We start from the raw sequence: 56,228 nt of genomic DNA on the forward strand, positions 1-56,228 counted from the left end.
GAGCACATACAAAACATTTTGGGAGCGGGCTTGCCCGCGATGAGGCCGTAACATTCAACATCCACGTTGACTGTCAGACCACTGTCGCGGGCAAGCCCGCTCCCACAGGTTTTTGTATTACCGTTCAGGACTGCTTTTCGAACTTCAGATCCCACACGCCATGCCCAAGACGTTCGCCACGGCGTTCGAACTTGGTGATCGGCCGCTCGGCCGGGCGCGGTACGCACTTACCGTCTTCGGCCAGGTTGCGATAACCCGGCGCGACGTTCATCACTTCCAGCATGTACTCGGCGTACGGCTCCCAGTCCGTGGCCATGTGCAGCACGCCGCCGACCTTCAACTTGCTACGCACCAGCTCAGCGAACGACGCCTGAACGATGCGACGCTTGTGGTGACGACTCTTGTGCCATGGATCAGGGAAAAACAGCATCAGGCGATCGAGACTGTTATCCGCCACGCAGCGGTTGAGCACTTCGATCGCATCGCAATCGTAGACTCGAAGGTTGGTCAGGCCCTGGGTCAGCACGCCATTGAGTAGCGCGCCAACACCCGGACGGTGCACCTCAACGCCAATGAAATCCTGCTCCGGCGAAGCCGCAGCCATTTCCAGCAAGGAATGGCCCATGCCGAAGCCGATTTCCAGCGAGCGCGGCGCAGAGCGGCCAAACACTTGATCGAAGTCCACCGGCGCATCGGCGAGCGGCAGCACGAACAGTGGCGTGCCCTGCTCCAGGCCTTTCTGCTGGCCTTCGGTCATGCGCCCGGCGCGCATCACAAAACTCTTGATACGTCGGTGTTGGCGCTCTTCGCCTTCTTCCGGCTGGATAGGCGTTTCTTTTGATTCAGTCATCAATGGCTCTTACTTGATCAGACCATCCAGCGGCGAGGAGGCGCTGGCATAGAGTTTTTTCGGCATGCGACCGGCGAGGTAGGCCAGACGGCCCGCGACGATCGCATGTTTCATGGCTTCGGCCATCATGACCGGCTGCTGGGCATGGGCGATAGCCGAGTTCATCAGCACCGCCTCGCAGCCCAGTTCCATGGCAATCGTAGCGTCGGAAGCGGTACCCACACCAGCATCCACCAGTACGGGAATCTTGGCTTCTTCGAGGATGATCTGCAGGTTGTAAGGGTTGCAGATCCCCAGTCCCGTGCCGATCAGACCGGCCAGCGGCATCACCGCGATCACACCGATTTCCGCCAGCTGACGGGCAATGATCGGGTCATCGCTGGTGTAGACCATCACGTCAAAACCTTCCTTGACCAGCACTTCGGCAGCCTTCAGGGTTTCAATCACGTTGGGAAACAGGGTTTTCTGGTCCGCCAGCACTTCAAGCTTCACCAGGTTGTGGCCGCCCAGCAGCTCCCGGGCCAGCCGACAGGTGCGCACGGCCTCGGCGGCATCGAAGCAGCCTGCCGTGTTCGGCAGGAAGGTGTAGCGATCCGGCGACAGGACTTCAAGCAGGTTCGGTTCGCCCGGGTTCTGGCCGAGGTTGGTACGGCGCACGGCGAAGGTCACGATCTCGGCACCCGAGGCTTCGATGGCCAGGCGGGTTTCTTCCATGTCACGGTACTTGCCTGTGCCTACCAGCAAACGCGACTGGTAGGTACGACCGGCCAGGACGAAGGGCTTGTCGCTACGAACGATGCTCATGGGAAATCCTCTGTTGGGGTGAGGTTCTTGCAGAATTCTGTGCCCTTGCGGGCCGGGCGACTAGCCGCCGCCGATGGCGTGCACAACTTCGACTGAATCACCGTCGTTCAAGGTGGTTTCGGCATGCTGGCTGCGCGGGACGATGTCCAGATTGAGCTCGACCGCTACCCGGCGTCCGGTAAGTTCCAGACGGGTGAGCAGGGCCGCAACGGTTTCACCGTCGGGCAGTTCAAGGGATTCGCCGTTCAACTGAATGCGCATGCCGCAGGCCACCATCATTTTAAGGGGCTGGCATTCTAGCCCGATCAACCAGATCGACCCAAGCCATTCGTCTTGAAACGCAATCCTCCCGGTAGGAGCTGCCGCAGGCTGCGATCTTTTGATCTGGCTTTTTTGAAGATCAAAAGATCGCAGCCTGCGGCAGCTCCTACCGAGGTTTGGTTACCTCAGGCCAGGCGCCAGGCGGCAAGACCCAGGCAAAACCAGCCCACCAGAAACGCCAGCCCGCCAAACGGGGTGATGATCCCAAGTTTGCTGATGCCCGTCATGGTCAACACATACAGGCTGCCGGAAAACAGCAGGATGCCGATCGCAAACGAAGCACCTGCCCACGTGACCAGGCGTCCCTGCATTTGTGTGGCCAGCAGCGCCACGCCCAGCAACGCCAGGGTATGCACCAATTGATAAGTGACGCCGGTGTGGAATATCGCAAGGTATTCAGGCGTCAGGCGGCTCTTCAGGCCATGGGCAGCGAATGCGCCCAGGGCAACTCCGGTAAAGCCAAAAAAAGCGGCCAGCATCAGAAAGCCACGCAGCATGAGAACTCCAGTCAGACTCGATCAACAGGGTCTGTATAATGGCCCGCTCAACGGGTTCGGCCAAGCCATCTCTATGCTGCGTTTAATTGTACGAAGATTCACCAAGGCCGTGCTCTGGTTCGCGGGCGGCAGCGTATTGCTGGTGCTGATATTTCGCGTGGTGCCGCCTCCGGGAACGGCCTTGATGGTCGAGCGCAAGATCGAGTCATGGTTCGACGGCGAGCCCATTGACCTGCAACGCACCTGGAAACCCTGGGATGAGATCTCCGACGACCTCAAGCTTGCGGTGATTGCCGGTGAAGACCAGAAATTCCCGGAGCACTGGGGATTCGATTTTGGCGCGATTCAAAAAGCCCTGGCTCACAACGAGCTCGGCGGTTCGATTCGGGGCGCCAGCACCTTGAGCCAGCAGGTTTCGAAGAACCTGTTCTTGTGGTCCGGCCGCAGCTGGCTGCGCAAAGGCCTGGAAGCGTGGTTTACCGGGTTGATAGAAGTGCTCTGGCCCAAGCAGCGGATTCTTGAGGTTTACCTCAACAGTGTGGAGTGGGATGAGGGCGTGTTTGGCGCAGAGGCGGCAGCGCGGCACCACTTTGGTGTCAGCGCAAAAGGGCTCAGTCGTCAGCAATCCAGCCTGCTGGCGGCGGTCCTGCCAAACCCGCGAGCCTGGAGCGCGAGCCATCCCACCAGCTATGTTGCGCGACGCGCAGGATGGGTTCGACAACAGATGAGCCAGCTGGGTGGCGACAGCTATCTGCTGGGCCTGAACGGCTCGCGTCGGCCGCCTTGGGCGCAATGAACGCCCAGAGCAAAAGATCGCAGCCTTCAGCAGCTCCCACAGGTCTACACATTTGTCCGTAGGAGCTGCCGAAGGCTGCGATCTTTTGATCTTATGAACAAAAACGCCCCGATCATCGCTGATCGGGGCGTTTTTCATCTCGTTCGCGAGAGTTACGCCGCGATAGACAACTTGAGCTTGTTCATCGCGCTCTTCTCAAGCTGACGAATACGCTCGGCCGACACGTTGTACTTCTGCGCCAGGTCATGCAGCGTGGCTTTCTCTTCAGCCAACCAGCGCTGATAGAGAATGTCACGACTGCGGTCGTCGAGCACTTCCAGCGCCTCGTGCAGGTTGTGGTTGGAGTTGTCACTCCAGTCAGCGTCTTCCAGTTGACGTGCCGGGTCGTACCGGTGGTCTTCCAGATAGTTGGCTGGCGACTGGAAAGCACTGTCGTCGTCTGCTTCGGCAGCCGGGTCGAAGGCCATGTCATGGCCGGTCAGGCGACTTTCCATCTCGCGCACTTCACGCGGTTCAACGCCGAGGCTTTCCGCCACGCGGTGAACTTCCTCGTTATTCAACCATGCCAGACGTTTCTTCTGGCCACGCAGGTTGAAGAACAGCTTGCGCTGGGCCTTGGTGGTCGCGACCTTCACGATGCGCCAGTTGCGCAGGATGAACTCGTGAATCTCAGCCTTGATCCAGTGCACGGCAAACGAAACCAGACGCACACCCATTTCCGGGTTGAAGCGCTTCACGGCCTTCATCAGGCCGACGTTGCCTTCCTGGATCAGGTCAGCCTGAGCCAGACCGTAGCCGGAATAGCTACGGGCAATGTGTACGACAAAACGCAGGTGGGCGAGCACCATCTGCCGAGCCGCCCCCAAATCCTGCTCATAATAGAGACTCTCGGCCAGTTCACGCTCCTGCTCCGGCGTCAGCAATGGAATGCTGTTCACCGTGTGCACATAGGCCTCCAGGTTCGCACCCGGGACCAGAGCATATGCAGGTTGCAAAGAATTGGTCATACGAAAAAACCTCCGTCTTACATAACTCGTGCAGTTCAGCACTGCGAAAATTGACCGGAAACCGAAGAATAAGTTCCCATAAACGCTGAAAGGTCAATACGAGCAAAATGATATTACTTCGGCGCAAGCTCCCGCAGGTGGCGTGCGACTGCAATCCATGCACCGATATACCCCAACAGCACCGCGCCAAGCAAGAGTGACAGACCATCGGCAACCGGTACCCCGGCCAAGGCGAAATCACTGCCGTACAAACCGGCCAGGCCGACCACCGCATCGTTCAGCCAGTCCAGGCCAAACGCCAACAAGCCCCACGAAAAAATCCCTGCACCGAAGCCATACAGCGCGCCCATGTACAGAAAGGGCCTGCGTACATAACTGTCAGTGCCGCCCACGAGTTTAATCACTTCTATCTCTGTGCGGCGGTTTTCAATATGAAGACGAATGGTATTGCCTATCACCAAAAGTAATGCAGAAACCAGCAGCACGGTCAGACCGAAGACAAAACGGTCGCCCAGCTTCAGGATCGCGGCCAAACGCTCGACCCAGACTAGATCAAGTTGCGCCTGCTGTACCTTGGGCAACTCGGAAAGTTTTTGTCTCAATGCTTCAAGAGCGGGCTTGTCGACCTCATTCGGAGTAACCAGTACCACGCCAGGCAGCGGGTTTTCCGGCAGCTCCTTGAGCGCGTCGCCCAAGCCGGACTGCTGCTGGAACTCTTCTAGCGCCTGGTCGCGGCCTACGTATTCAGCATCGGCGACGCCGGGGATAGCTTTTATCTGCTCACGCAATGCTTCCCCCTGCTCGGGGCTGGCGTCGAGTTGCAGGTAAAGGGAAATCTGCGCCGCACGCTGCCAGGAACCACCTAGACGCTCGACGTTACCGAGCAGAAGTGACAGCCCCATGGGCAGGCTCAGGGCGACCGCCATGACCATGCAGGTAAAGAAGCTGCCAATAGGCTGCTTGCCCAAACGACGCAGACTGTCCATCAGACTGGCCCGATGGCTTTCAATCCAGGCATGGAACAGCGTGGCAAAATCGGGGCCGTCATCGTCGTCGCGTTTTTTCTTCTGCGGCTGCGGATCGGCGGCCTTCGGGGCAACGCGCTCGGAAACCTTGGGGCTGCGAGTCGCACTCATACGCCGGCCTCCCCGTCACCGATCAATCGACCGCGCTGCAGGGTCAGCATGCGGTGACGCATGCGGGCGATCAATGCCAGGTCGTGACTGGCAATCAGCACGCTGGTACCGAGGCGATTGATGTCTTCAAATACCCCCATGATCTCTGCCGCCAGGCGCGGATCGAGGTTACCGGTGGGTTCATCCGCCAGCAGCAAAGCCGGACGATGGACGATGGCCCGGGCAATGCCGACGCGCTGTTGTTGACCGGTGGAGAGGTCGCCCGGGTACAGGTCGGTCTTGTCGGAAAGCGCCACACGCTCAAGGGCGGAGTCGACGCGCTTGACGATCTCGGCCTTCGACAAGCCGAGTATCTGCAGCGGCAAGGCAATGTTGTTGAACACCGTGCGATCGAACAGCAGCTGGTGATTCTGGAACACCACCCCGATCTGACGCCGCAGAAAGGGGATCTGCGCATTGCTGATGGTGGCCAGGTCCTGCCCGGCCAGCAGCAACTTGCCGGTAGTCGGGCGCTCCATGGCCAACAACAGCCGCAGCAATGTACTTTTACCGGCGCCGGAATGCCCGGTTACAAACAGGAACTCGCCCCGACGGACCCGAAAGCTCAGCTCGTGCAAGCCGACGTGACCGTTCGGATAGCGTTTACCGACCTGTTCGAAACGAATCATGAACGCTCCCGCTCGGCAAACAATGCCTGGACAAAGGGTTCTGCTTCAAAAGTACGCAAGTCATCGATGCCTTCGCCGACGCCAATGTAGCGAATAGGCAACCCGAACTGCTTGGCCAGGGCGAAAATCACCCCGCCCTTGGCCGTGCCATCGAGCTTGGTCAGCGCCAGCCCGGTCAATTCAACGGTCTGGTTGAATTGCTTGGCCTGGTTGATGGCGTTCTGGCCGGTCCCCGCGTCGAGCACCAGCAACACTTCGTGCGGCGCGTCCGCATCGAGCTTGCTGATCACCCGGCGAACCTTCTTCAGTTCTTCCATCAGGTTGTCTTTGGTATGCAGGCGCCCGGCCGTATCGGCTATCAATACATCGATGCCCCGGGCCTTCGCGGCCTGCACGGCGTCAAAGATAACCGATGCCGAGTCGGCGCCAGTGTGTTGGGCGATCACCGGGATCTTGTTGCGCTCGCCCCAGACCTGCAACTGCTCGACCGCAGCGGCGCGGAAGGTGTCACCGGCGGCCAGCATGACTTTCTTGCCTTCGAGCTGCAGCTTTTTGGCCAGCTTGCCAATGGTGGTGGTCTTGCCGGCGCCGTTGACGCCGACGACCAGAATGACAAACGGTTTGCTCTGCGAGGTGATTTTCAGCGGCTGCTCAACCGGCTTGAGCATCGCGGCCAACTCCGCCTGCAGCGATTTATACAGCGCAGCCGCATCGGCCAGCTCCTTGCGCGCGACCTTCTGGGTCAGGCGCTGGATGATCACCGAGGTAGCTTCGACGCCGACATCGGCTGTCAGCAGGCGGGTTTCGATGTCTTCGAGCAATTCGTCATCGATGAACTTCTTGCCCAGGAACAGGCTGGCCATGCCCTCGCCAATGCTGGCGCTAGTCTTGGACAAGCCCTGTTTGAGCCGGGCGAAGAAGCCCGCCTTGGATTCTTCGGTACGCACAGGCTCTGCAACAGGCTCAATGACGGCAACCGACGTCTCGACCACTGGCGCTGGTGCTGGCACCGCAGCTGGCGCTGGAACTGGAACTGGAACTGGAACTGCAATAGGCTCAGGCTCAGGCTCAGTCAGCACCACGGGGGCGACAGGCGGCTCCACAAACAGTGCCTGAGCGGGCTCCGGCGCGACAACCGTCGGTGCCGGGATTGGCGGCGGCAGGTGCGGCGCCAGTTCATCCTCGACCAACGCCACCGGTTCTTCCGCGACGGGCAATTTTAACCAGGGTTCGGCGACCGGAACCGGAGTCGAGGGTTGCTCAGCCACGACTTCAGGTTCAGGCTCGACGATCGGCTGCAGCACCGGCTCGGCGATCGGCAGGACAATCGGCGAGGGCTCCTCATCCAGTACCGGCGCTGGAGCCGGCTCATTAAGTGGCTGTGGCTGTTCCACGACGGTTTCCTGCGGCTTTTTGCGCAGCCATCCAAACAGGCCTTTCTTCTCGCCAGCCGCAGCTGGGGTCTTCTTGTCGTCGTTGGAACCAAACATGGAGGACGGCTATCTCACGGTAGCGACGCGCCCACAGGCGCCTCGGCAAATAAATATTCAATGCTGAACAGACTGCAATAGATCGAGCTTGTTCACGCGCAACATTTTGTAGAGGTGTACGAGACACCTCAGGAAAACGATTTAACACAGGACTGATGCGGCAAAATCGGCGAAAAAGCAGAACTCTGCCAGTAAATGCCGAATTTCCGTCGCGAACCCATACAACCTGATCAAGCATCAAGGCTTGATAGGCGTGGCCGCCGCTAAAACGGATCAGTATCCTAGCACCCTCTCGCCCGCCGACGCTAAGACCAAGCGGGCCGCCCAACAGGTTTAAAAACGAATGAATGCTCTTGCCCGCCGCGCTGCAGGCCTGCTGCTCAGCACAGTTTGTCTGCCACTCTCAGCCTTGGCTGCCGATCCCCAACCCACCCACGAATTCACCCTGGACAACGGCCTCAAGGTCGTAGTGCGCGAAGACCATCGAGCGCCGGTGGTCGTTTCCCAGGTCTGGTACAAGGTCGGCTCCAGCTACGAGACCCCAGGCCAGACTGGCTTGTCCCATGCACTGGAACACATGATGTTCAAGGGCAGCGAAAAAATCGGCCCCGGTGAAGCCTCGTTGATCCTGCGCGACCTGGGCGCTGAAGAGAACGCATTCACCAGCGACGATTTCACAGCCTATTACCAGGTGCTGGCCCGTGATCGCCTCGGCGTCGCCTTCGAGCTTGAAGCCGACCGCATGGCCAGCCTGCGCCTGCCACCCGACGAGTTCGCCCGTGAAATCGAAGTCATCAAGGAAGAGCGCCGCTTGCGCACTGATGACAAGCCCATGTCCAAGGCCTATGAGCGATTCAAAGCCATGGCCTACCCGGCCAGCGGCTACCACACGCCGACCATCGGCTGGATGGCCGACCTGGACCGCATGAAGGTCGAGGAGCTGCGCCATTGGTACCAATCCTGGTACGTGCCGAACAATGCCACCCTGGTGGTGGTCGGCGACGTCACTCCAGACGAGGTCAAGACCCTGGCCCAGCGCTATTTCGGCCCGATCCCCAAGCGTGACGTGCCTTCAGCCAAGCAGCCTCTGGAACTGGCCGAGCCCGGTGAACGGAAGATTACCCTGCACGTGCAGACCCAATTACCGAGCCTGATGCTGGGCTTCAATGTGCCGAGCATCGCCACGGCTGAAGACAAGCGCTCGGTCAACGCGCTGCGCCTCATCTCGGCCCTGCTGGACGGCGGCTACAGCGGCCGCATCCCGACCCAACTGGAACGCGGTGAAGAACTGGTGTCCGGCGGTTCGTCGAGCTATGACGCCTACACCCGTGGCGACAGCCTGTTCACCTTGTCGGCGACCCCCAACACCCAGAAAAACAAAACCATCGCCCAGGCCGAGGCCGGCTTGTGGAAACTGCTCGACCAGTTGAAAACCACCGCACCTGCCACTGAAGAGCTGGAGCGGGTGCGCGCACAGGTCATCGCCGGCCTGGTCTACGAGCGCGACTCGATAACCAGCCAGGCCACCTCCATTGGCCAGCTGGAAACGGTAGGCCTGTCGTGGAAACTGATGGACACCGAACTCGCCGACCTGGAAAGCGTGACCCCGCAAGACATCCAGAAGGCCGCCAAGCTGTATTTCACCCGCGAACGTCTCAGCGTCGCCCACGTACTGCCACAGGAGACGACTCATGAGTGAGCGTAAAAAACCGCGCCTGGCGCTGATCGGCCTCGTCGTTGTCGCGCTGATCGGCTCCGCGACCGTCTACCTGCTGCGGCCCGACGACTCGACAGCCAGCGAGGCCCTCGACAAGGCCAAGTCCAGCCAGAAGCTGCAATCCCTGGCCGAGCTCGATGGCAAGGCGCCGAGCCACCGCTCTCTGGATGTGCAGACCTGGAACACCGCCGAAGGCGCCAAAGTGCTGTTCGTCGAAGCTCGCGAGCTGCCGATGTTCGACCTGCGCCTGATTTTCGCCGCCGGCAGCAGTCAGGACGGCGACGCGCCCGGCCTCGCCCTGCTGACCAATGCCATGCTCAACGAAGGCGTTGCAGGCAAGGACGTCGGCGCTATCGCCCAGGGTTTTGAAGGCCTGGGCGCCGACTTTGGCAATGGTGCGTTCAAGGACATGGCGCTCGCCTCGCTGCGCAGCCTCAGCGCCGCGGATAAACGCGCGCCGGCCCTGGAACTGTTTTCCGAAGTGGTGGGCAAACCGACCTTTCCCGCCGACTCCTTTGCGCGCATCAAGAACCAGATGCTCGCCGGCTTCGAATACCAGAAGCAGAACCCCGGCAAACTTGCAGGCCTGGAGCTGATGACCCGTCTTTACGGCGACCACCCCTACGCCCACTCGAGCGACGGCACGGCGAAAACCGTTCCTGCAATTACCTTGGCGCAACTCAAGGCCTTCCATGAGAAAGCCTATGCCGCTGGCAACGTGGTCATTGCCCTGGTCGGAGACCTGTCTCGCGCCGATGCCGAGGCCATTGCCGCGCAAGTGTCCAGCGCCCTGCCAAAAGGCCCGGCACTGGCGAAAATCGCGCAACCGGTAGAGCCCCAGGCCAGCATCGGCCACATCGAGTTCCCATCCAAGCAGACCAACCTGATGCTCGCGCAGCTGGGCATCGACCGTGAAGATCCGGACTATGCCGCATTGTCCATGGGCAACCAGATTCTCGGCGGTGGCGGTTTTGGTACTCGGTTGATGACCGAAGTCCGGGAGAAACGCGGCCTGGCTTACGGCGTCTACTCCGGCTTCACGCCCATGCAGGCGCGCGGCCCATTCATGATCAACCTGCAGACCCGCGCCGAAATGAGCGAAGGAACCTTGAAACTGGTGCAGGATGTCCTCGCCGACTACCTCAAGACAGGTCCGACCCAGAAAGAACTCGACGACGCCAAGCGCGAACTGGCCGGAAGCTTCCCGCTGTCGACGGCCAGTAATGCCGATATAGTTGGCCAACTGGGCGCCATGGGGTTCTACAACCTGCCGCTGAGTTACCTGGACGATTTCATGCGCCAGTCGCAAAGCCTGACCGTCGAGCAGGTCAAGGCTGCATTGAACAAACACCTGAGCACGGACAAAATGGTCATCGTCAGCGCTGGCCCGACCGTGCCGCAAAAGCCGTTACCGGCCCCTACTGATAAACCTGCCGAGCAACCGCTCGGGGTTCCGGAGCATTAATGGCCAGTTCTCGCCCTAAAAAACCTGTTCACAACGTGCATAACGGCGTGAATCAATTGCGCATCATCGGCGGCGAATGGGGCAGCCGAAAGCTGAGCTTCCCCGACGCACCAGGCTTGCGCCCGACGCCGGACCGGGTGCGTGAAACCCTGTTCAACTGGCTCGCGCCTTATGTCGCCGGGGCGAAAGTGTTCGACCCCTTCGCCGGCAGCGGCGCGCTGTTCCTCGAGGCATTGTCCCGAGGCGCCGCCATGGGCCAGGCGCTCGACGCCAGCAACATTGCCGTGTCGAGCATCAAGGAGCACCTGGGCACGCTGCGTTGCACCACCGGGCAAATCCAGACGGCCGACGCCTTGCGTTACCTGGAAACCCAGGCCGCCGTGGCCTACGACCTGGTATTCCTCGACCCGCCGTTCAACCAGAACCTGTTGCCAACCGTGTGCACCCTGCTTGAAGAGCGCCAGTGGCTGGCCGACGAGGCCTGGATCTACACCGAGAGCGAAAACGCGCCATCGAGCCTTGGCTTGCCAGGCAACTGGCGCCTGCATCGGGAGCAGAAATCCGGGCGGGTGTACTACGCGTTGTGGCAACGTATGGCACAGATCGCGGGTTAATCGACCCGCCTGAAAAGGTGCCTGCCTCAATAGAGGCAAGCGCCGCCGCCTCGAGAGTAATCGTGTCCCCTCCGTCAGAACGCTTCACCCCCGCCTTCGGCCTTGGCAACCCGCACTTGCAGACATTGTGGGGACCGCTGTGGCGTAAAACCACCCACATTGAACGCGAGCGCGAGCGCGAGCGCCTGTGGCTTGAGGATGGGGACTTTCTTGACCTCGACTGGCATGGCCCGCAGGGCCCCGACACCCCCTTGGTGCTGGTTTTGCACGGGCTGACCGGCTCTTCGAATTCACCTTATGTCGCGGGCGTGCAAAAGGCGCTGGCGGCCCGGGGCTGGGCCAGCGTCGCACTGAACTGGCGCGGTTGCTCGGGGGAACCGAACCTGTTGCCGCGCAGTTACCATTCCGGCGCCAGCGAAGACCTGGCCGAAACCCTCAAGCACCTGCGCGCCAGGCGGCCACTCGCTCCGTTGTACGCAGTTGGTTACTCCCTGGGCGGTAATGTGTTGCTCAAATACCTGGGTGAAAGTGGCCGTGACAGTGGCTTGCAGGGTGCTGTGGCGGTATCGGTGCCCTTTCGCCTGGATCAATGTGCAGATCGCATCGGCCAGGGTTTTTCAAGGGTCTATCAGGCGCATTTCATGCGCGAGATGCTGGCCTACATCAAGAACAAGCAACGCCAGTTCCAGCATGACGGGCGCGAAGATGGACTGGCGTCCCTGGCGGCCTTGGGCTCTCTGGAGAACATGCGCACTTTCTGGGACTTCGATGGCCGGGTGACCGCTCCACTGCACGGCTATGCCGATGCCGAAGATTATTATCGCCGAGCGTCGAGCCGTTATTTCCTTGGGCAGATCCAAACGCCAACGCTGATGATCCAGGCGGCTGACGATCCATTCGTATTCCCGCACAGTCTGCCCCGAGCCGACGAGTTATCCCCGAGCATCCAGTTCGAATTGCACGCCGCAGGTGGGCATGTCGGGTTTGTCGAGGGTTCGGTGAGGCAGCCGGGATACTACCTGGAGCGGCGCATCCCAGCGTGGCTGGCAAATCCCCTGTAGGAGCGAGCTTGCTCGCGAAAAACCCGAGAGCGCTGCGGGGTGCCTGATTTCCAGCGTTATCGTTCACCTCCATCGCGAGCAAGCTCGCTCCTGCAGGTACTGGTTATTCGCCCCTGGCGACGCCTCGCGCAGGATCATTGATCCACTCGCTCCAAGACCCCGCATACAACGCCCCCAACGGATAACCCGCCAGGCACAGGGCGAACAGGTTATGGCACGCAGTCACCCCGGAGCCGCAATAGGCCACCAGTTCCGTCGGCGAACGGTCTGCCAGTTTCGCCGCAAAGCGCTGCTTTAACTGATCAGCCGGCAAGAATCGCCCGTCGCCGCCCAGGTTATCGGTGAACGCTGCGCATTGCGCCCCGGGAATATGCCCCGCTACCGGATCGATCGGCTCCACTTCGCCCTTGAAACGGACCAGGGCACGAGCATCGAGCAAGGTCATGGCCGGCTGGTCGAGACGCTGCTGCAATTGTTCGCTGCTCAGCACCAACGAGGCGTCCGGTTCACCGGTGAAGGTGCTGCGCTCTTTGCCGGGCGCATCCAGGCTCAGTGGCAAGCCGGCGGCATGCCAGGCCTTGAGTCCGCCATCAAGGATGAACACGCCGTCACGCTTGCCCAGCCAGGCCAGCAACCACCAGGCCCGCGCCGCGAACGCACCAGGACCGTCGTCATACAGAACCACTTCACTGTCGGGATTGATGCCCCATGCCTGCAGGCGTTCAATCAGGTCGTCGGGGTTTGGCAATGGATGTCGACCGGTCACGCCCCTGACGACGGTCCCGCTTAAATCCCGCTCCAGGTCGGCAAAACTCGACCCGGCGATATGGCCCTCCGAGTAACTGCGCTGTCCGTAGTCCGGATCTTCCAGGGCAAAACGACAATCCAGGATCACCAGCCCCGGCTGCTCCTTCTTCAGGTCCAACGCTTGCGGGCTGATCAACTGCGCAATAGGCATAACGGGCTCCTGTGATTAAAGCGGTTCTGATTCCTCATGCGCTTCTTCAAGCGCCTGACCCAGCGGCACATAAAATTCTTCATACAGCGCATTGACCTCATCACGCGCCTGATCCGTGACGAAGCCCGCCTCCAGCACCAGCACCTGATACACCCCACGCTTGACGGCTTGCTCACTCAAGTGATTGGAATTTTCCCGCGTCGTGCAGAGAAAACGCACCCAGGAGGTCAGGATAATCCAGGCGTTGAGGGTCAGGGACTCGATCTGCACCTTGTCCATGCGCAGGATCCCGGCCTCGACGAAGCCGGCGTAGATATGCGTGCCATGGATCAGGCAGCGCTGGGAAAAGCGTCGGTAGCGCCCGGCCAGCTCCGGATCGCTGTCGAGCAGGTGCTCGAGGTCACGATGCAGGAAGCGATACCGCCACATGGCTGCCAGCAGTTCCTTGAGGTAGAAACGCTTGTCTTCCACCGTGGAGGCGCGGCCCTGGGGTGGACGCAGGAAGCTGTCCACCAGGCTTTCGTACTCACTGAAGAGCACGGCAATGATCGCCTGCTTGTTAGGGAAGTGGTAGTAGAGGTTGCCCGGAGAAATCTCCATATGGGCAGCAATGTGGTTAGTGCTAATGCTGCGTTCGCCTTGCTGGTTAAACAGCTCGAGGCTGTTCTGCACGATGCGCTCGCTGGTTTTTATTCGAGGGGCCATGGCTTGAGCTTTAATTCAGGAATGCGATGGAGAGCATCTTACGGCCTATCCGCAACCGGATAAAACAAAGCTGCACCAGGATGTCAGTTGACTTTATAGAGCATAGACTCTAGAAAGTTATCCAGTAAAATAAAAATCCGGAGCTGACCATGACCGCTGACGTCGCCTACCTGCAAAACCTGCAGCAGCCGTTGGAAGAACTACGCAGCCTGTTTGATGCTCAACGCGCTGCGTACGCTGCCAACCCGATGCCTCCTGCAGCTCAGCGTCAGCAATGGCTCAAAGCGTTAAGGGATTTGCTCAGCACTGAGCGCCAGGCCCTGATCGACGCTATCAGCCAGGATTTCAGCCACCGCAGCGCCGATGAAACCCTGCTCGCTGAACTGATGCCCAGCCTGCATGGCATCCATTACGCGAGCCAGCACCTGAAAGGCTGGATGAAGCCCTCGCGACGCAAAGTCGGAGTTGCGTTCCAGCCTGCTTCAGCCAAAGTCGTGTACCAGCCTTTGGGCGTGGTCGGCGTGATCGTGCCGTGGAACTATCCGCTGTACCTGGCCATTGGGCCTCTGGTTGGCGCGTTGTCGGCGGGTAACCGGGTGATGCTCAAACTCAGCGAATCCACGCCAGCCACCGGATTGCTGCTAAAGGAACTGCTGGGACGGATTTTCCCCCAGGATCTGGTCTGCGTCGTGCTCGGTGAAGCTGATGTTGGCGTAGCATTTTCCCGGCTGCGTTTTGACCATCTGCTGTTCACCGGCGCCACCAGTATCGGCAAGCACGTGATGCGCGCGGCAGCTGAGAACCTGACGCCAGTCACCCTGGAACTGGGCGGAAAATCCCCCGCGATCGTGTCCCACGATGTGCCGCTCAAAGACGCCGCCGAGCGCATCGCCTTTGGCAAGACGCTAAACGCCGGGCAAACCTGCGTGGCCCCCGACTACGTGCTGGTGCCGCACGACCGGGTCGGTGGCTTCGTTGAAGCCTATCGCCAGGCCGTTCGCGGGTTTTATCCGACACTGGCAGACAACCCGGACTACACCGCCATCATCAATGACCGCCAACTGGCGCGCCTTAACGGCTACATCAGCGACGCTACCAGCAAGGGCGCGCTGCTGATACCGCTGTTCGAGCAGGGTCAGGGACGCCGCATGAGCCATAGCCTGTTGCTCAACGTCAGCGATGACATGACCGTGATGCAGGACGAAATCTTCGGCCCGCTGCTGCCGATCGTGCCCTATACGGACCTGGCGCAAGCATTTGCCTACATCAACCAGCGCCCCCGTCCGCTCGCCCTGTATTACTTTGGCTACAACAAGGGCGAACAGCAGCGCGTTCTCCATGAAACCCACTCCGGCGGTGTCTGCCTCAATGACACCCTGCTGCACGTCGCACAGGACGACATGCCGTTTGGCGGCATCGGCGCATCCGGCATGGGCCATTACCACGGCCACGAGGGTTTTCTGACGTTCAGCAAAGCCAAGGGCGTTTTGATCAAGCAGCGCTTCAATGCGGCGAAGCTGATCTATCCGCCTTATGGCAAAGCCATCCAGAAGCTCATCCAGAAGCTGTTCATCCGCTAAACATCATCGCCGGGTAATAACAATAATGAATCCCAGCCTGTCCGATACACCCGCGCTGTCGCGTCGCGGCCTGCTGAAATTCAGCTTGGGCGCCACGGCTTTCCTTGCCACGGCCGGTTTGGGCGCAAGCCTCAGCGGCTGCTCCTCAAGTACGCCGGCCAGCGGTTTCGCAATACTGCGCCAAGGGGACCTGCTGTTTTTGCGAGCACTGATTCCAGTGATGCTTGACGGCGCGGTGGCTACCGAGCAAATGCCGCACGCCGTCGATAGCACCCTGAAAAATCTGGACAAAGGCCTCAATCATCTCTCGCCGCAGATGCTCAAGCTGACCCAGCAGTTGTTCGACGTGCTCGGCTTGACCGTCACTCGCGGCCCGCTGACCGGCGTTTGGGGCAGTTGGGAGAATGCCAGCGCCGATGAAGTCCGGCAGTTCCTTGATCGCTGGGAAAACAGTTCGTTAAGCCTGCTGCGCATGGGCCATAGCTCACTGCTGCAGCTGGTGATGATGGCTTGGTATAGCCGGCAAGAGTCGTGGGCACATTGCGGGTATCCGGGCCCGCCTGCTGTCTGAGACCGGGGGATGCCATCGCGAGCAGGCTCACCTCCCACCTTTATCGCGTAACCCTGTGGGAGCGAGCCTGCTCGCGATGGCGTCGGTAGCCTCACCACAAAACCAAAACAATAACGAGAACCCGAACATGCCCGTACCTGATCCGTTCCGTGAAGGCCTGGCCCGCGGCTGGAAAACCTACAACGGCTCGCAACTGACCGAGGACCTGACCCTGGAAGCCGACGTGGCAATCATCGGCAGCGGCGCCGGCGGCGGCACCACGGCAGAAATCCTCAGCGCCGCCGGATTCAAGGTGTTGCTGATCGAAGAAGGTCCCCTCAAGACCAGCAGCGACTTCAAGATGCTCGAAGACCAGGCCTACGCCAGCCTCTATCAGGAAGGCATCGGCCGCATGAGCAAGGACGGCGCCATCACCATACTGCAAGGGCGCGCGGTGGGCGGCACCACGCTGATCAACTGGACATCGAGCTTTCGCACCCCGCCCCCGACGCTCGAACACTGGGCCCGGGAACATGACGTAAAAGGCCACAGCCCTGCCGACATGGCGCCGTGGTTCGAGAAAATGGAGCAGCGGCTCGGGGTCGCCCCCTGGATGGTACCGCCCAACGCCAATAACGACGTAATCCGCAAAGGCTGCGAAAAACTGGGCTACAGCTGGCACGTGATTGCGCGCAACGTTCGTGGGTGCTGGAACCTGGGTTACTGCGGCATGGGCTGTCCGACCAATGCCAAGCAGTCAATGCTGGTGACGACCATTCCCGCCACCCTGGAAAAAGGCGGTGAATTGCTCTATCTGGCTCGCGCTGAAAAGCTCTCGATCAAGGACGACAAGGTCATCGGCCTGAGCTGTGTCGCGATGGATGAGCGCTGCGTTGCGCCTACGGGCAGGACGATCACGGTCAAGGCGCGACATTACGTACTGGCCGGGGGCGCAATCAACAGCCCGGCGCTACTGCTGCGCTCCGCGGCCCCCGATCCGCACAAGCGCCTGGGCAAACGCACGTTCCTGCATTTGGTGAACATGTCTGCCGCCCTGTTCGATGAGGTGATCAACCCGTTCTACGGCGCTCCGCAGTCGATCTACTCCGATCACTTCCAGTGGCAGGACGGTACCAGCGGCAAGATGTCCTACAAACTGGAAGTACCACCTCTGCACCCGGCGCTCGCCACCACGCTGCTGGGCGGCTTCGGCGAAGAGAATTCCCGACACATGGAGAATTTGCCGCACACCCACGCCATGTTGGCGCTGCTACGTGACGGCTTTCACCCGGATAGTCCCGGCGGCAGCGTCGAATTGCGCGGTGACGACACCCCGGTGCTCGACTATCAGGTTTCTGCCTATGCCTGGGACGGCTTGCGCCGGGCGTTCCACAGCATGGCCGAAATCCAGTTTGCCGGTGGCGCCAATGCAGTGATGCCGATGCATGCTGATGCTCGCCACGTCAAAACCCTGGCCGAAGCGCGCACGCTGATCGACAGTTTGAGCCTGGAGCTCTACCGCACCCGCCTGGGCAGTGCCCATGTGATGGGCGGTTGCGCCATGGGCGAAGAGCCGAAAAACGCCGTGACCGACAGCCTCGGCCGTCATCACCAGATCAGCAACCTGTCGATCCATGATGGCTCGCTATTCCCCACCAGCATTGGTGCAAACCCTCAATTATCGGTGTACGGACTGACCGCGCAACTGGCCACCGCGCTCGCCGACCGTTTAAAAAATCCGTGAAAACGAGGAATAGTCCCATCGTCTATAGTGCTTTCTTACCCAACAGGCGACTTGGCCGACCGGGAATGCTGCGATACCATCCGACTCCCCAACGGACTCCCGCCAGGACGACGCGATGAACCGAGTGTTGTACCCAGGTACCTTCGACCCTATTACCAAGGGCCATGGCGATCTGGTCGAACGCGCCTCGCGCCTGTTCGATCACGTGATCATTGCCGTCGCCGCCAGCCCGAAGAAAAACCCCTTGTTTCCCCTGGAACAACGGGTGGAGCTGGCTCGCGAGGTCACCAAGCATCTGCCGAACGTGGAAGTGGTCGGTTTCTCGACGCTGCTGGCGCATTTCGCCAAAGAGAAAAACGCCAACGTCTTTCTCCGTGGATTGCGCGCAGTGTCGGACTTCGAATACGAATTTCAGCTGGCCAACATGAACCGTCAGCTTGCACCGGATGTGGAAAGCCTGTTTCTCACTCCATCCGAGCGATACTCGTTCATCTCCTCGACGCTGGTCCGTGAAATTGCGGCCCTGGGCGGCGATATCACCAAATTCGTGCACCCTGCGGTGGCGGATGCCCTCACCGAACGCTTCAAGAAATAACGCAGGCTGCAGGAGCCAGCTTGCTGGCGATGAACGTTAACGATGACGCGCGGGCTGCCTGGGTAAACTTGGCGCTCTCCCGTCCATCGCGAGCAAGCTGGCTCCTGCAGCGCCAATACGGCACAATTGCGCGCATTGGTTTATAGCGCCCGGGTCTTCCACCCTGGCTGGAGTTAGCATGTCCCTGATCATCACCGACGATTGCATCAACTGCGACGTCTGCGAGCCCGAGTGCCCGAACGCCGCCATCTCCCAAGGCGAAGAGATCTATGTGATCGACCCCAACCTGTGCACGCAGTGCGTCGGCCACTACGACGAGCCACAGTGCCAGCAAGTATGCCCGGTGGATTGCATTCCGCTGGATGAGGCACATCCGGAAACTGAAGAGCAGTTGATGGCGAAGTATCGGGTGATTACCGGTAAGGTCTGATTTCTGGAGTGTTGCAACTGGCCTCACTCCCGCTGCTCAAACCCCTCCCCAATGCACCCCAGGCACCGCACAAACGCTGCCCGCGCCGGGTCCACCACCAGCGCCTGCCCCGCATCCCCAATGCCGCCGCCCAGCGCGGTGAAGGGAAGCGACACCACAAACGCCCCGGCACCGATCACCGTCGCCACCACCAGCAAGGGTCGGGCGATCAGCAAGTCGCCGATCATGGCGTAGGCCGGGGGATTCTGGATGGTGTAGCGCGGGTCGCCGCTGCCATTGCTGGCTGCCAGCACCGGCGCTGCAACGCTCAATAACAACACGACGACTAGGGTTCGAAACGAATTCATGGCACGGTCCTTCGGCTGAGCAGTGAACACAGACTATAGCCCGTAGGACCAGTCAACTTTGACAACGAGGGCAAAAGACACTCGCACGCTGCCCCAGCTTTACTTCTCGCAACCCGGTTCCGCAGACCTTGCAGTGCTCGCCACCACGGCCGTAGACAAACAATTCCTGCTGAAAATAACCCGGCTGCCCGTCACCGCCGATAAAGTCGCGCAAGGTGGTGCCGCCGCGCTCGATGGCGTGGATCAGGATGCGCTTGATCTCGATGGCCAGTTTGAGATAGCGCGCCCGGGAAATGCTCTTGGCCTCGCGGCGCGGGTCGATTCCGGCGGCGAACAGTGCCTCGGTCGCATAGATATTGCCCACCCCCACCACCACTGCGTTATCCATGATGAACGGCTTGACCGCCATGGATCGCCCACGGGACTGTTGAAACAGGCGCTCGCCGTCGAACAGCTCGGTCAACGGTTCCGGCCCCAGGCGTACCAGCAGCTCGTGATTGAGCGGGTCAAGGCTCCAGAGCATGGCGCCGAACCGACGCGGATCGGTGTAGCGCAGGGCCAGGCCTGATTCCAGCTCGATGTCCACGTGCTCATGCTTGGCCGCCGGGGTGCCGGCCTCCACCAGGCGCAAATTGCCGGACATGCCCAGGTGGCTGATCAAGGTGCCTACTTCGGCATTGATCAGCAGGTACTTGGCGCGCCGCTCCACCAGCACGATGCGCTGCCCGGACAGGCGCACGTCGAGGTCTTCGGGTATCGGCCAGCGCAGGCGTCGATCACGCACAATCACCCGGCTGACACGCTGGCCTTCAAGGTGTGGCGCGATCCCGCGGCGAGTTGTTTCAACTTCTGGCAGTTCAGGCATGGCGCACTCGAATCAGGACTGGGTCAGAGAGGGATCAGCACTCAGCGATGATTGCCGAGGTCGCGAATGGTTTGCTTGAGGGTCTCGAAGTCGTAGTCCGAGAGGCCGACATAATCGAGCACCAGGTGACTGATGCTGTTCCACTCATGGTCGATTTTCTGATTGCCCAGCACCCGATACGACGCGCAGATGTGTTCGGCCATCTTGAGGATCGCCAGCAGGTTCTTCAACTGACTGTTGCGTGACGAGTCATCGCTGAAGATCGCCAGGGCATTGTGGTGGTTGGCGATCGCATGGGATACATGCTCCGGCAGACGCCAGGACTTCGCCGTGTAGTAGCCGACCACCGCATGATTGGTGTTGAACCGGCTGTTTTCCGTATCGACCACCCGACATTCCCCACTGGCGTTGGCGTAGGCCTCCTCCAGCACACCCATGTAGTCGGGGAAACGCTGCAGCATCAGCGGCACACCGCAATCGTGAAACAGACCCAGGGCATAGGCTTCGTCGCCCGCCTGTCCGCCGAGGCGCTTGGCCAGGGTCAGGCACGTCATCGCCACGTCCTGGGCGGTGTCCCAGAATCGGTTCAAGGTGACGATGGTGTCGTCGTTCATCTCGCCCTTGATCGACATCGCATTGATCAGGTTGATGACCGAACGGCTACCCAGCAGATTCACTGCGCGCTGGATCGAGGCGATCTTGTTGCTCAGGCCGTAATACGGCGAGTTGACGATCTTCAACAGTGAACCGGACAGGCCAGGGTCCTGGGAGATCAGCTTGGCGATCACCTCCAGGTCCGGGTCCGGCATGTACTGCTCCATTTGCAAATCCACCATGATCTGCGGCTGGGCCGGCACGCTAATGCCTTGCAGGGTCTGTTGAATCTGTTCGGTGGTCAGCTCTTGGGACATAAGTACGCGCTCTGGGACAGGCGGCAATTCTAACCTTTATGAAGTTGGATCCGACACACCAGCGGGCACATCGGAGGAACTTTCATCCACGCCTCGGCTTCGGACTGAGTAATGCCCACGGGCAAACATTTACCCACCTCAGGAGCTGTAATCATGTCCAATTCCCTGAACGGCAAGCGTGTCGCGATTCTGGTAACCGATGGTTTCGAGCAGGTTGAACTCACAGGTCCGAAACAGGCTCTGGAGGACGCCGGCGTTCAAGTCGATATCCTGTCGGCCGAGCAAGGCCAGGTCAAAGGCTGGAATCACGACGAGCCCGCGGATGATTTCAAGGTCGACGGCACGTTCAAGGGTGCCAGCGCCGACCATTACGACGCCATTGTGCTGCCGGGCGGTGTGCAGAACTCCGACACCATCCGCATCGACCAGGACGCCCAGCATCTGGTCAAGACCGGCACTTCGGCGGGCAAGCCTATCGCGGTGATTTGCCATGGCGGCTGGTTGCTGGTGTCTGCCGGACTGGTCAGCGGCAAGACCATGACCAGCTACAAGACCCTCAGGGACGATCTGTTGAATGCCGGGGCCAATTGGGTCGACAAGGAAGTGGTCAAGGACGGTAACCTGATCAGCAGCCGGCAGCCGGATGATATTCCGGCGTTCAATCGGGAGTTGATTGCTGCGCTTTCCGAGTAATAGTTCGAGGCCGCCTTCGCGGGCAAGCCCGCTCCCACAGAGATCTGCTGTGCATGCATAATTTGCATTCGGCACCAAAGCGCTGTGGGAGCCGGCGTTTCATCACCTGCAAGCCCGCCACCACCCCCAACACGCTATACTCCCGCTCTTTTTTCCGGAGCGACGTCATGTCCCTGCCTAGCCTGCGCCTCAAAGCCAACGCCGACCGTCGCCTGCGAAACGGCCACCTGTGGGTCTACAGCAACGAAATCGATGTAGCCGCCACACCGTTGAACGGCTTCAAGGCCGGCGATCAGGCGATCCTCGAAGCCGCCGGTGGCAAGACGCTGGGCATCGTTGCCATGAGCCCGAACAACCTCATCTGCGCCCGCCTGCTGTCGCGCGACATCAAGTTGCCGCTGGACAAGTCGTTACTGGTGCACCGCCTCAACGTTGCCCTATCGCTGCGCGATCGCCTGTTCGACAAGCCGTTCTATCGCCTGGTCTACGGTGATTCCGACCTGCTGCCAGGCCTGGTCGTCGACCGTTTCGGCGACATCCTGGTGGTACAGATCGCCTCCGCGACCATGGAAGCGCACAAGGAAGACGTGATTGCCGCACTGACCCAAGTGCTCAAGCCAAGCGGCATTCTGTTCAAGAACGACTCCGCCGCCCGTGATGCCGAAGGCCTCAACCGCTACGTTGAAACCGTGTTTGGCCTGGTGCCTGAGTGGGTTGCACTGGAGGAGAACGGCGTGAAATTCGAAGCGCCGGTCATTCAAGGCCAGAAAACCGGCTGGTTCTATGACCACCGCATGAACCGTGCTCGCCTGGCGCCTTATGCCAAGGGCAAACGCGTACTCGACCTCTATAGCTACATTGGCGGCTGGGGCGTGCAAGCAGCGGCCTTCGGCGCCAGTGAAGTCTTCTGCGTCGACGCTTCGGCCTTCGCCCTCGATGGTGTCGAGCGCAACGCCGCGCTGAACGGCGTCGCCGAGAAGATGACCTGCCTCGAAGGCGATGTGTTTGATGCCCTTAAAGAACTCAAAGCCAGCGAAGAACGTTTCGACGTGATCGTGGCCGACCCGCCGGCGTTCATCAAACGCAAGAAAGACATGAAAAATGGCGAAGGCGCCTACCGCCGCCTGAACGAACAAGCCATGCGCCTGTTGACCAAGGACGGCATCCTGGTCAGCGCTTCGTGCTCGATGCACCTGCCGGAAGACGACCTGCAGAACATCCTGCTGACCAGCGCCCGTCACCTGGACCGTAACATCCAGCTGCTGGAACGCGGCGGCCAGGGTCCGGATCACCCGGTGCACCCGGCAATTGCCGAGACGCGCTACATCAAGAGCATCACCTGCCGGTTGCTGCCAAACAGCTAAACACTATCTTTAGGAGCGAGCTCGCTCACGATGGTCGTCAACGATGACGCTGGCAGCCTGACACCCCGCGGCGTCCTCTGGTTTTTCGCGAGCGAGCTCGCTCCTACAGGGTGGCCGCACGTCTCGTGAGCGCGGCCAGTGCGCGTTCTGGCATTCCCTCTCGCCGCCAGCCGTGTAGAATCGCCTCATTCATCGCCAGTCATCCCCCGGCGGGTTTATGAGCTCAAGCTGAAGCGCGCGGCGATCCCGCAAAGTTATCGGCAACTTCCGGACACACGGCCATTTCTGAGTGTTCCAGACGTCAATAGAAGCTCACTTCCCCTTTGATACCTGATTAGCCGCCCGGAGTGCTTCATGCCTGATTACCGCTCGAAAACATCCACCCACGGCCGCAACATGGCCGGCGCCCGCGCACTGTGGCGCGCCACGGGGATGAAAGATGACGACTTCAAAAAGCCGATCATCGCCATTGCCAACTCCTTCACCCAGTTCGTACCGGGCCACGTCCACCTCAAGGACCTGGGCCAACTGGTTGCCCGTGAAATCGAACGCGCTGGCGGCGTGGCAAAAGAATTCAACACCATCGCCGTGGATGACGGCATCGCCATGGGCCATGACGGCATGCTGTATTCGCTGCCGAGCCGCGAGATCATCGCCGACTCCGTCGAGTACATGGTCAACGCCCACTGCGCCGATGCCATCGTCTGCATTTCCAACTGCGACAAGATCACCCCTGGCATGCTGATGGCCTCCCTGCGCCTGAACATCCCGGTGATTTTCGTTTCTGGCGGCCCGATGGAAGCCGGCAAGACCAAACTCGCCTCCCATGGCCTCGACCTGGTCGATGCCATGGTGATCGCCGCCGACTCCAGCGCTTCTGACGAGAAAGTCGCTGAGTACGAGCGCAGCGCCTGCCCGACCTGCGGTTCGTGCTCCGGCATGTTCACCGCCAACTCGATGAACTGCCTGGTCGAAGCCCTCGGCCTGGCGTTGCCGGGTAACGGTTCGACCCTGGCGACCCACAGCGACCGCGAACAGCTGTTCCTGCAGGCCGGCCGCACCATCGTCGAGCTGTGCAAGCGTTACTACGGCGAGAACGATGAGTCGGTACTGCCGCGCAACATCGCCAACTTCAAGGCGTTCGAAAACGCCATGACCCTGGACATCGCCATGGGCGGTTCCACCAACACCATCCTGCACTTGCTGGCCGCCGCCCAGGAAGCCGAGATGGAGTTCGACTTGCGCGACATCGACCGCCTGTCCCGATTCGTGCCGCAACTGTGCAAAGTCGCACCGAACATCCAGAAGTACCACATGGAAGACGTGCACCGCGCCGGCGGGATCTTCAGCATCCTGGGCTCGCTGGCCCGTGGCGGCCTGTTGCACACCGACCTGCCGACCGTGCACAGCAAAACCCTGGCCGAAGGCATCGCCAAGTGGGACATCACCCAGACCGACGATGAAGCCGTGCATCATTTCTTCAAAGCCGGCCCGGCGGGCATCCCGACGCAAACCGCATTCAGCCAGTCGACCCGTTGGGAAACCCTGGACGACGACCGTGAAAACGGCTGCATCCGCAGTGTTGAGCATGCGTATTCGAAAGAAGGCGGCCTGGCCGTTCTGTACGGCAACATCGCGCTGGACGGTTGCGTGGTGAAAACCGCCGGCGTCGATGAATCGATCCACGTGTTTGAAGGCAATGCGAAGATCTTCGAGAGCCAGGACAGCGCCGTACGCGGCATCCTCGCTGACGAAGTGAAGGCCGGCGACATCGTGATCATCCGTTACGAAGGCCCCAAAGGCGGCCCGGGCATGCAGGAAATGCTCTACCCGACGTCGTACCTGAAATCCAAAGGCCTGGGCAAAGCCTGTGCCCTGCTCACCGACGGTCGTTTCTCCGGCGGCACCTCGGGCCTGTCCATCGGCCACGCTTCGCCGGAAGCGGCAGCCGGTGGTGCGATTGGTCTGGTGCAGGACGGCGACAAGGTGCTGATCGACATTCCGAACCGTTCGATCAACCTGTTGATCAGCGATGAAGAAATGGCCGGCCGGCGTGCCGAGCAGGATCAGAAAGGCTGGAAGCCTGTGGAAAAACGTCCACGCAAGGTGACCACTGCCCTGAAGGCCTATGCCCTGCTGGCAACCAGCGCCGACAAGGGCGCGGTGCGTAACAAGGCGATGCTCGACGGGCTGTAAGGCTTAACCGTCGAACACAACAATGCCCCGCCAAGCGCGGGGCATTTTTGTTTCAGAAGATCCCCCGTAGGAGCTGCCGGAGGCTGCGATCTTTTGATCTTTCTTGGACGCGACCTCTGAAGATCAAAAGATCGCAGCCTTCGGCAGCTCCTACAGGGATCGACAAATCTGGGATTATTGGATTTCTTCAGGCTTCACGATCACCCAGTTCTTGTCTGCCGTCACCGGCAATCCTTCCTTGGCCTGAGCCGCTGCATGCTTGGCCATCATGCCGTTTATCTGGGTCATGTATTTGTCCTTGCGGTTGATCCACAAGTGAATACCGCCCTTGGCCACGTCGACGCTGTGAAACAGCATGAAACCATCGCTGGTTGGCGTATCGCCGCCGACCAGCACCGGTTTTTTCCACTCGTCGATGTAAGTCAGGATCGCCGCCTGCTTGCCCGCCATCCAGGTCGCCGGGGTCCACAGGTACGGGGTCAACTCCAGGCCCAGGTTGGCCTTCTCGTCATACTTGCCGGCCGTAATCTGCTTGCGTGCAGTGGTCAGTTCGCCGGTCTTGGTGTCCTTGAGCAGCAGGCTCACGCCGATCACGTTCTGCGGCTTGACGTTGTAGCCGTACTGCGGATCTGACGCCACCATGCGCACCAGCTCTTCCGATGCGGCAGTCATCACGTAGACCTCAATGCCGTTTTCCATCAGCTTGTTATAGAGCTCTTTTTGCCCAGTGAAGATTTTCGGCGGGTTAACGTCGAGTTTCTTCACCACGTCGCCTTCGTAGTAAGTGGCTGGCACCGGTTTGCCTGATGCCATCAACTCATCGACATAACCCTTGAGCTCTTTGAGCGTAAACCCGGAAAACACCTGCGCGACCCATGGATAGCAGACCATGTCGTCGAGTTCGCAAAGGCGATAGTAATAACTGAAGAGGCTTTCCTTGTGCTCGGCGGTGTCTTTGAACGGAATCAGCTTCAGGGAGGGATCAAGCTTCTCGCGGGTGATCAGGCCTTTGTTCTCCATGAACGGCAGCAACGACTCTTCCAGGTCATAGCGGTAACTGGTGTTGTCCATGTCAAACACCGCGTAGTTACCCTTGTTGGCGTTGGCCGCGATCATCGCGTCCAACGCCTTGGCCTGATCGGCTGGCCAATGTTTCAGATCCGTGGCGAAGGCCTGGCCAGCAAGGCCCAGGCAGAGTGCTGCGAGCAAAAATTTCGGAGCAAGCTTCATCGTAGTTCTCCCTGATTCAAAGAGCTCGACGCTATCAAATAAGTGTGACATTCCCCGCCCGCCTGCGACCGTTCACGTCTCCATTGCGCCAACTGCATTCCCGGAAGCGACATGCGCTTATTCCGAAAACGACAGTTATCATGCGTTTTTGATATTAATTCATTAGTTTTCAAGCTGTTAGGCTTGCCGGTTCGCAGCTGCCCCGCAAGGCAGCGGGCACAAGTCTTTCTCGGAGTTTTCATGAATCTGCCGCTGATCCTCAATCTGCTGGTGTTCCTGGCCTTGCTGTTCGGCTTGGCACAAACCCGCCACTCCAACTGGAGCCTGGCGAAAAAGGTCCTGCTTGCGCTGGTACTGGGCGTGGCGTTTGGCGTAGCTCTGCACACCATTTATGGCGCGGGCAACCCGGTGCTGAAGGCGTCGATCGGCTGGTTCGACCTGGTGGGTAACGGTTACGTACAACTGCTGCAGATGATCGTGATCCCGCTGGTGTTCGCCTCCATCCTCAGCGCAGTGGCGCGGCTGCACAACGCCTCGTCACTGGGCAAAATAAGCTTCCTGACCATTGGTACGCTGCTGTTCACCACGGCCATCGCCGCGCTTGTCGGTATCGGCCTCACCAACCTGTTCGGCCTGACCGCTGAGGGCCTGGTCGCAGGCACCCAGGAAATGGCCCGCCTGCAGACCATCCAGACCGACTACGCCGGTAAGGTCGCCGACCTGAATGTGCCGCAGTTGCTGCTGTCGTTCATCCCGCAAAACCCGTTCGCTGACCTCGCGCGCGCCAAGCCGACGTCGATCATCAGCGTGGTGATCTTCGCGGCCTTCCTAGGGGTTGCGGCCTTGCAACTGCTCAAGGATGACGTCGAGAAAGGTCAGAAAGTGATCAACGCTATCGACACCCTGCAAGCCTGGGTAATGCGCCTGGTGCGTCTGGTCATGAAGTTGACCCCCTACGGCGTGTTGGCCCTGATGACCAAGGTGGTCGCCGGTTCCAATCTGCAAGACATCATCAAGCTGGGCAGTTTTGTGGTGGTGTCCTACATCGGCCTGGGCTTGATGTTTGTGGTGCATGGCGTGCTGGTGTCGGCGGCCGGGATCAACCCGCTGCGTTTCTTCCGCAAGATCTGGCCGGTGCTGACGTTCGCCTTCACCAGCCGCTCGAGCGCCGCGACCATTCCGCTGAGCATCGAAGCCCAGACCAGCCGCCTGGGTATCCCACAGTCCATCGCCAGCTTCGCCGCCTCGTTTGGCGCGACCATCGGCCAGAATGGCTGTGCCGGCCTGTACCCGGCAATGCTGGCGGTGATGGTTGCACCGACCGTGGGCATCAACCCGCTGGACCCGCTATGGATCGCGACGTTGGTGGCGATTGTTACCTTGAGTTCGGCTGGGGTGGCCGGCGTCGGCGGTGGCGCGACCTTTGCCGCGTTGATCGTGTTGCCGGCAATGGGCTTGCCAGTGTCACTGGTGGCTTTGCTGATTTCGGTTGAGCCGCTGATCGACATGGGCCGCACCGCGTTGAACGTGAGCGGTTCGATTACGGCGGGGGCGATTACCAGCCAGTTGATGCAGCAGACGGATAAAGAGTTGCTAGATGCGGATGAGCATGCGGAGTTGGCGCACGCTTAAGTTCTTTAGCGTCTGATCTGGCCTCATCGCCAGCAGGCTGGCTCCCACAGGGATTTTGGGTGTTCACACAATCTGTGTTTCACCTCAAACCCACTGTGGGAGCCAGCCTGCTGGCGATGTTTTTAGGCCTTTTCCCAAACTTCAAAGTTGTACGCTGGTTTGTCGCCTTCAGCTGGATTCGAGGTGTTGGACACCAATGTCCACTGCATCAAATCAAACTCCGGAAACCAGGCATCCCCCTCGGGGCTCAGCGCCACACGGGTCAGGTACAGGCGATCCGCCTGCGCCATGCCTTGCGCATACAGCTGCGCCCCGCCAATCAACATCACCTCATCGACACCCTGCTGGTTCGCCCATTCCTGCGCCCGAACCACTGCGGACTCCAGCGACGGATAAACCTCGGCGCCGTCCAGCTGCAGACCGGCCTGGCGACTGACGACGATATTCAATCGTCCCGGCAGCGGGCGACCCAGGGAATCCCAGGTCTTGCGACCCATGATGATCGGCTTGCCCAGGGTGGTGGCCTTGAAGTACTTGAAGTCCCCCGGCAAGTGCCAGGGCATGCTGTTGTCGATGCCGATCACACGGTTTTCACCGAGGGCTGCGATCAGGCTGAGGGGGAGTGATTTAGTCATGTCGGCGAGGATACCAGAGCCTCAACTTCTCGCAACGCAGGCCCCCAACAAGCGCTGCAGCGGTTATGCTCACGGCTCAATTAAGCGACGGGATGCCGCGTGACTGAACTGACTAACCTCTGGCTGACTGAAACCATCCGCCTGCGCGAAGAACATGCCGGGGCCCTGGACGATATTGAAGCCAATCGAATAGCCCGCAGCGAAGGCGGCGACCTGCCGACACGGATTCAACGCCGGGCCCTTTGGCTGGCGGAGCGCGACGGGCTGAGCAGCGCCCTCAGCCATTGGCTGCAAGGTGCGCGACTGGCGCTGATTGTCCTGGCGGCACTGGCAGTGATCAGCGGCGCCGGCCTGGCGTTTGCCGCGCTGAGCGACGGGAAGTTGCCGGTCAATGTGTTCTGGGCCTTGGGCAGCCTGCTCGGGCTCAATCTGATTTTGCTGCTGAGCTGGGCCCTGGGCCTGATGTTCGCCGGCGAACACGGCGCCAGTCTCGGTCGTTTGTGGCTGTGGCTCAGCGAAAAACTCGCCCGGGACGCCAAGGCCGCGCAACTGCCGCCCGCGCTGCTGCTGTTGCTGCAACGACACAAGCTCAATCGCTGGGCGATCGGCTTGCTGGTCAACCTCCTCTGGTTGCTGGCGATGCTTAGCGCACTGGTGATGCTGCTGACCCTGATGGCCACCCGGCGTTACGGCTTCGTCTGGGAGACCACCCTGCTTGGCGCCGACACCTTCGTCGCCATGACTCAAACCCTGGGTGCCCTGCCTGCCTTGCTTGGCTTCAACATACCCACGGTCGAGATGATCCGCGCCAGTGGCGATGCGGCGCTGAACATCGAAAGCGCCCGGCAAGCCTGGGCCACCTGGCTGGTGGGCGTGCTGGTGGTCTACGGGGTCGTTCCCCGCCTGCTCCTGGCGTTGTTCTGCCTATGGCGCTGGAAAACCGGCCAGGCAAAATTGCATCTGGACCTCAACCTGGCCGGCTATGCGCAACTTCGCGAAAGGCTGATGCCCAGCAGCGAACGACTGGGCATCAGCGATGCTGCGCCCGAGCGGTTGCATCGGGTGCAAAGCAGCACCAGCGACTTGCAAAGCGAGGGCGCGCTACTGGTCGCTATCGAGCTGGACGATCAACGCCCGTGGCCGCCGCAGTTGCCGAAGAATGTCAGCAACGCGGGGATTCTCGACAGTCGTGAATCGCGCCACAAACTGCTCGAACAGCTCAGTCGGTTTCCCCCCGCGCGCCTGGCCATCGCCTGCGATCCACGCCGCTCGCCGGATCGCGGCAGCCTGGCGCTCATCGCCGAACTGGCTCGCAACGCCAGCGCCACACGTGTCTGGCTGCTGCAGGCCCCACCCGGCGAGGCCCTGGATGCCGAGCGCCTGGGCGATTGGCATGTGGCGCTGCAACAGCTGGAACTGCCGTTCGCCGACAGCGCGCCATTGAACTGGCTGGAGAACGGTCATGACTGATTCGCGAAAAAACCCGCTGAAACTCGCGGTGGTGGGTCACACCAACGTTGGCAAAACCTCGTTGCTGCGAACCCTGACCCGGGATGTCGGATTCGGCGAAGTGTCTCATCGGCCCAGCACCACCCGCCATGTCGAAGGTGCGCGCCTGTCGGTGGACGGCGAGCCGTTGCTTGACCTGTTCGACACTCCGGGCCTGGAAGATGCCATCGCCCTGCTCGATTATCTCGAGCGCCTGGAGCGCCCCGGCGAGCGCCTCGACGGCCCGGCACGCCTGGCCCGATTCCTTGAGGGTAGCGAGGCCCGGCAGCGTTTCGAGCAGGAAGCCAAGGTACTGCGCCAGTTGCTCACCTGTGATGCCGGCCTTTATGTCATCGATGCCCGCGAACCGGTGTTATCCAAATACCGCGACGAGCTCGAAGTGCTGGCCAGTTGCGGCAAACCCCTGCTGCCGGTGCTGAACTTCGTCAGCAGCGCCAACCATCGTGAACCGGATTGGCGTGAAGCATTGGCGCGGCTGGGTCTGCATGCCCTGGTACGCTTCGACAGCGTCGCCCCGCCGGAAGATGGCGAACGTCGACTGTATGAAAGCCTGGCACTGCTGCTGGAGAACGCCCGGCCGCAGCTGGAACGCCTGATCGCCGATCAGCAAGCCCAGCGCCTGGCCCGCCAGCATAGCGCCGCGCGGTTGATAGCCGAATTGTTGATCGACTGCGCCGCGTGTCGACGCAGCGTCGCCGCCGAGGCCGAGCAGGAACAGCAGGCGATCAGCGAACTGCGCAAGGCCGTGCGCCAGCGGGAACAGCGGTGCGTCGAAGCCTTGCTCAAACTCTACGCTTTCCGCCCGCAAGATGCCGCCGCCAGCGACTTGCCGTTGCTTGATGGCCGCTGGGGCGATGACCTGTTCAATCCCGAAACCCTCAAGCAACTGGGCGTTCGGGTCGGCGGTGGCATCGCCGCCGGCGCAGCCGCCGGTGCCGGTGTGGATTTGCTGGTCGGTGGTCTGACGCTGGGCGCCGCGGCACTGGCAGGCGCCATTGCCGGCGGCGCCCTGCAAACCGCGCGCAGCTACGGCAGCCGCCTGCTGGGCAAGATCAAGGGCCAGCGAGAACTGACTGTCGACGGCAGCGTGCTGCGGCTGTTGGCATTACGCCAGCGCCAACTGCTGCTGGCCCTGAATGCCCGCGGGCATGCAGCGCTGGAGAGCATCCAGGTCGCCACGCCACAGGACAAGACCTGGCGCGAAGGCAAGTTGCCGGAAGCACTGAACAAGGCCCGGGCCTATCCCCAGTGGTCGTCGCTCAACCCCCATGCGAAGTTGAATCAGGCGGAGCGGCAGGAGCAGATAGAGGTGCTGGCGCAGCAGCTTTAGACCTCTGGTTACTGTACAGCCCCTTTCGCGAGCAAGCCCGCTCCCACAGTGGATCGGTGTTGGACACACACTATGTGACCAACCCTGAACCAGGTGGGAGCGGGCTTGCTCAGGGCGGCGGTGCGACGAAGAAAGCAACGCGGTCCGTCTGCCCTAGATCACCAATAGCCGCAACGCCTTGGCCTTCAACACCCCCAGATCAATCACCGGAACATCCATCTCCTTGGCTAACTCATCCCACTGCCGCATGCGCAGGCTCACGGCGCACAAGGGATCACGCTCGAATGCCTCAGCTTCCTCAATGGACATCACCCCACCCTGATGCACCAGGGTCCGGCGACTGGCTTCACTCAATCGCTCGTAGTACCCAGGCTCCCTGAGGGTCAGATAACGCTTGGCCTGAACGTGATACTCGACCAGCCGCGCCAGGCGCTCGCTGAAACCTGCGCGCCGCAGAAAATCGGCACCCAACTGCTCATGGCTGACCACGCCAAATCCGCCCATGTTCCTGGCGTCATCGGCAGCGCAGATATGCCCGATGTCGTGGAAGAACGCCGCCAGCACCACCTCATCGTCAAAACCTTCGGCCATGGCCAGTTCGGCGGCCTGTGACATATGCTCGATCTGCGACACCGGCTCGCCGATGTAGTCGCTGGCGCCGTAACGCTCGTACAGGGCGAAAACCTCGCCAATCACTTGCTCATTGCGCTCCATGATTATTCCCCCAGCAAGATCGCCACGTTGCGCTCAGCCATGGCCGGCCCGACGCTCATGCCGACCCCGCTGTGCATCAGCGCTGCACTCAGCCCGCCGGCAGGACGCAGGAACGAAAAGGGCGCCGGACCCCGTGAACCGTAGACGCCCTGCCAGCGCTCCACCACTTTGATCTTGCAGCCAAGCGTCTGCTCGGCCAGTTCGATCATGTAGTCATCCACCTGCTCGGCATTGAAGGGTGAGGCATCGTTGCCGTAATGGTGCGAGTCGCCAATGATCAATTCGCCGTAAGGCGTCGGGCTAATCAGCAGGTGAATGCCGTTTTCGTGCAAGTAGGGTGTTTCTCGCACAATCTGCGCCTGCACTGCCGCAGCTTCGGGCAGATCGGCAAAAGCACCGTAGTGCACGCAGCTCAGGCCGGTGAGCAGCGCATGTTGCAGGTTGAGGTTGACCTGCGGCCGCGCCCGCAGCATTTGCAGGCGACAGACTTGCGGGTTGAGCTCGGCGATGGGGCCGGCCAGCAGGGTCTGATAATCATGACCGGAGCAAACGATGATCTGCCCGGCACTGAATACCCCCGCAGTGCTGTGCACGCGGCCCGGTTCAATGTCGCGCACCAGCGTCGAAAAATGAAACTCGACGCCCAGCTCGCGGCGCAGGTAGTCGATCAATGCCGGGATCGCTTCCCGGGAATACAGTTGCTGATCCTCCAGGCCATGCAGCGCGGCCCGGTGATGGCGGAATTGACCGCCGTACAAATCGCGTAGCGCTGAGCCGCGCAGCAGGTCGACGCGGTAATCGTGTTCCACCGCGCGGCCGGCGCAAAAGGCTTCGAGCAAACCTTCTTCGGCTTCCGTGCGGGCGAACAGGTACGAGCCATTGCGCTTGAGCTGCAGCCCGGCAAGTTGCGCCCATTGGCCCCAGATATCACGGCTGGCCTTGGCCAGTTCGAGCATCGGGCCGGGTGGCTGGCCGGTGACCAGGGCCTGGCCGAAGTTGCGCACCGAGGCGCCCAGGGGTGTTTCGCTGCGTTCGAAAACGCTGACCTTGAGCCCGCGCCTGGCGGCGGCGTAGGCATGGGACAGACCCAGGATGCCGGCGCCGACGATCAGTATGTCGCTGTGTTGTGTCATGGGTTTTGTCCTGAATTCGAAGCCGCCTTCGCGGGCAAGCCCGCTCCCACAGGTTTATTGGTGTTCACAACATCTGTGTTCACTACAAATCCCTATTGGAGCTGGCTTGCCAGGCCCCACAGGCTCTGTGGTGTTCACAGCATCTTTGTTCACTGCAGCTCCCACAGGGTTTGTAGTGAACGCCAAATTCGCGAACACCTCGAAACCTGTGGGAGCGGGCTTGCCCGCGAAGTGGCCCTGTCAGCCGATAAAGATCCTACTTGGCAGCCACTTTCTCGGACTTGCCGTCATAGCGCTTGCGCCACTCGGTCAGGATTTCGTCGCGATTCTTCGACGCCCAGGCAAAGTCGTTCTTGATCAAGCGCTGCTCGTAATCCGCCGGCAGCTCGGTCTGTGGCTTGGCGATTCCCGGCTGAGCCAGCACCGCAAAATTCTCTTTATACAGCTCCATCGCCGCCGGACTGGCAGAGAAATCAGCCAGCTTCTTCGCCGCTTCTTCGTGCTGCGAGCCCTTGATCAGCGCGGTGGCTTCGATCTCCCAGCCAAGGCCTTCCTTCGGCAGGATGATGTCGAGCGGAGCGCCCTGGCGCTTGAGCTGAACGGCCGGGTATTCAAAGGAAATGCCGATCGGGAATTCGCCGGAGGCGGCGAGCTTGCAAGGCTTGGAGCCGGAGTGGACGTATTGCCCGATGTTCTGGTGCAGGTCGTCCATGTACTGCCAGCCCTGCTTCTCGCCGAAGGTTTGCAGCCAGGCGCTGACGTCGAGGAAACCAGTGCCGGACGACGCCGGGTTAGGCATCACGATTTTGCCTTTGTACTCAGGCTTGGTCAGGTCCTGCCAGCTTACCGGCTTGGTCAGCCCCTGTTTCTCGGCCTCGACGGTGTTGAAGCAGATGGTCGCGGCCCAGACATCCATGCCGACCCAGGCGGGTGGATTGGCGGCGTCACGGTAGTTGCCACCGATCTTGTCCAGGTCCTTGGGTGCATAGCTCTGCAGCATGCCTTGCTGGTCGAGAATCGCCAGGCTCGATGCCGCCAGGCCCCACACGGCATCAGCCTGCGGGCGGGCTTTCTCAGCCAGCAGCTTGGCGGTGATGATGCCTGTAGAGTCGCGAACCCACTTGATCCCGATGTCCGGGTTGGCTTTCTCAAATGCCTCTTTGTAAGTCTTGAGCTGTTCCGCTTCGAGCGCGGTGTACACCGTCAACTCGGTTTTCGCCGCAAAGGCGTTCAGGCTGAAAGCGGTGAGGACAGCAGCGGCCAGGGCCATAGGCTTGAACATGATGCAGCTCCTTTTATGGGGACAGATCTATTTTCCGGGCACGGTCTGCCGCCAGGCCTGGGAGCGACGCAGCAAACCGCGCGAGGCCCAGGCCAGCAGCAGGGACACGCCCGCCGAGGTGAACAGAATCAGGGTCGACATCGCGGCCGCACCGCCAACGTTGCCGGCGTCATCCATGTTCAGCACCGCCACCGCCGCGAGGATGGTGTCGGGGCTGTACAGGAAGATCGCGGCCGAGACGGTGGTCATCGCCGAGACGAACAGGTAGCGCACGATGTCCAGCAGCGCGGGCAGGCAGATCGGCACGGTGACACGCAGGTAGTGCCGATACAGCGGTGCCTTGAGCGACAACGCAGCGGCTTCGAACTCGCCATCGAGTTGGCGCAGCGCTGTGGTGGCGGTCATCTGGGCGGTGGTCAAATAATGAGCAATCGTGCACACCACCAGCAGCGTCATGGACCCGTACAGCACATGCAGCGGGTTGCCAGTGAGATTGAAGAAGAAGACATAACCCAGGCCGAGCACCAGGCCGGGCACCGCCATCGGCACAAAGCTGAGCATGCGCAAGGTCAGGTTCAGGCCGCGCTGGCCCTTGGTTTTTTCCATCAGGTAGGCGCCGGTGAAGATCAGCACGCTGCCGATCAGCGCTGTGCACACGGCCATCTTCACGCTGTTGCCGTAGGCCAGCCAGCCACCACCTGCCGTGTCGTTGAACTGGTAGTGATTGAGCGACAGCGACAGGTTGTACGGCCAGAATTTCACCAGCGACGAGAACACCGCCATGCCAAATACCAGCAACAGCACCGCGCAGATCAGCATCACGATCGCCAGGTAACACCTGTCTCGCAGGGGCGATGGCAGCGGTTTGAACACTTGCGCCCTACCGCTCATGGAGTCGCCGTGACGGCGACGCAACCAGGCGTCGACACCGAAGCTGAGCAGTGCCGGCAGCAGCAGGACCATGCCGATCAGAGCGCCACGGCCGAACTGTTGCTGGCCGACCACCGCCTTATAAGCTTCCAGTGCCAGCACTTGATAATCGCCGCCGACCACCACGGGCACGCCAAAGTCGGTAATGGTCAGGGTGAACACCAGGCAGAACGCCGCGAACACGGCCTGACGCGTCGCCGGCCAGGTGATGCTGCGAAAAGCTTTCGCCGGACTGGCGCCCATGCTGGAAGCCGCGTCGAACAGGCGCGCATCTGCCAATGACAGCGCTGACAGCAGGATCATCAAGGCATGCGGGAAGGTGTAGATGACCTCGCCCAGAACAATGCCCCAGAAACCGTAGATGTTGTCCGAGAGCAGGCCGCGCAACATGCCCTGGTTGCCGAACAGATAGACCAGGGCGATTCCCGGCAGCATTGAGGGCGCCATCAGCGGCAACAGGGAAATACCGCGCCAGACGCCTTTGCCTGGAATCAGCGTTCGTTGCAGCGCGTAGGCAAAGAGGTAGGCCAGCGGGACGACAATAGCCGCTACGCTGAGGGAAACTTTCAGGCTGTTGCCCAACAGCCAGTGGAAGTTCGCACTGGTTACCAACTCCCGGGCGGCGACCAGGCCACCGCCCTGCCCGGCCTCGGCGCTGAACCCGCGCCAGAAGATCGCCAGCAACGGCAGCAATACCGCGACGCCGAGCAATACCAGCAAAACCATTTTGCCGCCGACCACGAACAGCCGATCGCCGATCTCGGCCCGGGAAGTCTGCCGCACCTGCTTGCGCGGCATCGGCAGGGCGATGTTCGCGCTCATCAGGCGAATACCTGCAGGCTGCGCGGTGGCAAGGCCACCATGATCTGCTGCGCGCCAAGACGCGGCATGGCTTCAGGCGCCAGCTCGGCGAGCAGCGCATGGCCAGGCAATTGGTCGAGTTCGAAACTCATGCGGCAGCGGTTGCCGAGGAAAGTGATCTCGCGAACCTTGGCCGGGAACAGGTTTTCCTCATGCACCGTCGGGTTGACGCAGATGGCTTCAGGTCGGCAGAACAAGCGCCCCGATGCGGTTTTCGCGCCCCCCTCCGCCAGGCGCATGTTCATCCCGCCCACCTGGGCATGGCTGCCATTGCTGCGGCTGAACGGCAGCCAGTTGCCTTGGCCGACGAACTCGGCGACAAAGGGAGTCGCCGGACGGTCGTAGATTTCCTGCGCGGTAGCGTACTGCTCGACCTTGCCGTTGTTCATCACGGCGATGCGGTCGGCCATCAGCATGGCCTCGTCCTGGTTGTGCGTGACCATCAGGGTGGTAATGCCCAGGTTGCGCTGCAGCTGGCGCAGCTCGGTGCACAGATGCTCGCGAACCCGGGCGTCGAGGGCCGACATCGGCTCATCGAGCAGCAACAGCGACGGTGCCGGCGCCAATGCCCGCGCCAGGGCGACGCGTTGCTGCTGGCCGCCGGACAGTTGCCCGGGGTACTTTTTTTCACTGCCGATCAGGCCGACCAGCTCCAGCATCTGCCCCACACGCTTACGCACTTCATCGCGACCACTGCCGGCTAGGCCATAGGCGATGTTTGCCTCGACGGTGAGATTGGGGAACAAGGCGTAGGACTGGAACAGAATGCCGTAGTCCCTGGCCTGGGGCGCCAGGTGGGAAACGTCGCGATCGCCCAGGTACAGCTCGCCGCTGTCCTGTTTCTCCAGGCCGGCGATGCAGCGTAGCAAAGTAGTCTTGCCGCAGCCCGACGGACCGAGCAGGCAAACCAGCTCGCCGGCTGCCACGTCGAGGGAAACGTTATCCAGCGCAGTGAACGCGCCAAAGCGTTTCTGCACGCCGCGCACTTTCATCGGGGCGCCGGGGTTGGTCAGGGCAGTTGCGATCGAGTGGTTCATGGACAGACCTCATAAAGCAGATGAGAGCCATCCTAGGGATGTAATGCGTACGTGATGTGGCAGTGAGGCAAAAACGGCTGATAGTGGTATTCAGGGATTTGGGTTGAAGTCAAAAGATCTCAGGCCGGCGCCATCTCTTGCGCCAACCCGAGAAACGCCGCCGGCAACCGCGCGCCCTTGCGCTCCTTGAGGCAGTACAGGTATTCAGGGATCTGCGGCGCATTCTCGATGGTCAACACCCGCAGTTGCGGATCATGCGGCACTTCCTGGCGGGCAATGATGCTGATACCGATATTGCGCAGCACTGCCTCGCGGATCGACTCCCGACTGCCAATTTCCAGCAGCGGTCCGAAACCCACGCCGGCACTGGCCAGCAGCTCTTCAGTCAAGCGCCGGGTGGTGGAGCCGGATTCGCGCATCAACAGGGTATGCCCGGCCAACGCGCTGAGCGGCACATGATCATGCACCGCCAGCGGATGATTGCGATGCACCGCCAGTACCAGTGGATCGGTACCCAGCACTCGACGGATCAATCGCGCATCATCCAGCAACTGCGAGGAAGCAGCGACGTCGACGCGGTACTCCTCCAGCGCCTCCAGCACCTGCTGCGAGTTGCCGATTTCCACCGACACCTCCACCTGGGGCAGGCGCTCGCGAAAGGTCTTCACCAGGTCGAGAATGTAATAAGGCGCAGTAGCCGCGATGCGCAAAGTGCCTTGAACCTGACCACTGTTGCGCAGGAAGAACTCGATGTCCGCCTCCTGCTGCATCAATGCCTTGACCATGGGCAGCAGTCGCGCCCCTTCATCGCTGACAGTGAGGCGGCGGCCACCGCGATAGAACAGTTCAACCGAGTACTGGCTTTCCAGATTGCGAATCTGGGTGGTCACCGTAGGCTGGCTCAGCCCGAGCTTTTTCGCCGCCTGGGTGATGCTGCCCAGGCGGGCCACCATATAAAACGCCTTCAGCTCCGCACTCAGCACACCCGATCCTCATCGCTTACTTGCGCAACAAACGCAAACCATTGAACACCACCAACAGGCTCACGCCCATGTCGGCGAACACCGCCATCCACATGGTGGCGACCCCGGCGAAGGTTACCCCAAGAAAGATCGCCTTGATTACCAATGCAAGGGCAATGTTCTGCTTGAGGATGCTCGACGTTTGCCGCGACAGGCGGATAAACGCGGGGATCTTGCGCAGATCGTCGTCCATCAGGGCGACATCGGCGGTCTCGATGGCGGTATCGGTACCAGCAGCCGCCATTGCGAAACCGATCTCTGCCCGAGCCAGTGCCGGCGCATCGTTGATGCCATCGCCGACCATGCCGACGTGATGGCCCTGTGCATAAAGTGCTTCGATGGCTTGCAGCTTGTCGGTTGGCAGCAGGTCGCCCTTGGCTTCGTCGATACCCACTTGCGCGGCAATCGCCTGAGCGGTGTGGACGTTGTCGCCGGTAAGCATCAGGGTTTTGATGCCCAGTTCGTGCAGTTGCCGGATCGCCTCGCGGCTGGACTCCTTGACCGTATCGGCCACGGCGAATAGCGCCAGCGGGCCGGACTTGTCGAGCAACAAGACCACCGATTTACCCTGTTTTTCCAGTGCAAACAGCTTCTCTTCCAGTTCCGGCGAGCAAAGATTCAGCTCTTCTACCAGCCGATGGTTGCCCAAATGGTAGACCTGACCGTTGATTTCACCGCGCACACCGCGACCAGCCAGCGCTTCAAAGTTATCCACAACCAGCGGCGCGAATTGTTTATCCACAGCCGCATTGGCGATGGCCAACGACACCGGGTGATCCGAGCGACCGGCCAACGCCGCCGCAATCGCTGGGGCGGTTGCGTCAGCGGTTGGGTCAAGCGACAAATAATCGGTCTGCACCGGTTTGCCATGGGTGATGGTGCCGGTCTTGTCCAACGCCAGGTAATCGAGCTTGTAGCCGCCCTCCAGATAAACCCCGCCCTTCACCAGGATGCCTTTGCGCGCCGCCGCCGCGAGGCCGCTGACGATGGTCACCGGGGTGGAAATCACCAACGCGCATGGGCAAGCGACCACCAGCAAGACCAACGCCCGGTAGATCCAGTCGAACCAGGCGCCGCCCATGAATAGCGGCGCAATCACGGCAACGGCCAAGGCCAGCAGGAACACTGCCGGGGTATAGATTTTGGAGAACTGATCGACGAAACGCTGGGTCGGCGCCCGTGCGCCCTGCGCCTGTTCCACGGCGTGGATGATCCGCGCCAGCGTAGAGTTATTGGCCGCAGCAGTGACGGCATATTCCAGGGACCCTGCCTGGTTGATGGTCCCGGCGAACACCTTATCGCCCACGGTCTTCTCGATCGGCAGGCTTTCGCCCGTGATCGGCGCCTGATCGATGGTGGAACTGCCCGAAACGACTTCGCCGTCCAGGCCAATCCGCTCGCCGGGACGCACCCGCACTCGCGCGCCGAGCTCGATGGTTTTGACGTCTTGCTCAATCCAGCGGCCGTCGGCTTGCTGCACCGTGGCCTGTTCCGGGGTCATCTGCATAAGGCCGCCAATGGCGTTGCGCGCTCGATCCAGCGACTTGGCTTCGATCAACTCGGCCACGGTGAACAGGAACATCACCATCGCCGCTTCCGGCCACTGGCCAATCAGGACCGCGCCGGTGACCGCGATGCTCATCAACGCGTTGATGTTCAGGTTGAGGTTCTTGAGCGCAATCCAGCCTTTTTTGTACGTAGTGAGGCCACCACTGAGGATCGAAACCAGCGCGATGATCGCCACCACCCAGTCCGGCGCGGCGTTGGTGAAGTGGATCACTTCTGCAGTCAGTGCACCCACACCCGACAGCGCCAGAGGCCACCAATGCTTTTTCTCGGGAATCGGCGCAGGCGTTTCGGCGCCCTGCTCCATCGGCTCGGCCACCATGCCCAGCGACTTGATCGCCTCGATGATCGGCGCCGTACTGGGCAGGTCATGGGTCACGCCCAGGACCCGATTGATCAGGTTGAATTCGAGTTGCTGCACACCTGCCATTTTACCGAGCTTGTTCTGGATCAGCGTCTGCTCGGTCGGGCAGTCCATGGCATCGATGCGGAAACTGCTCAGGCGCGCGCCGTCGGTCGGCGTTTCGCTCAGCTTGATCAGCGACGGCGCAGCGGCTTTGGAAGCACAGCACGAGTCGCCATGGCTGCCATGGTCATGCTGTTGTACAGGCTGAAGCTTGGGGGCGTGATCATGATCGTGATCCGCGCCGGGTTTGTGGATGTGCTGGGAGTCGCTCATTGGTTTGCGTCCATGTAGGTGCCTGTTGCCAAGTAAAGACCCTGTAGCCACTATAGGGTCAAGCACCCATTTGGAGATTTGCAGCCATGAAGATCGGAGAGCTGGCCAAACTGACCGACTGCGCCGTGGAGACCATCCGCTATTACGAGCGTGAGAACCTGCTGCCAGAGCCCGCGCGCAGTGACGGCAACTACCGCGTATACACCCAGGCCCACGTCGAACGCCTGACGTTTATCCGCAACTGCCGCACCCTCGACATGACCCTGGAAGAGATCCGCAGCCTGCTGGCATTGCGCGACAGTCCGCAGGATCAGTGTGAAAGCGTGAATGCGCTGGTGGATGAGCACATCCATCACGTCAGGGCCCGGATCGAGGGCTTGCTGGCATTGCAGGCACAGCTTCTCGACCTGCGCCAACGTTGCGGCGAGGGACCAGGGAGCGAGCATTGCGGGATTTTGCAGCGGCTGGAGGTGAGTGGCGGGGTTGTCGCGACGGAAGTCGAGCCCTCCCATGTTGGCCGCAGCCACGGCCACTAAAAGCACCACCCATCCCCTGTAGGAGCTGCCGAAGGCTGCGATCTTTTGATCTTGCTGTGAATCAAGATCAAAAGATCGCAGCCTTCGGCAGCTCCTACGCGGAGAGATAACGGAGGCGTTAGACCGCCATCGGCGCGGTCATTGGCGCGTGGTGCTGATAGCCTTCCAGCGAGAAATCGCCAGGCTCGATCAGCTCCAGCCACTCAGGCTGATAAACACCGGTCTTGGCAAACTCCGGCACCCGGTCGCTGATCACCAGTTTGGGCATCGGGAACGGCTCACGCGTGAGCTGCTCGTTGAGCATGTCCAGATGGTTCTCGTACACGTGCGCATCACCGATGAAGTAGGTGAACCAGCGCGGTGTATAGCCGGTCAGGCGGCCGATCAGGCTCAGCAGCGCGGCGCCTTCGGTGAGGTTGAACGGCGTGCCCAGGCCCAGGTCATTGGAGCGGATGAAGAGGGTCAGGGAAATCTCCCTGGTCTCGACATTCGGGTGGAACTGGTACAGCAGGTGGCACGGCGGCAGGGCCATTTCATCGAGCTGCGCGACGTTCCAGCCGTGGAACAGGATGCGCCGGCTACCTGGGTCCTTGATGATGGTGTCGATACACTGGCGGATCTGGTCGATCGCCTTGTACAGCACCACATAAGCCTCGCCGTCTTCTTCGCCCGCGGCGATCTGCCGATATCCCTGGCTCAGGGTCTGCTCGATCGCCGCCTGGTTGCTGACCGGGATCTGCTTGTATGCCGGCCATTTGCGCCACTGCACACCGTAGATCTCGCCGAGATCGTCTTCACCCTGGCGGAACGGGTTGGCCAGCCATTGCGCATTTTCGTTGGCGTTCTGGTCCCAGACCTTGCAGCCCAGGGCGCGGAATTCGGCGGCGTTGTTCACCCCTCGCAAGAATCCGCACATTTCGCCAATGGCCGATTTGAAGGCCATTTTGCGAGTGGTGATTGCCGGAAAACCTTCTTGCAGGTCATAACGCAGCATCGCACCGGGAAAACTGATGGTGTTCACGCCGGTACGGTTGGCCTGCTTGGTGCCGTTCTTGATGACGTGGGCGACCAGTTCGAGATATTGCTTCATGAGTTACCTGTGTCCTTGAGCCCGGGGCCCGAGCCCCGGGTTCGAATTTTATACTGCCGCTGCCGGAGTAGCCGGGGCGCGGTGATACGCCAGCCAGATCAGGAACAACCCGCCAACGATCATCGGTACGCACAGCACCTGACCCATGGTCAGCCAGTTCCAGGCCAGATAGCCCAGTTGCGCGTCCGGTACGCGGACGAATTCAACGATGAAGCGGAAGATGCCGTAGAACAGCGCGAACATCCCCGACACCGCCATGGTCGGCCGTGGCTTGCGGGAAAAAATCCACAGGATCGCAAACAGCGCCACGCCTTCCAGTGCGAACTGGTACAGCTGCGACGGGTGACGCGCCAGTTGCGCAGGATCGGTCGGGAACACCATCGCCCACGGCACGTCCGTTGCCTTGCCCCACAGTTCGGCGTTGATGAAGTTGCCGATACGGCCGGCACCCAGGCCGATCGGCACCATCGGTGCGATGAAATCCATCAGCTGGAAAAACGACTTGTTGTTCTTCTTGCCGAACCACAATGCCGCCAGCATCACGCCAATAAAGCCGCCGTGGAACGACATGCCGCCCTTCCACACTTCGAAAATCAGCGTCGGGTTGGCCAGATAGGCATTCAGATCGTAGAACAGCACATAGCCCAGGCGGCCGCCGACGATCACGCCCATCGACATCCAGAACACCATGTCGGAGAGCTTCTCCTTGGTCCAGGTCGGGTCGAAGCGGTTCAGCCGGCGGGACGCCAGCCACCATGCGCCGCCAATGCCGATCAGGTACATCAGGCCGTACCAGTGGATTTTCAGCGGACCGATGGCCAAGGCCACCGGGTCGATCTGCGGGTAAGGCAGCATTGCGACTCCTCGTTAGAGTTGAAACTTTCTAAATTCCCGGGCGACGCTGTCACGCCAGGATTAAGCCAGTATTGCGGAGCGCGTCAAAGCAGGAAGCTGAGCCCGACGCAGAACAGCAAAGCGGCAAACAGTCTTTTCAGCAATTTCGGCGACAGTCGGTGAGCCAGCCGCGCGCCCACCCGGGCGAAGAACATGCTGGTCAGGGCAATGCCCAGCAGCGCCGGTAAATAAATAAAACCGAGACTATGGGCCGGCAACAACGGATCGTGCCAGCCCAGAATCATGAAACTTAAAGCACTGGCCAGCGCAATCGGCAGGCCGCACGCCGATGACGTGGCCACCGCCTGCTGCATTGGCACGCTGCGCCAGGTGAGGAACGGCACGGTCAGCGAGCCACCGCCGATCCCGAAAATCGCCGAGGCCCAACCGATCACGCTGCCGGCCAGGGTCAGACCGACTTTGCCGGGCACCGTTCGGCTGGCCTTGGGCTTGACGTCCAGAGCCAGCTGCACAGCGATGACCAGCGCAAATACGCCAATAATCTTCTGCAGGTTCGGCCCGGAGATCGCTTCGGCCGTCAGCGCACCAAAACCGGCGCCCATCAGGATACCCACGGTCATCCACGCGAAGATCGGCCAACGCACGGCCCCGCGGCGATGATGCTCGCGAACCGCATTGACCGAGGTAAAAATGATCGTCGCCAGGGATGTACCCACCGCCAGGTGAGTCAGGATCGACGCATCGAAACCCTGCAAAGTGAAACTGAACACCAGTACCGGGACGATAATGATGCCGCCCCCCACCCCGAACAGCCCGGCCAGTACGCCCGCACAGGCGCCCAGCGCCAGATAGAGCAGAATTTCCATGGCCATATCCCTAGCATCGTGAAATCAGGAGCGGCATGGTAACGGATGCGGGGGCCAAGGCTCCACTGTGCAAGGCGATGGATCGACGGACGATGACTGCGTACAGTGGGAAAAAAACGCATGGGACCCTCTTATGTGCCTGATTGTTTTTGCCTGGCGACCCGGGCATGCCCAGCCGCTGATCGTGGCGGCCAACCGCGACGAGTTCTACGCCCGTCCCAGCCTGCCCCTTGCGCAGTGGTCGCAAGCGCCCCAGGTGTACGCCGGTCGAGACCTGGAAGCCGGCGGCACCTGGCTCGGTATTGGCGCCAATGGCCGCTTCGCCGCGCTGACCAATATTCGCGATCCCCATCAGCCACCAGCGCGCAAATCCCGGGGCGAGCTGGTCGCACGGTTCCTCAGTGGCGACATACCAATTGATGATTATTTAAACGACGTTGTCGGACGTTCGGTTGAATATGCCGGCTTTAACCTGTTGGTTGGCAACAATCATGAGCTGTGGCACTTCAACGCCCGGGAGTCGGAGGCGGTGATGCTGCAGCCGGGAGTCTATGGTTTATCCAATGCCGGGCTCGACACGCCCTGGCCCAAGTTGCTCAAGGCCCGCTCGGCACTGGAAAGAGCGCTGGACGATCCACAGCCTGATGTTCTGCTTGCGCTGCTCAACGACCCGCAGACAGCCGACTTTGCCGAGCTGCCGGATACCGGGGTGGGGCTGGCAACCGAGGCGTTGCTGTCGAGTGTGTTCATTGCCAGCCCGACTTACGGGACGCGGGCGAGTACGGCGCTGATTGTGCAGGCGGATGGCACTCGGCATATGGTCGAGCGGAGCTTCGGGCCGTATGGCGGGCATTTGGGGGAAGTGGAAATCAGGGTTTGATTTTGTCTTGCCTGTGCCGGCCTCATCGCGGGCAAGCCCGCGATGAGGCCATCAGCGGTTTAGAGCACCTTGGCAGTCGCCGGATTATTGATCCGCGCCAACCCAAGGTTCTTCAGCGCCAACTGCAACGAGCTGTGGATAACTTGCGGGTTGTCGATGGTCATCAGCTCTGCCAGCAACTCCTTGGCCTTGCTCAGATTGATCTGGCGCAGCATCCATTTCACCTTGGGCAGGTTGGTGGCGTTCATCGACAGGCTGTCGAAACCCATCGCCATCAACAACACCGCCGCCGCAGGATCACCGGCCATCTCGCCGCAGATACTCACCGGCTTACCCTCGGCATGGGCATCACGCACCACGTTCTGCAGCGCTTGAAGCACTGCCGGGTGCAGGTAATCGTAGAGATCGGCCACCCGCGGGTTGTTGCGATCCACCGCCAGCAGGTACTGGGTCAGGTCGTTCGAACCGACCGAAAGGAAATCGACTTGTCGCGCCAGCTCCTTGGTCTGGTACACCGCCGCCGGAATCTCGATCATCACGCCAATCGGGGGCATCGGAACATCCGTGCCCTCGTCGCGCACTTCACCCCAGGCCCGATGGATCAGGTGCAGGGCTTCTTCGAGCTCGTGGGTGCCGGAGATCATCGGCAACAGGATTCGCAGGTTGTTCAGGCCCTCACTGGCCTTGAGCATGGCCCGGGTCTGCACCAGAAAGATTTCCGGGTGGTCGAGGGTGACGCGAATGCCGCGCCATCCCAGGAACGGGTTGTCTTCCTTGATGGGGAAATACGACAGCGACTTGTCACCGCCGATATCCAGGCTGCGCATGGTGACCGGCTGCGGGTGGAACGCGGCGAGCTGCTCGCGATAGATCGCCAGCTGCTCCTTTTCGCTCGGGAAGCGCTGGTTGATCATGAACGGCACTTCGGTGCGATACAGGCCAACGCCCTCGGCGCCACGCTTCTGCGCCCGCGCCACGTCCGCCAGCAGGCCGGTGTTGACCCACAGCGGCATGCGGTGGCCGTCGAGGGTCACGCATGGCAGGTCTCGCAAAGAGTCGAGACCCAGGGCCAGTTGCTTCTCTTCTTCCACCACCTCGGCGAATTGCTTGCGCAGCACGTCACTGGGGTTGGTGTAGACCTCGCCACGATTGCCGTCGACGATCAGCTCGATGCCGTCAACCTTGGCGTATGGCAGGTCAACCAGGCCCATAACCGTCGGGATACCCATGGCCCGAGCCAGGATCGCAACGTGGGAGTTACCCGAGCCAAGCACCGAGACCAGGCCAACCAGCGTGCCTTCCGGAACCTCGCCGAGCATCGCCGGCGTCAGTTCTTCGCTGACCAGAATGGTTTTTTCCGGGTAGACCAGGTTTTGCTGGCGCTCCTCCTGCAAGTAAGCCAGCAGGCGTCGGCCGAGGTCCTTGACGTCCGATGCGCGCTCACGCAGGTAGGCGTCGTCCATCAGTTCGAAGCGGTTGACGTGATCGGTGACAACCTGGCGCAACGCGCCTTGGGCCCACTGCCCGGTCTTGATCACGGTGGTGACTTCGTTGCCCAGCGCGGCATCGTCGAGCATCATCAGATAGACGTCGAACAACGCGCGCTCTTCCGGGCGCAGCTGGGTCGCAAGCTTGGCCGACAAGGCACGCATGTCGGCACGCACACCTTCGATGGCAGTCTTGAACAGCCCAAGTTCGGCATCGATGTCGGTAATGGTCTTGTCCGGCACCACATCCAGATCCGCTGGCGGCAGCATGACCACCGCCGTACCGACCGCCGCGCCCGGCGAACCGGGAACGCCGACGAACTTCGCCTCCTGGATGCCCTTGCCCTGGCGCCCCAGCCCTCGGATCGAGCCGGTGGCCTCGGCGTGGGCAATAACGCCGGCGAGCTGCGCGCTCATGGTCACGAGGAAGGCTTCTTCACCTTCATCGAACTGGCGGCGTTCTTTCTGTTGAATGACCAGCACGCCGACGACGCGGCGGTGGTGAATGATCGGCGCCCCAAGGAAGGAGGCGTAGCGCTCTTCCCCCGTCTCGGCGAAGTAACGGTAGCGCGGGTGATCCGCAGCGTTTTCCAGGTTCAGGGGTTCTTCACGCGTACCGACCAGGCCCACCAGACCTTCGTTCGGCGCCATGCTGACCTTGCCGATCGAGCGCTTGTTGAGGCCTTCGGTGGCCATCAGGACGAAGCGGTTGGTCTCGGGGTCGAGCAGGTAGACCGAGCAAACCTGGCTGCCCATGGCCTCTTTGACGCGCAACACAATAATCCCCAACGCCGCCTTGAGATCCTTGGCGGAGTTAACTTCCTGGACGATCTTGCGCAGCGTATTGAGCATGGCTCGGGGTCGAACTCCGTCGTCAGTCGCGCGTTAAAAGGCGCGGGGCAAGCTCTTTGAGAGCGCGTCGATACACCTCGCGCTTGAATGTCACCACCTGGCCCAACGGATACCAATAGCTGACCCAGCGCCAGCCATCGAACTCCGGTTTACCGGTCAAATCCATCCGCACCCGCTGCTCGTTGGAGATCAGGCGCAGGAGAAACCACTTCTGTTTCTGGCCGATGCACAGCGGTTGGCTGTGGGTCCTGACCAGACGTTGCGGCAAACGATAGCGCAACCAGCCCCGAGTACAGGCGAGAATTTCAACATCTTCGCGTTCCAGGCCCACTTCTTCGTTCAACTCGCGGTACAAGGCGTCTTCCGGCGTCTCCTGGGGATTGATTCCACCCTGGGGAAACTGCCAGGCATCTTGATTGATACGGCGAGCCCATAGCACCTGTCCGGCATCATTCGTGAGAATGATCCCGACATTGGGGCGGAAACCATCGGGGTCGATCACGGCAACAACCTCGCAAACGCATGTCGTCGCATTGTTCCACAAAGGTTGTGAAGGCAGCAACGAGCCGGCCTACCTTATGTGCACTCTTGTGAAAAGTCCGTATTCTGGACGCCTTTCTACAGACTTTTCAGCGAGTAACTGCAATGCGGCTGGCTTTATTCGACTTGGACAACACTCTTCTGGGCGGCGACAGCGACCACGCCTGGGGCGATTACCTGTGCGAGCGCGGGTTCCTCGACGCGGTTGCCTACAAGACACGCAACGACGAGTTCTATCAGGATTACCTGGCCGGCAAGCTCGATAACGCCGCTTACCTGAACTTTTGCCTGGAGGTCCTGGGCCGCACCGAAATGGCCACGCTGGCGCAATGGCACCAGGACTACATGCGCGACTGCATTGAGCCGATCGTGTTGCCCAAGGCTATCGAACTGCTGGCCAAGCACCGCGACGCAGGTGACAAGCTGGTGATCATCACCGCGACCAACCGTTTCGTAACGGGGCCGATTGCCGAGCGCCTGGGCGTTGAAACCCTGATTGCTACCGAGTGCGAAATGCTCGACGGCCGCTACACCGGGCGCAGCACCGACGTGCCGTGCTTCCGCGAAGGCAAGGTCACCCGATTGAATCGCTGGCTGCAAGAGACCGGGCATTCGTTGGACGACAGCTATTTCTATAGCGATTCGATGAATGATTTGCCGCTGCTTGAGCAGGTGGCGAATCCGGTGGCGGTTGATCCGGACCCTAACTTGCGGGCTGAGGCCGAGAAGCGCGGTTGGCCGGTGATCACCCTGCGCGACTGAAGATCAAAAGATCGTCCGAAGGCTCGGGCCGCGTTCGGACGATCTTTTCGGGCTAAACCGGCTTAGCGCCCATTAACCCCGCAATCGCGACCAGGCAAACAAAACTGAACAGCGCCAAGGCAAAGGTAAATCTGCCATTACCCCCCGGCGCCTTGCGCAATTTGTTCAGCCGCACCAGCAGCCAGAACCACCCCAACGCCGCCAAGGTATAAAGCACACTGGAGGCCAGCAGCCAGGTCTGCCCCAAGGGCCAGCCCACCAGGTGCACCATCCACCAGCCGGTGAATGGCATGCTCAGCAGGGCCAGGCCCATCAGCAGCCAGACAAACACCCGTGGCCGCTGCAAGGTGCGCCTGCCCGCCGTGGCGTCGCCACCGCGCCGCGTTTGCCACACCCAGATCCCCAGGCCCAGCGCACAACCCAGCAATATCGCGGTCGCCGCAGTGTGGGCCATTTTCAGGGCGGTTAACGTGTCCATTGTTCGATTTCCTTATGGCTTGCCCAACAGCGTAGTCGCTCAGCCCAGAAACAGCAGATAGGCCGGGTTGTCGCTTTCGTCCCAATACGGATAGCCGATTTCTTCCAGCGCCGCAGGCACCAGGTGACGCTCGTCATGCGGTACCTGCAGCCCCGCGACGACTCGGCCGTCCGCAGCGCCGTGGTTGCGATAATGGAACATCGATATGTTCCAGCGCCCGCCCAGCTTGTTGAGGAAGTTGAACAGCGCGCCCGGGCGCTCCGGGAATTCAAACCGCAGAATCACTTCATCGACCACATGCGCGGCACGACCGCCCACCATGTGACGGATGTGCAACTTGGCCAGTTCGTTGTCGGTCAGGTCGAGCACCGGAAAGCCCTGCTCGCCCAGGCTGGCAATCAGCGCGCTGCGCGGATCGGTGTCCGGATGCGTTTGCACCCCGACAAAAATATGCGCTTCGCTGCCGGTGTTGTAGCGGTAGTTGAATTCGGTGATCTGGCGCTTGCCGATGGCTTCGCAGAACGCCTTGAAGCTGCCAGGCTTCTCGGGAATGGTCACGGCGATGATGGCTTCGCGACCCTCGCCCAGCTCGGCTCGCTCGGCGACGTGGCGCAGGCGGTCGAAGTTGACGTTGGCGCCGGAGTCGATGGCCACGAAGGTATGGCCGGTGACACCATGCTGTTCGACGTACTTTTTGATCCCGGCCACGCCCAGCGCGCCGGCGGGCTCGGTGATGGAGCGGGTGTCGTCGTAAATGTCCTTGATTGCCGCACAGATTTCGTCAGTGCTGACGGTGATGACTTCATCGACGTAGTCTTTGCAGATGTCGAATGTGTGCTGGCCGATCTGCGCCACCGCCACACCGTCGGCGAAGATGCCCACGGTCGGCAAGACCACGCGTTCACCGGCAGCCATGGCTGCTTGCAGGCAATTGGAATCGTCCGGCTCGACGCCGATGACCTTGATTTCAGGTCGAAGGTATTTAACGTACGCCGCAATACCGGCGATCAGCCCGCCACCGCCGACCGGGACGAAAATGGCATCCAGGCGCCCCGGGTGCTGGCGCAGGATCTCCATGGCCACCGTGCCCTGCCCGGCGATGGTATGAGGATCGTCGTAGGGATGAATGTAGACGTAGCCTTTTTCGTCGACCAGTTTCAGCGAGTAGGCCAGGGCTTCCGGGAATGAATCCCCGTGCAACACGACTTTGCCGCCGCGCGAGCGTACGCCTTCGACCTTGATCTCCGGGGTGGTCTTGGGCATCACGATGGTCGCTTTCACGCCCAGTACCTTGGCCGCCAGGGCCAGCCCTTGAGCATGGTTGCCGGCAGAAGCGGTGACGACACCGCGCGCCCGCTCTTCCTCGCTCAGTTGGGTGAGCTTGTTGTAGGCGCCGCGGATCTTGAACGAGAACACCGGTTGCAAGTCTTCGCGCTTGAGCCAAATGCTGTTGCCCAGCCGCTCGGAGAGCTGGCGAGCAGTCTGCAATGGGGTTTCTACGGCAACGTCATAAACGCGCGAGGTGAGGATCTTCTTGACGTACTGTTCGAGCATCGGAAAGCATCACTGAGCGGGTTGGGCAGGACCAACGAGTCTAACCCGGCTTCGCGCCACACGACCACACCCCAATCCAAAGCTTTGCCCCTACAGGGGTATGCCCCAGGTTTGAGCATGACCTTCGCTGCCCCGCAGCCTATAATGACGGCCTTCAGCCCCCTCTTCGGCACTTCGGAGCCCGCATGACCCAGGATCAACTCAAACAGGCAGTGGCCCAGGCCGCCGTCGACTTCATCCTCCCGAAACTCGATGACAAGAGCATCGTCGGGGTCGGCACCGGCTCCACCGCCAATTGCTTCATCGACGCCCTGGCGCAACACAAAGGCGCATTTGATGGCGCCGTCGCCAGCTCCGAAGCCACTGCCGCGCGCCTCAAGGGCCACGGGATTCCGGTGTACGAACTCAATGCCGTCAGCGACCTGGAGTTCTACGTCGACGGCGCCGATGAAAGCGACGAGCACCTGAACCTGATCAAGGGCGGTGGCGCCGCCCTGACTCGCGAGAAGATCGTTGCCGCCGTGGCCAAGACGTTCATCTGCATTGCCGACGCCAGCAAGCTGGTGCCGGTCCTGGGCGAGTTCCCGCTGCCAGTGGAAGTGATCCCGATGGCCCGCAGCCACGTGGCCCGCGAACTGGTCAAGCTGGGCGGCGACCCGGTCTACCGCGAAGGTGTGCTGACCGACAATGGCAACATCATCCTCGACGTGTACAACATGCAGATCACCAACCCGGTGCAGCTGGAGACGCAGATCAATGCGATCGTCGGCGTGGTGACCAATGGTTTGTTTGCTGCACGACCCGCGGACTTGCTGTTGCTGGGCACCAGCGAAGGCGTGAAAACCCTGCGCGCAGAATAACCAGAAACACCGATAAACCTGTGGGAGCGGGCTTGCCCGCGATGAGGCCATTACAATCAACATTCTGTTGACTGACCGGCCGCCATCGCGAGCAAGCCCGCGCCCACAGTGTTTTGGGGTATTGGTTAGTTTTGTTCGGGTTTCTTGAACACGTAGAACAGGTTCGGCTCGCTCACCAGGTACATCGTGCCTTCGTCATCCATGGCGATCCCCTCCGCCTGCGGCACGGTCTTTTGCAGGCCCTGGCGCCCCTTGCTCAGTGACATGGTACTGAGCGGGCGCCCGTCCACGTCCAGTTCCAGGATCAACCGCGACTCGTCCGACAGCGCCAGCAGATGGCCGCTGCGCTCGTCGTACTGCAGACTGGACAGGTCTCGCACGAACATCCCGGCATCGCGCTTGGGGTTATTGACCACATGTACCGCGTAGGACTTTTCCGGATTGTAGTGCGGAAAACCCTGTACTTCGTAGATCAGCATCGGGTCGCGCTCCTTGGCAACAAACAGGCGCTTGCCCACCGAGTCGTACGCCAGGCCCTCAAAGCCCTTGTTACCGGCCATATGCACACCAAGGGTCATCTGCTCGGCGTCCGCCGCGTCGAGGAAGGTGGTGTCTTCCTCCAGATGAATCTTGATCAATCGCTGCTCGCGCTCGTCAGTGATCACGTAGGTGTCGGCGCTGATGTACTCCACCGCTTCCGGATCGCCAAAGCCCACCAGCGAAATGCGCCGGATAATCTGGCCATCCAGAGACAGCTCGATCAATTCGGAATTCTTGTTGGTGACCGTGAACAGGCTTTTGCGCACTGGATCGAATGTCAGGGCCGACACGTCGTCATCCAGGCCATCGATCACCCGCGCCTCGACCGTGACCTGATAACGATCAAGACCAATGGAAAGTGCGCTCTCGGCCTGCCACAGCGCATGCAGGTTGAACCAGCCGCGCTCGAACAGGCGCAGGTATTGGCCCATGGCTACGAGGGCGATCAGCGCAATGACTAAGAAGATCAGGATCAGAGATTTGGGACGGGCCAATCGACGCATTCTGGTGTGCTCGGATTCAAAACAGGCGGATGAAATACCACGCCTGTCTGAACTGAAGCTTAATGGCCACTTGCCTGCGCCTACAACGTCCAAATTTCTCCTACAGGTTTTCAGCGTGTTTTTCGGATCAGTGTTGTTTTTCGAAGCGGTAAAACAAGTTCGGCTCGCTCACCATGTACAGGTTGCCAGCGTCATCCATGGTCACGCCTTCGGCTCGGGGGATGGTGTTCTCCAACCCGTTGAAGCCCCCCAGCAAGGTCATGAAGCTGACCTGCTTGCCCTGCTCGTCCAGCTCCAGCAGCAGGTGGGAATCGGCTGACAGCACCAGGGTATGGCCGGTGCGTGGGTCGATGGCCAGGGCAGACAGATTACGCAGGTCCAGTTCGTCACTGTCGAGCTTCTGCTTGTCGCCCGCCAGCGAGACGCCGTCGCTGCTTTTCCAGGTGAACAGCGCCGGTGGACGCTCTTCACCTAACAACATCTGCTGATTGCGCGAGTCCCAGACGATGGCTTCGAACGCCTTGTTCTGATCTTTCGAAGGGCCAAGATCGTACTTGGGGAAGTCGCCGATGTTCAGCTCCCGGGTATCGGCATCGACCTTGACGATGGACAGCAGGTGCTCGCGCTCGTCGACGATGGCCATCAGGCCATTGCCCATCACCGTCAGGCCTTCCGGATTGCTCCAGCCGGCCAGGGGCATCTTGCGCAGCACGTCGCCCTGCAAGGACAGTTCGACGAGGAACGGGTTCTTGCCCATGACCGAGAACAGGGTTTTGGTCTGAGGGTTGTACGCCAGGTCGGACGCTTCGTCCTTCTCCATGCCTGGCAGCAATTTGGCGTCGATGATTGCGGTGTAATTCGGCAGCCAGATACTTTCCTGGCGCTCGGCGGGGCTTTCGAAACGTTCCTGCAACCAGAGCGCACCGCGGTCATCCCAATGCATGGCAATGGCCAGGCCATAGGTTATGGCGGCAACCAGCAATAGCCAGTAATACCAGCGCATGAAAAAGCGCGGGCGGCGGGCAGGTTTCAGCGTGGGCAGCGGTGGGTTGGCCATTAACGGATGGATTCCGGATAGTCATGAATGGGAGTCATGGGAGCAATCCCGGTTGGGATGCAATTCCTGTGGGAGCAACGCTTGCTCGCGATGAGGCCTTTGAATTCAACATTGAAGTTGAATGGTGGACCGCTATCGCGAGCAAGCGTTGCTCCCACAGGCAGCTCTCCACAGGCAGCTTTGCTTCCACGGGAGGGTGTGCTGTCAGCGGACGCTGGTGGTAAAGCTGCTGGCGCCGGGCAATTCGATGACCAGTTCGTCGCCGACATTCAGCGGGCCAACGCCCACTGGCGTGCCGGTCAGGATCACGTCACCGGCCTGCAGCGAGAAGCATCCGGCCATGTGCTGGATCATCGGCACGATAGGGTTGAGCATGGCGCTGCTGTTGCCGTCCTGGCGAACTTGACCATTGATGGTCAGGCGAATGCCGATGTCGGTCAGGTCGGCGAAGGTGCTGCCGGATACGAACGGCGCAATCACCGCCGCGCCGTCGAATGACTTGGCGATTTCCCAGGGCAGGCCCTTGGATTTCAGTTCAGCCTGCTTGTCGCGCAGCGTCAGGTCCAGGGCCGGTGCGAAACCCGAGATCGCATCCAGCACTTCTTCCCGGCTTGGCTTGGTCGACAGCGGCTTGCCGATCAATACGGCGATTTCTGCTTCGTAATGCACCGAACCACGCTCGGTCGGAATGCTGAAGCCGCCTTCGAGCGGCACGACGCAACTGCCCGGCTTGATGAACAGCAGCGGTTCGGTAGGCACCGGGTTGTCCAGTTCCTTGGCGTGTTCGGCGTAGTTACGACCGATGCAGACCACTTTGCCCAGTGGAAAGTGGATACGCGTACCGTCGACATACTGGTGCTGATAGCTCATTGACCGGCTCCTGGTTCGTAGCGCTTAAGTTCGAAAGTCAAACAGCAAAAATCTTGCCCGGGTTCATGATGCCGTTCGGGTCGAACACTGCCTTGACGGCTTTCATGTACTCGATCTCAACCTCTGAACGGCTATAGGTCAAGTAGTCACGCTTGGTCATGCCCACGCCGTGTTCGGCGGAAATCGAACCGTTGTACTTCTGGACGGTTTCGAACACCCACTTGTTGACCGTGGCGCACTTGGCGAAGAACTCGTCCTTGCTCAGGTTATCCGGCTTGAGGATGTTCAAGTGCAGGTTGCCGTCGCCGATGTGACCAAACCAGACGATTTCGAAATCCGGATAGTGTTGGCCGACGATCGCGTCGATTTCCTTGAGGAACGCCGGCACTTTCGACACGGTGACCGAAATGTCGTTCTTGTACGGAGTCCAGTGGGAGATGGTCTCGGAGATGTATTCGCGCAGCTTCCAGAGGTTCTGCAGCTGGGTTTCGCTCTGGCTCATCACACCGTCCAGCACCCAGCCCTGCTCGACGCAGTGTTCGAAGGTTTCCAGGGCGTGGTTGGCCACTTCTTCAGTGGTCGCTTCAAATTCCAGCAGCGCGTAAAACGGGCAATCGGTTTCGAAAGGCGCCGGAACATCACCGCGCGCCATGACTTTGGCCAGGGCCTTGTCGGAAAAAAATTCAAAGGCCGTCAGGTCGAGTTTGCCCTGGAAAGCGTGCAGTACCGGCATGATCGAATCGAAATCGGCGGTACCGAGCACCATGGCAGTCAGGTTTTTCGGCGCGCGATCCAGGCGCATGGTCGCTTCGACCACAAAACCCAGGGTCCCTTCGGCACCGATGAACAGCTGACGCATGTCGTAGCCCGTGGCGTTCTTGATCAGGTCGCGGTTCAACTCAAGCAGGTCACCCTTGCCGGTGACGACCTTCATGCCGGCGACCCAATTGCGGGTCATCCCGTAGCGAATCACCTTGATTCCGCCGGCATTGGTACCGATATTACCGCCAATCTGGCTGGAACCGGCCGAGGCGAAATCTACCGGGTAGTACAGGCCCTTTTCTTCGGCGACATTCTGCAGGTGCTCGGTGACCACCCCCGGCTGGCACACGGCGGTGCGATCGGTGAGGTTTACCTCAAGAATCTGGTTCATGTAGTCGAACGACACAACCACTTCGCCGTTGGCTGCCACGGCGGCGGCGGAAAGCCCGGTACGACCGCCGGATGGCACCAGTGCCACCTTGCGTTCGTTGGCCCAACGGACAATGGCCTGAACCTGCTCGGTGGTCTTGGGAAACACGATCGCGGTGGGCGCCGGGGCGAAATGCTTGGTCCAATCCTTGCCATAAGCATTGAGGGAGTCGGCATCGGTCAGCACCTTGCCAGGCTCAACCAGGGTCTTCAGCTCATCAATCAGGGCAGGATTGGTCATCGACAGAACTCTCGAACAATTCATGGTCATCCTGAGAACGCTTCACGTCGCAGGAATGAGTGTTTAGCGGGGCGCCTATGCTAGCATACCGACCCCGCAGCATAGTGCCCAAAGGCGATTCTGCGGCGACGGCGTTCCTGCC

General features: G+C 60.7%; 53 protein-coding genes. 20 read left to right on the forward strand and 33 right to left on the reverse strand.

Annotated elements, in window-relative coordinates:
- Positions 1-124: 124 nt before the first annotated feature.
- From trmB to AAEZ05_RS01040, 4 genes are all read right to left on the reverse strand, one after another.
- On the reverse strand, positions 125-850 hold the full coding sequence (gene trmB / locus AAEZ05_RS01025; RefSeq protein WP_045059818.1) for a tRNA (guanosine(46)-N7)-methyltransferase TrmB: 726 nt from the start codon (positions 848-850) through the stop codon (positions 125-127).
- A gap of 9 nt (positions 851-859) precedes the next feature.
- Entirely contained in the window at positions 860-1,654 is a 795-nt protein-coding gene (locus AAEZ05_RS01030; protein ID WP_122841137.1) for a thiazole synthase, read from the reverse strand.
- A gap of 60 nt (positions 1,655-1,714) precedes the next feature.
- Positions 1,715-1,915: a sulfur carrier protein ThiS gene (gene thiS, locus AAEZ05_RS01035; RefSeq protein ID WP_007897898.1), complete on the reverse strand. Its 201-nt coding sequence runs from the start codon at positions 1,913-1,915 to the stop codon at positions 1,715-1,717.
- A gap of 185 nt (positions 1,916-2,100) precedes the next feature.
- A complete protein-coding gene (locus AAEZ05_RS01040) occupies positions 2,101-2,472 on the reverse strand; it encodes a DUF423 domain-containing protein (RefSeq protein WP_205892050.1) in 372 nt (123 codons plus the stop codon).
- Between the two features lie 73 nt (positions 2,473-2,545).
- Here AAEZ05_RS01040 and mtgA point away from each other — a divergent pair, with 73 nt between their 5' ends.
- Positions 2,546-3,268: a monofunctional biosynthetic peptidoglycan transglycosylase gene (mtgA, locus tag AAEZ05_RS01045; protein WP_045059815.1), complete on the forward strand. Its 723-nt coding sequence runs from the start codon at positions 2,546-2,548 to the stop codon at positions 3,266-3,268.
- A gap of 152 nt (positions 3,269-3,420) precedes the next feature.
- Here the strand turns inward: mtgA and rpoH are convergent, their stop codons facing one another.
- From rpoH to ftsY, 4 genes are all read right to left on the reverse strand, one after another.
- Positions 3,421-4,275: an RNA polymerase sigma factor RpoH gene (gene rpoH, locus AAEZ05_RS01050; protein WP_045059814.1), complete on the reverse strand. Its 855-nt coding sequence runs from the start codon at positions 4,273-4,275 to the stop codon at positions 3,421-3,423.
- Between the two features lie 113 nt (positions 4,276-4,388).
- A complete protein-coding gene (gene ftsX / locus AAEZ05_RS01055; RefSeq protein ID WP_045059813.1) occupies positions 4,389-5,411 on the reverse strand; it encodes a permease-like cell division protein FtsX in 1,023 nt (340 codons plus the stop codon).
- Positions 5,408-6,079, reverse strand: a complete 672-nt coding sequence (gene ftsE, locus AAEZ05_RS01060) for a cell division ATP-binding protein FtsE (protein WP_045059812.1) — start codon at positions 6,077-6,079, stop codon at positions 5,408-5,410. Before ftsE ends, ftsX begins: the two co-directional genes overlap by 4 nt.
- On the reverse strand, positions 6,076-7,569 hold the full coding sequence (gene ftsY / locus AAEZ05_RS01065; RefSeq protein WP_350646449.1) for a signal recognition particle-docking protein FtsY: 1,494 nt from the start codon (positions 7,567-7,569) through the stop codon (positions 6,076-6,078). The genes ftsE and ftsY overlap by 4 nt, the downstream gene beginning before the upstream one ends.
- A gap of 343 nt (positions 7,570-7,912) precedes the next feature.
- Between ftsY and AAEZ05_RS01070 the strand changes: the two genes are divergently transcribed.
- The 4 genes from AAEZ05_RS01070 to AAEZ05_RS01085 all read left to right on the forward strand — a co-directional run bounded on the left by AAEZ05_RS01070 (position 7,913) and on the right by AAEZ05_RS01085 (position 12,426).
- The gene (locus AAEZ05_RS01070; RefSeq protein ID WP_045059810.1) at positions 7,913-9,268 is read left to right on the forward strand and encodes a M16 family metallopeptidase; all 1,356 of its coding nucleotides are present in this window, start codon (positions 7,913-7,915) and stop codon (positions 9,266-9,268) included.
- The gene (locus AAEZ05_RS01075) at positions 9,261-10,751 is read left to right on the forward strand and encodes a M16 family metallopeptidase (RefSeq protein WP_045059809.1); all 1,491 of its coding nucleotides are present in this window, start codon (positions 9,261-9,263) and stop codon (positions 10,749-10,751) included. The genes AAEZ05_RS01070 and AAEZ05_RS01075 overlap by 8 nt, the downstream gene beginning before the upstream one ends.
- The gene (rsmD, locus tag AAEZ05_RS01080; protein ID WP_045059808.1) at positions 10,751-11,365 is read left to right on the forward strand and encodes a 16S rRNA (guanine(966)-N(2))-methyltransferase RsmD; all 615 of its coding nucleotides are present in this window, start codon (positions 10,751-10,753) and stop codon (positions 11,363-11,365) included. Before AAEZ05_RS01075 ends, rsmD begins: the two co-directional genes overlap by 1 nt.
- A gap of 62 nt (positions 11,366-11,427) precedes the next feature.
- Positions 11,428-12,426, forward strand: coding sequence for a hydrolase (locus AAEZ05_RS01085; RefSeq protein ID WP_350646450.1), 999 nt, complete (start codon positions 11,428-11,430; stop codon positions 12,424-12,426).
- 103 nt (positions 12,427-12,529) lie between these two features.
- On the opposite strand, the gene AAEZ05_RS01090 is transcribed toward AAEZ05_RS01085, so the two are convergent.
- Positions 12,530-13,384, reverse strand: coding sequence for a sulfurtransferase (locus tag AAEZ05_RS01090; protein ID WP_350598807.1), 855 nt, complete (start codon positions 13,382-13,384; stop codon positions 12,530-12,532).
- A gap of 15 nt (positions 13,385-13,399) precedes the next feature.
- Complete coding sequence (locus AAEZ05_RS01095) at positions 13,400-14,089, reverse strand: TetR/AcrR family transcriptional regulator (RefSeq protein ID WP_045059805.1); 690 nt, start codon at positions 14,087-14,089, stop codon at positions 13,400-13,402.
- Between the two features lie 149 nt (positions 14,090-14,238).
- On the opposite strand from AAEZ05_RS01095, the gene AAEZ05_RS01100 reads away from it, so the two are divergent.
- From AAEZ05_RS01100 to AAEZ05_RS01120, 5 genes are all read left to right on the forward strand, one after another.
- Positions 14,239-15,669 (forward strand): coniferyl aldehyde dehydrogenase, encoded by a 1,431-nt coding sequence (locus AAEZ05_RS01100; RefSeq protein WP_205892046.1) that lies wholly within the window; start codon positions 14,239-14,241, stop codon positions 15,667-15,669.
- Positions 15,670-15,694: 25 nt separating this feature from the next.
- On the forward strand, positions 15,695-16,240 hold the full coding sequence (locus AAEZ05_RS01105) for a twin-arginine translocation pathway signal protein (protein WP_350646451.1): 546 nt from the start codon (positions 15,695-15,697) through the stop codon (positions 16,238-16,240).
- Between the two features lie 127 nt (positions 16,241-16,367).
- Positions 16,368-17,963, forward strand: a complete 1,596-nt coding sequence (locus AAEZ05_RS01110) for a GMC family oxidoreductase (RefSeq protein WP_350646452.1) — start codon at positions 16,368-16,370, stop codon at positions 17,961-17,963.
- A gap of 115 nt (positions 17,964-18,078) precedes the next feature.
- Positions 18,079-18,558, forward strand: a complete 480-nt coding sequence (coaD, locus tag AAEZ05_RS01115; RefSeq protein WP_045059801.1) for a pantetheine-phosphate adenylyltransferase — start codon at positions 18,079-18,081, stop codon at positions 18,556-18,558.
- Between the two features lie 178 nt (positions 18,559-18,736).
- The gene (locus AAEZ05_RS01120) at positions 18,737-18,988 is read left to right on the forward strand and encodes a YfhL family 4Fe-4S dicluster ferredoxin (RefSeq protein WP_028621174.1); all 252 of its coding nucleotides are present in this window, start codon (positions 18,737-18,739) and stop codon (positions 18,986-18,988) included.
- A 23-nt stretch (positions 18,989-19,011) separates the two neighbouring features.
- Here AAEZ05_RS01120 and AAEZ05_RS01125 read toward each other — a convergent pair whose 3' ends face one another.
- The 3 genes from AAEZ05_RS01125 to AAEZ05_RS01135 are packed head-to-tail and all read right to left on the reverse strand — an operon-like array spanning position 19,012 to position 21,057.
- Positions 19,012-19,335, reverse strand: coding sequence for a hypothetical protein (locus tag AAEZ05_RS01125; RefSeq protein ID WP_045059800.1), 324 nt, complete (start codon positions 19,333-19,335; stop codon positions 19,012-19,014).
- Positions 19,336-19,387: 52 nt separating this feature from the next.
- The gene (mutM, locus tag AAEZ05_RS01130; protein ID WP_045059799.1) at positions 19,388-20,200 is read right to left on the reverse strand and encodes a bifunctional DNA-formamidopyrimidine glycosylase/DNA-(apurinic or apyrimidinic site) lyase; all 813 of its coding nucleotides are present in this window, start codon (positions 20,198-20,200) and stop codon (positions 19,388-19,390) included.
- Positions 20,201-20,241: 41 nt separating this feature from the next.
- Positions 20,242-21,057: an HDOD domain-containing protein gene (locus AAEZ05_RS01135; protein WP_350646494.1), complete on the reverse strand. Its 816-nt coding sequence runs from the start codon at positions 21,055-21,057 to the stop codon at positions 20,242-20,244.
- A gap of 207 nt (positions 21,058-21,264) precedes the next feature.
- Here AAEZ05_RS01135 and AAEZ05_RS01140 point away from each other — a divergent pair, with 207 nt between their 5' ends.
- The 3 genes from AAEZ05_RS01140 (at position 21,265) to ilvD (ending at position 25,364) form a co-directional block, all read left to right on the forward strand.
- Positions 21,265-21,804 (forward strand): type 1 glutamine amidotransferase domain-containing protein, encoded by a 540-nt coding sequence (locus AAEZ05_RS01140; protein ID WP_350646453.1) that lies wholly within the window; start codon positions 21,265-21,267, stop codon positions 21,802-21,804.
- A gap of 167 nt (positions 21,805-21,971) precedes the next feature.
- Positions 21,972-23,168: a class I SAM-dependent rRNA methyltransferase gene (locus AAEZ05_RS01145; protein WP_205892043.1), complete on the forward strand. Its 1,197-nt coding sequence runs from the start codon at positions 21,972-21,974 to the stop codon at positions 23,166-23,168.
- Positions 23,169-23,522: 354 nt separating this feature from the next.
- Positions 23,523-25,364 carry a dihydroxy-acid dehydratase gene (gene ilvD, locus AAEZ05_RS01150; protein ID WP_045059795.1) on the forward strand — a complete coding sequence of 614 codons (1,842 nt, stop codon included), beginning with the start codon at positions 23,523-23,525 and terminating at the stop codon, positions 25,362-25,364.
- A 174-nt stretch (positions 25,365-25,538) separates the two neighbouring features.
- Here the strand turns inward: ilvD and AAEZ05_RS01155 are convergent, their stop codons facing one another.
- Positions 25,539-26,594: an HAD family hydrolase gene (locus AAEZ05_RS01155; protein WP_350646454.1), complete on the reverse strand. Its 1,056-nt coding sequence runs from the start codon at positions 26,592-26,594 to the stop codon at positions 25,539-25,541.
- A gap of 240 nt (positions 26,595-26,834) precedes the next feature.
- On the opposite strand from AAEZ05_RS01155, the gene AAEZ05_RS01160 reads away from it, so the two are divergent.
- Positions 26,835-28,226, forward strand: a complete 1,392-nt coding sequence (locus tag AAEZ05_RS01160; protein ID WP_045059793.1) for an L-cystine transporter — start codon at positions 26,835-26,837, stop codon at positions 28,224-28,226.
- Between the two features lie 122 nt (positions 28,227-28,348).
- Here the strand turns inward: AAEZ05_RS01160 and AAEZ05_RS01165 are convergent, their stop codons facing one another.
- Positions 28,349-28,861 (reverse strand): dihydrofolate reductase, encoded by a 513-nt coding sequence (locus tag AAEZ05_RS01165; RefSeq protein ID WP_045059792.1) that lies wholly within the window; start codon positions 28,859-28,861, stop codon positions 28,349-28,351.
- A gap of 99 nt (positions 28,862-28,960) precedes the next feature.
- On the opposite strand from AAEZ05_RS01165, the gene AAEZ05_RS01170 reads away from it, so the two are divergent.
- Together AAEZ05_RS01170 and AAEZ05_RS01175 are read left to right on the forward strand one after the other, a co-directional pair.
- Positions 28,961-30,331, forward strand: coding sequence for a DUF2868 domain-containing protein (locus tag AAEZ05_RS01170; protein ID WP_045059791.1), 1,371 nt, complete (start codon positions 28,961-28,963; stop codon positions 30,329-30,331).
- Positions 30,324-31,700: a GTPase/DUF3482 domain-containing protein gene (locus AAEZ05_RS01175; RefSeq protein ID WP_350646455.1), complete on the forward strand. Its 1,377-nt coding sequence runs from the start codon at positions 30,324-30,326 to the stop codon at positions 31,698-31,700. The genes AAEZ05_RS01170 and AAEZ05_RS01175 overlap by 8 nt, the downstream gene beginning before the upstream one ends.
- A gap of 153 nt (positions 31,701-31,853) precedes the next feature.
- On the opposite strand, the gene AAEZ05_RS01180 is transcribed toward AAEZ05_RS01175, so the two are convergent.
- The 7 genes from AAEZ05_RS01180 to AAEZ05_RS01210 form a co-directional block, all read right to left on the reverse strand.
- Positions 31,854-32,414, reverse strand: a complete 561-nt coding sequence (locus tag AAEZ05_RS01180; RefSeq protein ID WP_045059789.1) for a phosphonate degradation HD-domain oxygenase — start codon at positions 32,412-32,414, stop codon at positions 31,854-31,856.
- A gap of 2 nt (positions 32,415-32,416) precedes the next feature.
- Positions 32,417-33,547, reverse strand: a complete 1,131-nt coding sequence (locus AAEZ05_RS01185; protein ID WP_045059788.1) for a TIGR03364 family FAD-dependent oxidoreductase — start codon at positions 33,545-33,547, stop codon at positions 32,417-32,419.
- Between the two features lie 256 nt (positions 33,548-33,803).
- Positions 33,804-34,829: a putative 2-aminoethylphosphonate ABC transporter substrate-binding protein gene (locus AAEZ05_RS01190; protein WP_045059787.1), complete on the reverse strand. Its 1,026-nt coding sequence runs from the start codon at positions 34,827-34,829 to the stop codon at positions 33,804-33,806.
- 27 nt (positions 34,830-34,856) lie between these two features.
- On the reverse strand, positions 34,857-36,581 hold the full coding sequence (locus tag AAEZ05_RS01195) for a putative 2-aminoethylphosphonate ABC transporter permease subunit (RefSeq protein WP_350646456.1): 1,725 nt from the start codon (positions 36,579-36,581) through the stop codon (positions 34,857-34,859).
- Positions 36,581-37,657, reverse strand: coding sequence for a putative 2-aminoethylphosphonate ABC transporter ATP-binding protein (locus AAEZ05_RS01200; RefSeq protein ID WP_045059785.1), 1,077 nt, complete (start codon positions 37,655-37,657; stop codon positions 36,581-36,583). Before AAEZ05_RS01200 ends, AAEZ05_RS01195 begins: the two co-directional genes overlap by 1 nt.
- Positions 37,658-37,776: 119 nt before the next feature.
- Positions 37,777-38,640, reverse strand: a complete 864-nt coding sequence (locus tag AAEZ05_RS01205; RefSeq protein WP_045059784.1) for a LysR family transcriptional regulator — start codon at positions 38,638-38,640, stop codon at positions 37,777-37,779.
- A gap of 16 nt (positions 38,641-38,656) precedes the next feature.
- A complete protein-coding gene (locus tag AAEZ05_RS01210) occupies positions 38,657-40,924 on the reverse strand; it encodes a heavy metal translocating P-type ATPase (protein ID WP_350646457.1) in 2,268 nt (755 codons plus the stop codon).
- 86 nt (positions 40,925-41,010) lie between these two features.
- On the opposite strand from AAEZ05_RS01210, the gene cadR reads away from it, so the two are divergent.
- Complete coding sequence (cadR, locus tag AAEZ05_RS01215) at positions 41,011-41,460, forward strand: Cd(II)/Pb(II)-responsive transcriptional regulator (RefSeq protein ID WP_045059782.1); 450 nt, start codon at positions 41,011-41,013, stop codon at positions 41,458-41,460.
- 118 nt (positions 41,461-41,578) lie between these two features.
- On the opposite strand, the gene AAEZ05_RS01220 is transcribed toward cadR, so the two are convergent.
- From AAEZ05_RS01220 to AAEZ05_RS01230, 3 genes are all read right to left on the reverse strand, one after another.
- Positions 41,579-42,550: a thymidylate synthase gene (locus AAEZ05_RS01220; protein WP_045059781.1), complete on the reverse strand. Its 972-nt coding sequence runs from the start codon at positions 42,548-42,550 to the stop codon at positions 41,579-41,581.
- A 48-nt stretch (positions 42,551-42,598) separates the two neighbouring features.
- Positions 42,599-43,405, reverse strand: a complete 807-nt coding sequence (lgt, locus tag AAEZ05_RS01225; protein ID WP_045059780.1) for a prolipoprotein diacylglyceryl transferase — start codon at positions 43,403-43,405, stop codon at positions 42,599-42,601.
- Positions 43,406-43,488: 83 nt separating this feature from the next.
- A complete protein-coding gene (locus AAEZ05_RS01230) occupies positions 43,489-44,271 on the reverse strand; it encodes a sulfite exporter TauE/SafE family protein (RefSeq protein ID WP_045059779.1) in 783 nt (260 codons plus the stop codon).
- A gap of 133 nt (positions 44,272-44,404) precedes the next feature.
- Between AAEZ05_RS01230 and AAEZ05_RS01235 the strand changes: the two genes are divergently transcribed.
- Positions 44,405-45,151: an NRDE family protein gene (locus AAEZ05_RS01235; protein ID WP_205893127.1), complete on the forward strand. Its 747-nt coding sequence runs from the start codon at positions 44,405-44,407 to the stop codon at positions 45,149-45,151.
- Positions 45,152-45,210: 59 nt separating this feature from the next.
- Here the strand turns inward: AAEZ05_RS01235 and ptsP are convergent, their stop codons facing one another.
- Positions 45,211-47,490, reverse strand: a complete 2,280-nt coding sequence (gene ptsP / locus AAEZ05_RS01240) for a phosphoenolpyruvate--protein phosphotransferase (protein WP_045059777.1) — start codon at positions 47,488-47,490, stop codon at positions 45,211-45,213.
- Positions 47,491-47,512: 22 nt separating this feature from the next.
- Entirely contained in the window at positions 47,513-47,992 is a 480-nt protein-coding gene (locus tag AAEZ05_RS01245; RefSeq protein ID WP_007945562.1) for an RNA pyrophosphohydrolase, read from the reverse strand.
- A 143-nt stretch (positions 47,993-48,135) separates the two neighbouring features.
- Between AAEZ05_RS01245 and AAEZ05_RS01250 the strand changes: the two genes are divergently transcribed.
- The gene (locus AAEZ05_RS01250) at positions 48,136-48,792 is read left to right on the forward strand and encodes a histidinol-phosphatase (RefSeq protein WP_045059776.1); all 657 of its coding nucleotides are present in this window, start codon (positions 48,136-48,138) and stop codon (positions 48,790-48,792) included.
- A 52-nt stretch (positions 48,793-48,844) separates the two neighbouring features.
- On the opposite strand, the gene AAEZ05_RS01255 is transcribed toward AAEZ05_RS01250, so the two are convergent.
- Positions 48,845-49,270, reverse strand: coding sequence for a DUF2269 domain-containing protein (locus AAEZ05_RS01255; protein ID WP_350646458.1), 426 nt, complete (start codon positions 49,268-49,270; stop codon positions 48,845-48,847).
- A 39-nt stretch (positions 49,271-49,309) separates the two neighbouring features.
- Positions 49,310-50,824, reverse strand: a complete 1,515-nt coding sequence (ilvA, locus tag AAEZ05_RS01260) for a threonine ammonia-lyase, biosynthetic (RefSeq protein ID WP_122841104.1) — start codon at positions 50,822-50,824, stop codon at positions 49,310-49,312.
- A 185-nt stretch (positions 50,825-51,009) separates the two neighbouring features.
- On the opposite strand from ilvA, the gene rpiA reads away from it, so the two are divergent.
- Entirely contained in the window at positions 51,010-51,684 is a 675-nt protein-coding gene (gene rpiA / locus AAEZ05_RS01265) for a ribose-5-phosphate isomerase RpiA (RefSeq protein ID WP_350646459.1), read from the forward strand.
- A gap of 125 nt (positions 51,685-51,809) precedes the next feature.
- Here rpiA and AAEZ05_RS01270 read toward each other — a convergent pair whose 3' ends face one another.
- From AAEZ05_RS01270 to AAEZ05_RS01285, 4 genes are all read right to left on the reverse strand, one after another.
- Positions 51,810-52,727 carry an SdiA-regulated domain-containing protein gene (locus AAEZ05_RS01270; protein WP_350646460.1) on the reverse strand — a complete coding sequence of 306 codons (918 nt, stop codon included), beginning with the start codon at positions 52,725-52,727 and terminating at the stop codon, positions 51,810-51,812.
- Positions 52,728-52,854: 127 nt separating this feature from the next.
- Positions 52,855-53,784 carry an SdiA-regulated domain-containing protein gene (locus AAEZ05_RS01275; protein WP_045059771.1) on the reverse strand — a complete coding sequence of 310 codons (930 nt, stop codon included), beginning with the start codon at positions 53,782-53,784 and terminating at the stop codon, positions 52,855-52,857.
- A gap of 204 nt (positions 53,785-53,988) precedes the next feature.
- Entirely contained in the window at positions 53,989-54,654 is a 666-nt protein-coding gene (locus AAEZ05_RS01280; RefSeq protein WP_045059770.1) for a fumarylacetoacetate hydrolase family protein, read from the reverse strand.
- Positions 54,655-54,691: 37 nt separating this feature from the next.
- Positions 54,692-56,086, reverse strand: a complete 1,395-nt coding sequence (locus AAEZ05_RS01285; RefSeq protein WP_350598769.1) for a D-2-hydroxyglutarate dehydrogenase — start codon at positions 56,084-56,086, stop codon at positions 54,692-54,694.
- Positions 56,087-56,228: the final 142 nt, after the last annotated feature.

The sequence above is a fragment of the Pseudomonas sp. HY13-MNA-CIBAN-0226 genome, from assembly GCF_040310305.1.
Classification (GTDB): Bacteria; Pseudomonadota; Gammaproteobacteria; order Pseudomonadales; family Pseudomonadaceae; genus Aquipseudomonas; species Aquipseudomonas gregormendelii.

Bases quoted from the DNA above. Each gene is read 5' to 3' on its own strand.
- AAEZ05_RS01105 (WP_350646451.1), top strand. From the start codon at position 15,695: ATGAATCCCAGCCTGTCCGATACACCCGCGCTGTCGCGTCGCGGCCTG.
- AAEZ05_RS01210 (WP_350646457.1), bottom strand. From the start codon at position 40,924: ATGAGCGACTCCCAGCACATCCACAAACCCGGCGCGGATCACGATCAT.
- cadR (WP_045059782.1), top strand. From the start codon at position 41,011: ATGAAGATCGGAGAGCTGGCCAAACTGACCGACTGCGCCGTGGAGACC.
- rpiA (WP_350646459.1), top strand. From the start codon at position 51,010: ATGACCCAGGATCAACTCAAACAGGCAGTGGCCCAGGCCGCCGTCGAC.
- ptsP (WP_045059777.1), bottom strand. From the start codon at position 47,490: ATGCTCAATACGCTGCGCAAGATCGTCCAGGAAGTTAACTCCGCCAAG.
- AAEZ05_RS01070 (WP_045059810.1), top strand. From the start codon at position 7,913: ATGAATGCTCTTGCCCGCCGCGCTGCAGGCCTGCTGCTCAGCACAGTT.
- AAEZ05_RS01280 (WP_045059770.1), bottom strand. From the start codon at position 54,654: ATGAGCTATCAGCACCAGTATGTCGACGGTACGCGTATCCACTTTCCA.
- AAEZ05_RS01250 (WP_045059776.1), top strand. From the start codon at position 48,136: ATGCGGCTGGCTTTATTCGACTTGGACAACACTCTTCTGGGCGGCGAC.
- AAEZ05_RS01090 (WP_350598807.1), bottom strand. From the start codon at position 13,384: ATGCCTATTGCGCAGTTGATCAGCCCGCAAGCGTTGGACCTGAAGAAG.
- AAEZ05_RS01040 (WP_205892050.1), bottom strand. From the start codon at position 2,472: ATGCTGCGTGGCTTTCTGATGCTGGCCGCTTTTTTTGGCTTTACCGGA.
- ftsX (WP_045059813.1), bottom strand. From the start codon at position 5,411: ATGAGTGCGACTCGCAGCCCCAAGGTTTCCGAGCGCGTTGCCCCGAAG.
- lgt (WP_045059780.1), bottom strand. From the start codon at position 43,405: ATGCTGCCTTACCCGCAGATCGACCCGGTGGCCTTGGCCATCGGTCCG.
- ftsY (WP_350646449.1), bottom strand. From the start codon at position 7,569: ATGTTTGGTTCCAACGACGACAAGAAGACCCCAGCTGCGGCTGGCGAG.
- AAEZ05_RS01270 (WP_350646460.1), bottom strand. From the start codon at position 52,727: ATGCGTCGATTGGCCCGTCCCAAATCTCTGATCCTGATCTTCTTAGTC.
- thiS (WP_007897898.1), bottom strand. From the start codon at position 1,915: ATGCGCATTCAGTTGAACGGCGAATCCCTTGAACTGCCCGACGGTGAA.
- AAEZ05_RS01030 (WP_122841137.1), bottom strand. From the start codon at position 1,654: ATGAGCATCGTTCGTAGCGACAAGCCCTTCGTCCTGGCCGGTCGTACC.
- AAEZ05_RS01200 (WP_045059785.1), bottom strand. From the start codon at position 37,657: ATGAACCACTCGATCGCAACTGCCCTGACCAACCCCGGCGCCCCGATG.
- AAEZ05_RS01095 (WP_045059805.1), bottom strand. From the start codon at position 14,089: ATGGCCCCTCGAATAAAAACCAGCGAGCGCATCGTGCAGAACAGCCTC.
- AAEZ05_RS01075 (WP_045059809.1), top strand. From the start codon at position 9,261: ATGAGTGAGCGTAAAAAACCGCGCCTGGCGCTGATCGGCCTCGTCGTT.
- AAEZ05_RS01155 (WP_350646454.1), bottom strand. From the start codon at position 26,594: ATGAAGCTTGCTCCGAAATTTTTGCTCGCAGCACTCTGCCTGGGCCTT.
- AAEZ05_RS01175 (WP_350646455.1), top strand. From the start codon at position 30,324: ATGACTGATTCGCGAAAAAACCCGCTGAAACTCGCGGTGGTGGGTCAC.
- AAEZ05_RS01145 (WP_205892043.1), top strand. From the start codon at position 21,972: ATGTCCCTGCCTAGCCTGCGCCTCAAAGCCAACGCCGACCGTCGCCTG.
- coaD (WP_045059801.1), top strand. From the start codon at position 18,079: ATGAACCGAGTGTTGTACCCAGGTACCTTCGACCCTATTACCAAGGGC.
- AAEZ05_RS01255 (WP_350646458.1), bottom strand. From the start codon at position 49,270: ATGGACACGTTAACCGCCCTGAAAATGGCCCACACTGCGGCGACCGCG.
- AAEZ05_RS01275 (WP_045059771.1), bottom strand. From the start codon at position 53,784: ATGGCCAACCCACCGCTGCCCACGCTGAAACCTGCCCGCCGCCCGCGC.
- AAEZ05_RS01140 (WP_350646453.1), top strand. From the start codon at position 21,265: ATGTCCAATTCCCTGAACGGCAAGCGTGTCGCGATTCTGGTAACCGAT.
- AAEZ05_RS01220 (WP_045059781.1), bottom strand. From the start codon at position 42,550: ATGAAGCAATATCTCGAACTGGTCGCCCACGTCATCAAGAACGGCACC.
- trmB (WP_045059818.1), bottom strand. From the start codon at position 850: ATGACTGAATCAAAAGAAACGCCTATCCAGCCGGAAGAAGGCGAAGAG.
- AAEZ05_RS01190 (WP_045059787.1), bottom strand. From the start codon at position 34,829: ATGTTCAAGCCTATGGCCCTGGCCGCTGCTGTCCTCACCGCTTTCAGC.
- rsmD (WP_045059808.1), top strand. From the start codon at position 10,751: ATGGCCAGTTCTCGCCCTAAAAAACCTGTTCACAACGTGCATAACGGC.
- AAEZ05_RS01160 (WP_045059793.1), top strand. From the start codon at position 26,835: ATGAATCTGCCGCTGATCCTCAATCTGCTGGTGTTCCTGGCCTTGCTG.
- ilvD (WP_045059795.1), top strand. From the start codon at position 23,523: ATGCCTGATTACCGCTCGAAAACATCCACCCACGGCCGCAACATGGCC.
- AAEZ05_RS01195 (WP_350646456.1), bottom strand. From the start codon at position 36,581: ATGAGCGCGAACATCGCCCTGCCGATGCCGCGCAAGCAGGTGCGGCAG.
- AAEZ05_RS01125 (WP_045059800.1), bottom strand. From the start codon at position 19,335: ATGAATTCGTTTCGAACCCTAGTCGTCGTGTTGTTATTGAGCGTTGCA.
- AAEZ05_RS01165 (WP_045059792.1), bottom strand. From the start codon at position 28,861: ATGACTAAATCACTCCCCCTCAGCCTGATCGCAGCCCTCGGTGAAAAC.
- AAEZ05_RS01100 (WP_205892046.1), top strand. From the start codon at position 14,239: ATGACCGCTGACGTCGCCTACCTGCAAAACCTGCAGCAGCCGTTGGAA.
- mutM (WP_045059799.1), bottom strand. From the start codon at position 20,200: ATGCCTGAACTGCCAGAAGTTGAAACAACTCGCCGCGGGATCGCGCCA.
- mtgA (WP_045059815.1), top strand. From the start codon at position 2,546: ATGCTGCGTTTAATTGTACGAAGATTCACCAAGGCCGTGCTCTGGTTC.
- AAEZ05_RS01120 (WP_028621174.1), top strand. From the start codon at position 18,737: ATGTCCCTGATCATCACCGACGATTGCATCAACTGCGACGTCTGCGAG.
- rpoH (WP_045059814.1), bottom strand. From the start codon at position 4,275: ATGACCAATTCTTTGCAACCTGCATATGCTCTGGTCCCGGGTGCGAAC.
- AAEZ05_RS01185 (WP_045059788.1), bottom strand. From the start codon at position 33,547: ATGACACAACACAGCGACATACTGATCGTCGGCGCCGGCATCCTGGGT.
- AAEZ05_RS01180 (WP_045059789.1), bottom strand. From the start codon at position 32,414: ATGGAGCGCAATGAGCAAGTGATTGGCGAGGTTTTCGCCCTGTACGAG.
- AAEZ05_RS01235 (WP_205893127.1), top strand. From the start codon at position 44,405: ATGTGCCTGATTGTTTTTGCCTGGCGACCCGGGCATGCCCAGCCGCTG.
- AAEZ05_RS01110 (WP_350646452.1), top strand. From the start codon at position 16,368: ATGCCCGTACCTGATCCGTTCCGTGAAGGCCTGGCCCGCGGCTGGAAA.
- AAEZ05_RS01230 (WP_045059779.1), bottom strand. From the start codon at position 44,271: ATGGAAATTCTGCTCTATCTGGCGCTGGGCGCCTGTGCGGGCGTACTG.
- ilvA (WP_122841104.1), bottom strand. From the start codon at position 50,824: ATGCTCGAACAGTACGTCAAGAAGATCCTCACCTCGCGCGTTTATGAC.
- ftsE (WP_045059812.1), bottom strand. From the start codon at position 6,079: ATGATTCGTTTCGAACAGGTCGGTAAACGCTATCCGAACGGTCACGTC.
- AAEZ05_RS01285 (WP_350598769.1), bottom strand. From the start codon at position 56,086: ATGACCAATCCTGCCCTGATTGATGAGCTGAAGACCCTGGTTGAGCCT.